The following is a 47,838-nucleotide window of genomic DNA, read 5'->3' on the forward strand; positions in this document are numbered from 1 at the left end:
ATGGTCGTTAATTTATGAAGCTCTGGCATACCATTGGCTTTTGGTCCTTGATAGCGAATGACGGCGATAAAATCTTTATCATACAACACTCCAGATTTAAAAGATTTTTGTAGTTCCTCTTGATCATTAAAAACAAAGACTGGTGCTTTAATCTGCCAATACTCTGGTTTAACAGAGGAAACTTTTATAATAGCTGTTCCCAAATCTCCCGATAAAACACGAAGACCACCGTCAGGCTGAAATGGCTTTCTCCACCCTGCTAACACCTTATGATCACCACTTTCCTTGAGAGCCGCTTCACGCACCACATGACCATCAGCAGAAAGCTTTGCTTCAATTGCATAAGCAGTGAGATCTTTACCAAAAACCGTAGAAACATCTTCATGTACTAAACCTGCCTCGATAAGCTCGCGAATAATAAATCCCATCCCCCCAGCAGCATAAAAATGATTGATATCCGCTAAACCATTAGGATAAATGCGCGCTAAAAGAGGCACAGCGGATGAAATTTCTGCAATATCATGCCATGTCAATTTAATACCGCAAACAGCAGCTATAGCAATCAAATGAATCGTATGATTGGTAGAACCTCCTGTTGCATTTAATCCTACAATGGCATTTACAAAAGAACGCTCATCAATGATCATACCAAGTGGCCTATAATGATCACCAAGATCTGTCATTTCAAGTACACGTTTCGTGGCTTCTTTTGTTAAAGCATCACGCAACGGTGTATTCGCATTAACAAAAGAAGCTCCCGGCATATGAAGCCCCATCATCTCCAGTATCACCTGATTAGAGTTAGCTGTTCCATAAAATGTACATGTTCCTGGTCCATGATAAGAACGTGCTTCTGATGCTAGAAGTGTTTGGCGATCTATTTTATTTTCCGCGTAAAGTTGACGTATCTTCGCTTTTTCATCATTACCTTGACCACTTGTCATAGGACCAGCTGGTATAAAAATTCCTGGTAAATGACCAAATGTTAGTGCACCAATCAATAAACCTGGTACAATTTTATCACACACCCCAAGATACAATGCTGCATCAAAGACATCGTGTGATAAGCTTATAGCTGTCGCCATTGCAATTACTTCACGCGAAAAAAGGGAAAGCTCCATCCCCGCATTTCCCTGCGTAACACCATCGCACATCGCGGGAACACCACCTGCAACCTGTGCAACACCACCAACCATACGGGCCGACTCTTTAATTAAGTGAGGAAATTTTTCAAAAGGTTGATGAGCTGAAAGTAAATCGTTATATGCCGTGATAATGCCAATATTCCCAACGATATTTCCCTTCAAACGCTCTTTATCTATTGCACCACAAGCAGCAAAACCATGAGCCTGATTGGCACATCCTAAAAAACTTCGTTTGGGGCGATGAACTTGTGCTTTCGTAATACGATCTAAGTAAATTTCTCGTGTTGATCGAGAACGTTCATAAATCCTTCGTGTAACTGTGGCAATTGTCTTGGAAAGTGCCATATTCCCCTCCCTCTTTCATTGTTGCTTCCCCTCATTCATTGAGAGAGATTACGTTTTTATTCACCTTGTCTCTCATATTCTAATTCACTTATTTCATTATCTGCAGGCGACCAATAAACCTGCACAAGATGAGGGGAATTACGCAAAACTGCCCGAATAGGCATTTCTATTTCAGATCCATCCTGACAAGCTTTTTCAAAACAATCGCGTTTCTGAAAACCTTCGATATGGAGAATAATACAACGAGACTGCATAATAACTGGCAAAGTTAGTGAGAGTCTTGGCTCAACAGCACTCTTAGCATGAAGGGGCAGAACAAGTGCTTGTGTTCGCAGATCAAGCGCTTGCTTTAAACGATCAGCATCAGGAAAAAAAGAAGCCGTATGTCCATCACCCCCCATTCCTAAAACAACAACATCAAAGGGTTTAGGCAAAGTATTAATACGACTCGCCGCTGAAAAAGCAGCAAGTTCAGCAGTAATCGCTTTATGATAAAGCCCTACAAAACGCGCTTTTTCGGCAAAATTTTGTAACAAATGACACCGTACCATATGCTCATTTGAACGTTCATCGTGTGTAGGAACGAAACGTTCATCGACCAAAGTGATAATGATATTTTGCCAATCAATATCCGCTTTTGACAAATAATGAAAAAACAATTCTGGTGTTTTACCACCAGACACCGCTAAAACTGCTCTCTTACGCTCAAGAACAGATACACTAAGTTCTGCGGCTACTCGATCTGCTAATGCCAAGGCTAAAGTCTGAGGGGTTTCAAAATCTAAACGGTCAATATTCATTCTATACATACTTATTGCTCTAAACTAAATTGTTCCATATACGCCCATCACGTTCCATGAGAATCGTTGAAGCAGATGGCCCCCACGAACCAGCGTTATAATTGTGAAAAGGCTGTTTTATTGCTTCCCATCCCTCAATGATTGGATCAATCCAACGCCAAGCAGCCTCAACTTCATCACGACGCATAAACAGCGTTTGATCTCCACGAATAACATCCATTAATAAACGTTCATAAGCATCAGGATTACGTTCAGAAAATGCGGAAGCAAAACTCATATCTAATGGAATGTGACGAAACCGCATACCGCCGTAACTTGGATCCTTAATCATCAACCATTGTTTCACACCCTCATCAGGTTGGAGACGAATCACAAGCCGATTAGAAAAAATTTCATCTAAATCCACATTAAAAATATTATGAGGAATAGGTTTAAAAACCACAACAATTTCAGACATTCGCGTGAACATGCGCTTACCTGTTCGTAAATAAAAAGGCGTATTAGCCCAACGCCAGTTATCAATCTTAACCTTAAGCGCTACAAATGTTTCACTCTTACTCACTCTTCCCAGATCATCGAAATAAGACTCTACAGATATACCATTTGATAGACCAGAAAGATACTGCCCACGTACAGTATGCTGTCCTACATTATGTACATCAAGCGGTGTTAAAGAATGTAAAATTTTAAGTTTTTCATCGCGCACAGCATTAGCACTGTTGGTAAATGGTATTTCCATCGCAACCAAACAAAGTAATTGCAGCATATGGTTTTGGACCATATCCCGTAGAGCACCAGTGCTTTCATAATATTCTGTACGCCCCTCTAACCCTAAAGATTCAGCAACGGTTATTTGAACATGATCAATATAGTTGGAGTTCCATAGCGGTTCATAAAGTGTATTAACAAACCGCAATGCCATTAAATTTTGAACAGTTTCCTTCCCAAGATAATGATCAATACGAAAGATCTGCTCTTCATTAAAGACGCTTGCAAATGCATCATTAAGTGAAACAGCTGTTTTTACATCGCAACCAATTGGTTTTTCAATGATAATCCGTGTTTGTGGTGTCACCAAATCATTTTTTCCCAACTTCATCGCAATATCAGCAAAAAGTGACGAACTAACAGCCAAATAAAAAGCTCGAATATTCGCTGAATCTCGTGACAGAAGGAGAGCTAAATCCTCCCACCCTCGATTTGAGGAAGCATCAACAGAAACATAGCTTAAACGTGCAAGAAAACGATTGAGTTCTGTTGAATTGAGATCTTTTGGATGGATATGTTTTTCTAAAGAAGTGCGGACAAAATTTTGATATTCTTCATGACTTAAGGGAGTGCGGGAAGCCCCAATAATACGTGTTGGCTCACTGAATTGACCAACACACTGACAATGATACAAAGCCGGCAAAAGCTTGCGCGACGCCAAATCACCATTGCCACCAAAAACAATACAATCAAAAGAAGAAACTGGAATAATTTTATGCACCATGAACTTGTTTATTTTTCTATTCGATTATGAAATCCCATATCACTTATAAAAGCTTCGCTCATTAAAGCAAACAGATACTAAAGAAGCCATTAATTTGCTTCATTTCAAGCAATGTTTCCATCAAAAACGATCCATTAAAGAAAACCAACGCATTGCTAAAAATATAAGCGGATAACGCAAAACTCTTCCCCCCAGAAAAGATGAAATCTTCAAGTCTTGGAAATAGGAAAAACGTTCATATTTTCCAGTCAACCATTCTGCGTATAATTTTCCTATGAAAGGAGCCAGCATAACGCCATGCCCTGAATAACCACCACAATAAGTCATCCTTGAGAAAAGTTGTCGAACATAGGGCATGCGCTCAACTGTAATGGCAACCGTTGCTCCCCAACAATGGCTTAAATTGATAGAGTGTAATTGAGGATAAACTTCAGCAATTTGCCGTTTTATACGTTCATCTAAATTTAAAGGATGTTTATTATCATAACTTTCTACGCCACCAAATAAGAGACGATTATCAACGCTTTTGCGAAAATAGCGAACCATAAAACGGGAATCATCAACCGATTCCCCGCCTGCGAGAATTGAACTGTGCTTTGGTAATGGGTCCGTTGCTCCAATATAAGAACGAATAGAAACAATATTTTTTTCAATAAAACGCTCCAGACCAAGTTTATACCCATTTGTTGCAAGTAACACATGCTCTGCTGTTACACTGCCTTTTTCTGTTATCACTTTCCAATGGGCTCCCGTGCGCCTTACGGTCGTTACTTGTGACTTCTCATAAAGCTTAGCACCAACATCTTTAGCTTTTTTTGCCAATCCAATAATCAATTTTAAGGGATTTATATGGCCGGTATCCGCATCATAAATACCACCACAATAAAAAGACGATCCAAGTCGCCTAGATGTTTCTGCCCTATCCATAAAAGTAAGCGCATGATAGCCATAACGCTGCATCACCTCAATATGCCGTTGATAAGAGAGAAGCTCACGCCTTTTATGTGTCACAGAAAGCTGTCCTCCTATCAAATCACACGAACAATTAGGCATCGCGCATAAAGATAAAATATCTCTTTTAGCTTCTTCTGCTAAATCAAACAGAGCCTTACTTCGCTCAAAACCATACTTTTTTTCTAATGTTTCTACCCATTGCCGTTGCCCTGTTCCCAGCTGTCCACCATTGCGCCCTGAAGCACCATCACCAAAACGTGATGCTTCAAATAAAACAACATCTACTCCAGCCTTGACTAAATGATAAGCAGCCGACAGACCCGTAAATCCGCCTCCAATAATGACCACATCACACTGTCTGTTTTCACAAAAAGAAGGATAAGAGGGACGTTCTTTTAAAGTATCTTCATACCAAGAAATTCCTGGAGAAATTGAATTATAATCAATCATCGTCATAAAATTTAAACATTCAGCAGAAGATATTCACGCTCCCACGGACTAATTACTTCCATGAAAGTTTCAAACTCTTGTCGTTTGATTGCAGCATAAGTACTGACAAACACATCCCCTAAAATAGCACGTATCGCTGTATCTTGTTCAAACAAATTGACTGCCTCAATGAGTCCACGCGGTAACTCAATATTATCAGCGTTTACATTATTTGTTGCTGGCTCATCCGGCTCAATTTTTTGTTGCAAACCAATAAGACCACACGCTAGAGAAGCTGCAAGGGCTAAATAGGGATTCGCATCTGATGAAGGAAGTCTATTCTCAACACGCCGCGCTTGAGGAGCAGAACGGGGAACTCGAAAAGCTGTAGTACGATTATCATATCCCCATCTCAAATTAACAGGAGCCGAATTATCAGGGACAAGACGTCGATAAGAATTCACATAAGGCGCAAGCATCACAAGTACCCCTGGCATATGTTTTTGCAATCCACCAATAAAATGGCGAAAACAGATACTTTCTTCACCATTTTCCTGTGTAAAAATATTCATACCGGTTTTCTTATCAACAACCGATTGGTGAATATGCATAGCAGAACCCGGCTGCCCTTGAATGGGTTTTGCCATAAAAGTTGCATACATATTATGTTTTAGTGCAGCTTCACGAATTGTTCGTTTAAACATAAAAACTTGATCCGCTAATTCAATAGGATCACCATGACGTAAATTGATTTCAAACTGACCTGCTCCTTCTTCATGAATGAGGGTATCAATTTCCAATCCTTGTGCCTCTGAAAAATGATAAATATCATCAATCAAATCATCAAATTCATTCACACCGGCAATGGAATACCCCTGTCCACCACCAATTGAACGCCCAGAACGACCAACCGGTGGAACTAACGGATAATCAGGATCGGGATTTTTTTGTACCAAATAAAACTCAATTTCTGGTGAAACAACAGGGCTTAAACCCATTTTTGTGTAAAAATGAACTACCGTTCGTAAAACATTGCGTGGTGTGTAATCCACAACCTGACCATTTTGATACACAAGATCACAAATCACCTGTGCTGTGGGAGCATCTTCCCATGGAACAATGCTTAACGTAGAAAGATCAGGCTCAAGGCGTAAATCACCATCTGCTTTAGGATATTCAAAACCATGACCATCTTCAGGATAATCCCCTGAAATTGTTGCCATAAAAACTGCTGAAGGCAATGCCAATGATGTTTCCGATGTAAATTTTTTAGAAAGCATCATCTTGCCCCGTGGTACCCCTGCTTGATCAGGCGTAATACATTCAATATCCTCTACCTTACGGAAAGCAAGCCATTGTGAAACTTGTTCCCAATTGCGCACACCACGTAAACTTTTGAGAAAACGAGAGACAGGTTTAAAATTTTTACTTTTCGTTTGTTTACCATTTTTTACAGCCATAACATACCAACTTTACAAACAATCAAGTTCTATTCTTATAGTATCAGCCCCTGCATAAACGACACGAAAAAAAATTATCAACTGATATTTTTGAAGAATACTATAAGATCTATCAAGGTAAAAGAACTTTACGCTCAACAAGCTATCCTATCACCATAGTGAAAAAGTTGATATTACACGCGATACATCGGTGCGAACCTTCTTCTTATATAAAACAGCGAGAAATACCATATTGTACGTAACCTAATTCCGATTCAAATAATCATATATAAGCAAACATTGGCGAGAATAATAAAGGTGAGATATTTAATTTCCTTTTGGTTGTAGTAATGCTTAATTAAAAGAAAAGAAACTTTTCTTTTAATATGAAGCAAGTTTTGTAACTCTATTGTTATCCACATAGAAGTAAACACCCTAGGATGGTGAGTAGCCTTTACAGCTAGTGCTTACAAACACTCACCCCGCCGTAATATGCGTAAATGTATTTTCAGGACAAGACATACGCTTAGCATTTCCGACATGAAACTTAACCATCCCCTGCATAATAGAGCTATCAACCTTGTTCTGAGCGGATACTTATAGACTCTGCACTTATATCAATTCCCACCGCTTGACATTGCACTTCGCACACAATATTTAGGGCTGAAAATACAGTAGAGCATACCAAATCCAATAGATAGGATTTTTTGCTAATTGCGCCATGCGGGATCCAACATTTGATAGTCTCCAGCCCACTAGGAGGTTTGTTATTTATATCTAAAAAGCCAAAAAATCAGGATATGAGAACACAATAATATCAATTTCCTTTGAACTAACGTCCTTCATCGTCGATCTTCCACCATCGTAAAATCTTTTTTGTATCAGTTGCTTTCATATACTTTGACTTATGATCTAGTGATACTGTGCATATTGAGTACACATCCCCAGAGCCCAGATTGTAATTAAGTTCGTACCATTCTGCTCTTTTATAGAGCTAATATTTGAAAATAAATAACCATAATCTTCAGATATAATACGCCTAGGTTCAATAATTACCGTAAGCTTATATAAATCACAACCCAATTGTGATAATGCCTCATAAATTTTACGAGGGTATTCGTCATTGACCGTCACAGCATCGCAAAACGCTGTGGAAATCGGATATCCCCCGCCTAGACTGATAAAACTTTTTTGATCCTTCAATGCGTAAATATCCTTTCCAGCCTTAGTTAAGGTGGATACTATTAACTCAGTCGAATTCAAATTAGAGCCCACATGCAAAGGCACCCTATTAAGCCTAGTCCTATTGGATTCTAGCAAAGATAATGCGGCACGTAACTCCGCCGCAGTCATACCAAAACGCGATCTATCCCCGTTTGCCAGTACATGGTACGATCTCAATGAGATTTTAGGTAATATGTCAAAATGGCGGGCAAGAGTGATGATGTCATGTAATTCGATAATATTATCACACTGGACATTTATATGTTTTCTAATAGATAATTCTATCTCTTCTCGAAGTTTTACAGGGATATTAAAAAATATATCTCTACCTTTAAAACCATCTTTTTGCGCTAATGATATTTCATAACCAGACGCAAATTCCAAGTCCCAGCAACATAACAATGATGCCCCGCACGTCCATTAAAATACCCTGCTTTTTCTCGCCCTAGGCATTCATAGCCCGACCACGTAAAACAGGATACCAATTACAATATCAGACCATAAGGCTGCAAGAGAAAGTTCTTTTATATTTTTATCTTTAGATTGCCTCTTAAACAAGCTAGCCTGTTCATATAGTAAGTTATATGTATAATACATATAACTTCTACAAAAGGAGGATTCATTATGTTCCGTGAAAATCTTTGGTAATACACTCGGGTGATTGGATCACCAGTCGCCCGTCAATAATATAGTGCAAGTTAAGAAATTGGGGGAGGTAAGCTATGCAACTCGTGGATCATCCTTTTGTGAAGTTCGATCAACTCAAGCCGATTTACGACTTCACATATCCGTTATTTCGCACTATTTTAAATGAATTTTACGATTACATAGACTTTAATAAACTAGCGCAAAGTAAGCAGATTCCACAAGCGCGTACCATTTCTCTTTATTTGCATATTCCCTTTTGCGAAACCATCTGTTCCTTCTGTCCCTTTCAGAAAGGGGCCTACAAGCACGTTAAGCAAATCGAATCTTATATGTCAGCGCTTACCACAGAGATCAGAACCAAAGGAAATTTCATTCGCTCGCTTAGAGGGCCCATCCGCAGCATCTATATAGGGGGCGGCACACCGTCGCTTTTGTCCGCAGATAATATCCGACACATCGGAAAAGTATTGCATGGCGAATTTGAGCTCTCTTCCTTAACCGAGTTTACACTGGAAAGCGAACCGAAGAGCGTCACACGTGATAAACTTTATGCTGCCCGTGAGATCGGCGTTAACCGGATCAGCTTCGGTATACAGAGTTTCATTGAGCGTTTCCGATCATTGTTTAACCTCACCTCAACACGTGAACAAATCAACAATACCGTGGCTTGGTCACAAGAGATCATTGGACATGTCGGTTTCGACCTACTATATGGCATGCACAGCCAGCAAGCCGAAAAACTATTATACGATTTGAAGCAAGCCAGCGAGATTCATCCTGAAACAATCAACCTCTATGCAATCAACAATCTGGCTATCACGTCGCAACTGCATAAGTCTTACGCACAAAAAGGGCTAAAGCCATCCAGCCTACAGCATCGACAGATGCTTCGCTTATTTAGCGACATCGTTATGCGCAGCTGCAGCTATGCGCCGTGTAATGGGCATTCCTATATCAAAATTGCCAATAACACTCCTCTAACGCTCGCTAAAACGAGTTCAGCTAATTATTTCCGCTATCACAAATATTTGCATGGTTATCATGACGATTATGTGGTTGGCTTCGGGGCGTCAGCACTGTCGGTTCTCGGCTCACTCGTCACACGAACCAATCCCTGTCGAAGCGGATACATTACCGACATACAACTTAAAGGCAAATCCAAAGTATACTACAATTGGGTATCAGCGGAGCAACAAGCCTCCAAGGCTTTGTGTATGCGGCTACCTTATAACGGTTATGCCAAAAAAGAAAGAATTGACTGGACCGCACTCCCCTCTTTCGTTTACAATAACCTACAACAGCTCATAGGTGCAGGTCTCATCGCAGAAAGTGATAACAATCTCCAGCTGACTCAGCGTGGTTGGCAATGGTATTCCAACCTTATGTATTTTCTTCTACCTCAGGCAGATGGGAATATCTTGGACGGCTATGTCTCAAACATGCTGAATACAACCGCCGTACTTGATGGACCTGCGGAAATCTGTGTGGCATCTTAAGGAGAAAAGAATGTTCACTCCTTTTGCCAATAAGAACATACGCTATTTTTGCCTAACCGTTAGTCTGCTCGCCTTACTCAGCGGTGCTTTGCGCACTGCCATCCCGCTATTAGCAAGACAATCTGGATATGGCGTAGTCGGAGTAAGTTGGGCGCAAGGTCTCTTCTCATTAGCGTGGCCAATTTTCGGAATCCTTGCAGGCACTTTACTTGATCTCTGCGACAAAATAAAACTTGCCACCTCGGCTCTCCTCATCTTCATGCTACTGCATATTGTACTGTTCGTACTGCTCATGATACAGATTGCTCCAGCCGAACAAATTTTCTTCTATGCAACCATTGCTGGATTCATCGTCGTTTCTGCCGAAGCTTATATAATGACGATTCCACCACTTATCATGGAGGGAGAGCGATTGATGACCTTCTACTCAATTGTCTTGTTTTTAGATTTCGGGGTCTCCTATTTTCTTGCCCCTGTCATAACAAGCAGCATTTTAGCGCATAGCACACTGCTATTTCTTGGCCTGTTAATCGTGCTTTTTATCACATTGATTTTTACCGCTCGCCATACTGTTCCGACATCGCCAACACCTGATAAAGAAAACATCACTTTTCGTTATATCATTGCCGGCTTTCGTTTTATTTTTTCAAATCGGCATCTTACCTCCCTTACATTACTCACATTCTTTCTATCGGTAGTATTTGGAGCATTCCTAACCTCGTTCATCTTCTTCGTTACCGACGGTCGGTATCTGGGCCTACATAGCAGCCAATATGGCGTGATGTTTGCAGCCTACGCGCTTGGTACAATGGCAGGTGCCCTATTTGCACCACATATACGCTATGCACCGGTGCGCCTAGCTGTTCTCACTGACGGTTTAGGGACGGTTATCTTGCTGCTGGTTCCAGCCTTTTCAAAAAGTGCTGTCGTCGTATGGGGCGTCACCTTTATCGCTGGCGTTGGAGCAAGCTTATGGTTTATTGGTGTTACCGCCTTCAGGCAGCGCCTCACACCAAAACAACTTCTCGGGCGAGCTAATTCTGCTTTTCGGGTGATCGGCTATGCTGGAATGCCGGTCGGAAGCTTTTTGGTCGGCGTCCTTGGTTCTTTTATATCATTGCAGTTTGCTGCCGCCTTTATCGCTGGACTACTATTGGTGGCTATCGCGATAACGCTTCCATTTCTTTGGCAGGCTGATCATATAGACACACCCAACCCTGCCACGAGGTAACAGCTGCCTTTTAAAAAAGACACGGTCAAAAAAGGCACACATACCCTATTACGCAATCGATTGACCTGTTCTTTGGACGAGGAAATTATAACCGTAATGGCTAATAGAGCCAGAGGCAATAATGGAAGCAGCTAAACAAGCGTTAAAGGCAAAATAGCCCCTTTTACGTTGCATTGGGCGATGATCTCAACGCCTATATGAAGGATGCAGAGAGCTTATAGCGTACGGAGCACAATTCTTAACTAAAAACTCCGCCCTAGCAATACCCACTTATACTCCAATTAATCTGTCACCCGCTGGACATCAAATGCCTCACCCCTTTACTGCTCCTCAAAATACATTTTGCTGCACTTACGCGCCGTATTCTTCCTTTGTAATTAAAAGAGCAGCCCTCCTTTCCTAATTTAAGATCTCTGTCTACAAAACGCAGCAACAGATGCGACCATATATGCAATCACGCCTTAGGACCTGCATAGTAGAAAGCTTAGTTCAAGAGATTCATAAAGCCTATATCCCAATAAATTTACCACCCAATTCACCTTTTAAAAGGGCGGCTTTATATAAACCGTTAGAGCAAGCTATGAAATCCTTAGGTGTATTAGAAATAATTGGCGGTTTTACCTCAGACCAATGTTGATTGACTTTTACTCGTGCATATACGCAAGCGGTGCTACTCTTTTCTCAGATAGAAAGGACATAATCGTTACCATCTGACCTATTATTGTTTGAAAATAAAGAAAAAGTATCAGTGTGACTGATGATATTGAAGAGCTATCTCATTATGTGGCTGTACTTAATTACGGCATTGGGAAGCTAGACACGCAATCACCCATTTCTGCGCGCCTTCTGCATGATATTCATAAGATTTTATTACGCGGTAAACGGGGTACGTCCAAAAGCCTTGGCGAATTTCGCAAAGCACAAAATTAGCTTGGCGGTACGCAACTAAAGACAGCGTCATTCGTGCCGCCCGCTCCTACCACAGCCCCCCACTTTCTCTACCACCATCCCCCGCTTAGAATCGCGCCAACTCATTACCAGAGCCTCGTCAAACACCACACCAGTCTCAAGGGCGATAAAATGCGCCTTGCCGCATTTAATCTTCAGCATTTCTTTAAGGCACAAATCAAACTCGCTATTCGTTCCTTTTGTTTCCAGTACAAAATAAAGCTTTTGCGCGCCTTCTCACTCTTAAACACCCCAAAATCCGGCGTGTAAGAGCCTATGAGCGTCATGATTTTAAAGCTCCTTGGCAATTAAAAAAATAATTTTACTTCGGAGGCATTATCATTAATTTTGCGCAAATTCTTTCTCAATTATAAACCACATGATCATATACACTCTTCTCACTCACCAGAGCTGTACGCTCTAAATTCGCCAAAAGTTAGCTACTTGCAAAACATTCTTGCACACTATAGTCTTGGCCAGCTAGTTTTAAATATTTAATACCAGCAATAGTAAAATTGACATACGCTTTATCGAGGATTTCCTCCGCGCACTCTAAAAAAGCTTGCGTTTTTTGCAAAATCTAATACGCGCCCACTATTTAGCAAAACATCAATATCACAAGCTTCTTGATATGCTCGTTCGCGATATTTCTGGCTAATAGCCGCACAATCATTTGGCGCATTCAAATCGGTAAGCATCTCTACTAAAAACGATGGACAGCTATTAATTTCGACTCAATCCATATAAGATGACCCACACACTATTTTTTCCTGTGTCTTTATGTAAGTCATAGGCAAGTTCCTATTTAACAGTATCTTCACTTTCAAACCTTCTCGTCTTTTATTAACTTTTTATCAGTATAAAGCCAGGCCAAATTAAGCGGGATAATTAAACATATACAAAGCAAGGTGAAACAAAAAGCTGCTTCTATACAAACATTGTTCGCCAACCAACCAATCAGCACAAGCGCTAAAATACCAAAAATACGTGCAAGAAAACTAACAATGGATAAAACCGTATTTGCATTCTTTTGTTGAATATGTTTAAAAAATTCTGCTTCAAACTGCGTTACGGGGACAGAAAAAAAACTGTGAAATACGGTGAATAAAATAATGGGGGCCCAACTGTTTGCAACGAGAAGCAGAGCAAGCATAACAACAGCACTCAGGACTAGTGAGTACAAAGTTATCGCCATAGGAGCGTATTTTTGCATAAGATATTTAATTACAAAGCGATTAAATAAGTATTTTACGAGAGTATAAGACACAAAGCACAGGCCAAGAATAAGAATTTTAGTCTTTCCTGTTGCATTGTCTAATACTCCTGTTTGTCCCAAAATAAAAGGTTGCCAAAAATGAAATATTGGCTGCAATGCGGCAACAATAAAACCACATATCAATATATAATATAACCCGATTTTTGAGGTAACTAAATAAGCAAAAGCTTCTGTTGCATGCAACAAAGAACCTGAGTCTATTGGCTGACTATCCGAAACGGATGCAATACCTATCCCCGTCACCCGACTAAACAAGAATACAAGTACGAGAAATCCGAAAGAACAAAAATAATATGCCGACTGATAATTATCCATACACAAAACAATAAGAACACCTAGCGCACCAGCAACCGTATTCATGAATGCCGTTAGTTCCCGCTTATAGGCGTTTACTTGGTGGTAGATCAAACTATCCTTGTAACCACCGCCGTCGATTAAGCCTTTAATCCATGTGCTATCAGCGCCAGAACATAAAGCAAAGCCTAAAGCATAAATAATTTCTGCCGGAATTAAGACAGAAAGATTAGGCGCGTAGATACATAAAAAGAAGAAGAGCGAAAAAAAGAAACATGATAAGATAACATTTTGTTTAACGCCGATTTTATCTCCTAAAATCCCACAAGGCACTTCAAAAATACAAATAGCTACGCTAAACACAATTTGCAATAAAGCTAACTGTGTTATGCTAACGCCCATAGACAAGAAAAAAAAAGCATGGAAGGAACCTGTAATCAGCCGAACCCCACTCATTGCCGCACAGCCATAGAGCAACTTTTTAACTTCATAATCTATCGTCATTAATATATCCAAAGGCTATAAAGCTGCCAGCTTTATATATTCTAAAACCTCAATTCAGAAGGGAGCTTCGAGCAGCCATTTTCTGCTCACTTGCTCGGGCTTTGAGCACAGTAACATCACCCCGCTTAATTTGATTTTTTCAGTTGTTTATACATATTTTTAGTTTTCATAACTTTACCTCCTATATTAGAAGTGTGGATTATAGCTACTTTGTAGCCACCTTTTGTCAATTTATTATCTTGATATAAAAAGTTTGGCTGTCCTCCCCGCGCTCACGTTAAGTATTTCATGCACCAATCATTCTGCAACAACCACCGCAGCACTTGGAAACTCATGCGCCGCTTCGGGCAAAGTACGCTTATATTCACGCCAATTTGTCACCGGCTGGTCGTTAAATGCAACGCTCGTTTGCAGTGCAGCAAAATGCGCTTTGCCGCATTTAATTTTCAGCATTTCTTTAAGGCGCAAATCAAACTCGCTGTTTGCCCCTTTTGTTTCCAGCACAAAGTAAAGCTTTTGTTCGCCATCCCGCTCTAAAAAGACCGCCCAATCAGGCGTATAAGAACCAATGGGAGTGGCTATTTTAAAACTTCTTGGCAGTTTAAAAAACAATCTGACTTCAGGATCATTTTCAAGACTTTGTGCAAACTCTTTCTCCACACTGCTTTCATAAACCACATGATCATACACACTCTTCTCACTCACAACAGCTGTACGCTCTAAATTTGCCACAAGTTCTTCACTGGTAAAAAGCTCTTGCACACTATATTCTTTCCCGACCAGCTTTAAATATTTAATGCCATCAATTGTAAGATTAACATGGGTTTTATTGAGTATTTCTTCTATGCGCTCTAAAAAAGCTTGTGGATTTTTCACAAACTCATGCTCACGACCACTCTTTGTAAAAATACCAATAATTGTCTTTGCGGTTAATTTCAACTTTAAGGTCAGATAATGTACAATGTTCGGCAGTGCACACAAACTATAATCAAGCGTACTCTGCTTTAATAACTGCTCTTCGTAGGTCACACCAGCACTATCCAGTTCTATCTCTGCTGTCTGATAAACCAAATGCGCGGGCGCAACTGGCGCCATTTTTTTCACTGCATCCACTGCTTTGGCAACAAACTCTGTACGATCAAGCTTTGCACGATAAGTGGTTTTTTTATTGATCTTCTCCCACAAGGACAAAAACTCGGGCGAAGCCACTGTTTGCTTTTTAAGCTTAACCCGCACCTCGCGCGCAGCATTACGAATAATCGGCATGGCTTGGCTCGCTTCTAGCGCCTGCAGCACAGCCTGCTTTTGCCCTTTACTAAAACGTTCACTTAAATCCAACGCCCCAGTCGCCCATTGCGCTTTTAATGTATCTGTGATTTTTCCTGCTGATGTAAGCAAGGCTTTTTCACGCAACTCAACCAATATATCAGCAGCCTCTTGCGAAGACAGAATTTTTGTTTCCGTCACAGCTGTCATATAAATCAGATCTTGCAGCGTCTCAACATTAATAAGTGCGCCTGAATCAATTTTTTTCATAATTTCTTGACGCAATTCGCGTGGCATTTCCTCCGCCCCTATAGCTTCAAATTCGCTCGCCACTAAATCCTGATCTACTTTAACGACACCCGCCTCGTCAATCAAATCTTTTGCAACAAGCGTTTTAATAATTTTTTGTGCTTGTGGCACTTCCACTTTAGCGGCTGCATATTTTACATCTTCATAAATACGGCCAACCAACTCCTCCATCTGCAATGTACCAAATTTATAACCAATATCCGCCTCTAATTCTTTTTGCAATGTACTCACAAACTCAGCAAAGCTTTCATTCACCATGACATGCAGCACATTTATATCTTTATCTTCCACCCGCTCACCTTGTTGGTTTACACACAAACGCAAACCGCGACCAATCTTTTGCCGCGCGGTAAAATTCGATTTTTGCTCAATCAACATACACACTTGAAACACATTCGGATTATCCCAGCCTTCTCTTAATGCCGAATGCGAAAAGATAAAACGCAAGGGGCATGCAAAAGATAATAACCACTCCTTATCGCGCATAATCGTGTTATAAGTGTCATCATCAGCTTGGCTGTCGCCCTTTGTATCCTTATACACGCCTTTCTTGTCTTGCGAGAAATAACCGCCGTGTACGTTTCGAACATTTTGCGCAAACTCAGTTCGCAAGGAGGTATATTTCTTTTTCGCCAACAGCTCTTCATAACATTCTTCAAACATACGCTCATAAAGTGCTGGCTCTTCATCATTGCTACGATATTTAGCCACCTCATCAATAAAAAAAAGTGATAAAACTTTAATCCCTAAAGGCGCAAGCCGCAATTCTTTATCTAAATGTGTTTCTATAGTGCGATAAATTTGCGCGCGTTTAAGCTCTACTATATTCACATCACCAAGCGCGTGGCCAAACTTGACAATTTCAGTATCAGAAAACTCAACGGCTTCATCCCCCGCCATGCAATTGATACCCGAAACAATATAACCCCTATAAAGCTCACGCCCGCCCGTAACGCGATACAGATCATCGCCTTGTCTCACTGTAACTGTTTTGCGGCTCACAGTGCCATTCTTTCCCGCAATATCCAACTCTAAGCGCGCCTTAAAGCCATGTTTGTGTGATACGGATTTCAAGGCAATATAGGGACGGTTAAAATCTTGCTCTATCTGATTAGAAGAAACACAAATTTGCTTTACCAGTCCTTTTTGATAAGCATCAACAGGTGTTAAACGATATAAAAGATTAATCTCATCTTTATGCGTGGCACTATAGCGGAAAACACAAAGCGGGTTAAGGCTCGCAATAGCCTCCTTCGCTTTTGCTGTATTATCCACCGATTGCGGTTCATCTATGATCACAATCGGATTTGTATCTTGGATATAACGCATAGCACTTTCGCCATTCAGTCTATCTTGCGGAAGGTTGATAATATTTTCTGCTTTTTTAAATGCATCAATATTGATAATCATAATTTCAATATTGGTAGAGCTTGCAAATTGGCGAATTTGCGAAAGATCTTTTGAATTATAAATAAAATAACGATAGGGCAGATTATCAAACTCTGCTTGAAAATGCTCCCTTGTTACCTGAAGTGATTTATATACCCCTTCGCGAATAGCAACACTTGGTACAACAATAATAAATTTGGTAAAGCCATAGCGTTGATTTAACTCAAAAATCGTCTTGCTATAAACATAAGTTTTGCCTGTTCCCGTTTCCATCTCAATAGAAAACTGCTTTTGCTCTAGCGTCTTACTCGCCAAGAGTTTATTGTTCTGTTGCACCTCTTGTAAATTTGCTAATATGCTTTCATCACTAATTAATAATTGATTACCACAACCAAATTCATTTAACGCTAATTGTCCTTGTTCTGAATGCAAGAAAATAGAAGAATTCCGTCGTGGTTGGCCTTTAAATAAATCAATAACGCTTTTAACCGCATCATTTTGAAATTCTTGTTGTTTAAATTTAAGTTTCATATCGCCGCCCCAATCGTCTCTCTATAGTTTAAATTTTATCAAAACTTACTTCATTGTCTTTAAAGATAAAGTCGCAATTAATAAGCGCCTCATCACTTTTAAAGGCCGCATCAAGCGCTACGATTTTTACGGGCAAATACTTTATCATCTCTTCCGCATCTTCGGGTTCAAAGGGCGTGTCTATGGCTATAATTACCAAGACATCGCCTTCGCTCTCGCCTATATAATAGAATTTTTTGCCATTGATTGGTAAAGGGTAAATTTTTAAATCCAGTGGCCAACCATATTTAAGTATGATTTCGAAGATAATATCTTGATGAGAGCGCTCGGGATTCACCCCCTGCAAAATATGATCCAAGCGCATTTGCAATTGTTCTTTAACATCAAGTGCATTCGGATCAATCGGGCTATCGTCCCATATGGAAAAGTTGGAACTATCGAGCTCTAGAACGCGAAATCCGGTGTCTAGAGGCTGCTCACTTGTGAGTTCTGCTTCATGCTTTTGCTTGATTTGTGCACCAGCGCGGCGAATACGTTCAATACCTATATCGCAGATAGTTTTATAACCAGCTTTATAGGCTTCGCTCTTTTCATCACATAATTCAGGCAATTGCACCATGATGAATTTGCGATTACCACCATCTTCGGCATTCAAAGCCATCACTGCATGCGCTGTTGTACTAGAGCCAGCGAAAAAGTCGAGAATGATATCGTCTTTGTTCGTGCCGATTTGCATAAGCAATTTTATGAGTTTGGTAGGTTTAATATATTCAAACAATCCTTGAACATGCATTAATTGATCAATTTCACGTTTGGAAAAAGCGGTATCACCTGAAAACTCTCGTTTAAAAATTCCTGCAAATTCTTCATCAAAATTGGTATCGATTTCCTTGCCGAAAAAAGTCGTAGGAACCAACCCATCTTGAGTCTCATTTAAAAATCTTTTAATCATAGGGTAGGATTCCCCTTCACCCCATATGATCTCATTATTAGCAATTTTCTCTTTCAAAACTTTTTCGCTAAAACGCCAATACCCGCCTTGGGGGCGTTTTAACATGATACCATTAGGCTTCGTAATTGTATAATCTGCCGCATAAGGCTTATGCGCAGTAATAGGGTCTGCTTTCCAAGGACCCTTGGGGTGATTATCTGGATTCTTATATGCAGAGCTATCCTGCCGTGGTAGTAAATTCCTCTTAAAATTTTCCTTATACTTTGCGTAGCATATAATATATTCATGGCTGACAGAAAAATATTTCGCTGAATTCTTGCGCGTGTGAACCTTCTCCCACACCAATTGAGCAACAAAATTCTCTTCGCCAAAAACCTCGTCGCACACTTTGCGCAAATTATGCACCTCGTGATCATCTATGGAGATAAATATCACCCCATCGTCACGCAATAAGGTCTGTGCCAAACGCAAGCGCGGATAAATCATATTGAGCCAAGCCGTGTGAAACCGCCCCATTGTCTCAGGGTTCGATTTTGTCGTTTGGCTCGTCACTTCCTTATATCGCGCCAATGGGTCTTTAAAATCATCACCATAGATAAAATCATTACCCGTATTATAGGGCGGGTCTATATAGATCATCTTCACTTGGCCAAAATAAGCCCGCTGGATAAGTTTTAACACTTCAAGATTATCGCCCTTAATATAAAGATTATGTGTATTATAAAAGTTTACGCTCTCCTCGCGCTTCGGGCGCAATGTCGCAAATGAAGGCTTTTGAGCAAGCTTTAAACTTGCTCCTTTGCCCTTCCATTCAAATTTGAACTTCTCAAAATCATTATCAATATATTCGCCGCATAGATTAAGAAGCTGATCTATATTGAGCTTTCCCTCAGCAAAACATTGCGGAAAGGCTGCTTTTAACTTTTCTATGTCTGGATTAACTGGACTTTGACTCATGCCCTCTATTTTATCTTCACCTGCTATTATACTCATCTTTGCGCTTCTCCGTTACGCTTAGTATAAAATATGTCTATGAATATTTCTTTTTACTTACGCAAGTCAGCTAGATCAATTCGCATTACCACATGCGGCGATTTTATATTTTTTCTTGTGTGCTATTATGGCACTTATAAACATTATCAGTAAGCTTATCAATTGTCACAAACACATCCAAAATATGTCTATATTTTAGCATTGTCATATTTCTGACAAATCGAAGAGCTGTATCGTCAATTTGACGACATGCCACCATGGGTAATTTAAAAATTGCGTCACATGTGGCTTGGTCAAGCACATACAAGTACTATCACTGTCAATTAAAACATAAATTTCTTCATCATTTATTTCGACGCAATAAAAACCAATTTCACAAGAGATTATATCGGCATCCACTTCTAGTTCTCCCTTGTCCGTGCAAGCAAGATTTGTTAAAATACCTTTTACGGAGAGTAAGAACACCCTCAAACGCCCGACAGCATGTTGAAAATCCTCCCCATGCCATAAAACGCTTTACCTTTATAGGTCTTATACTGTGCGCCAGATTCATAATAAAATATAGCTCTTATCATTTTGTCCCTGAATAATTTATGTTGCCTTATCAATCATATAATTAGGCTCATGTGCAAACCATGCTTTTATAATCTGCCATAGGAATGTATTAATCTCTTGCACTCGCTCCTTAAATATATTGCGGCATGATTTTTACATTATCAGCAACGTTGGTATTAATTGCCAACCTTCATGACAATAAGCTTTAACAAAGCTTTCGCCTGCTTCTTTTTGTCGTCCAGTGAGCTAAACTCTTGCTCTAAGCCTTCTTCGGTGAATTTACGTCTATATATAGCGCCGCGTATTGATTTTATCGCTTGTTTAAGCACTTTTCTTGTCCCCTGTCATCCTCTCATCCACGCCTTAAAAGGACAAAAAATAAATGGCCATTCCAATTGATGTCGGTAATATGCTTGGCAATAGCTTTCAAGCTTTTGTAAATCTTTCCCTCATATTGATAGCCTTTTGGCACCACAAGCACATGATGCGTTTAGCCTAAATAATCGTCACTGAAATAAGTGTGTCATAAGGCTTTGGACTCCTGCATTGACGTATACTTTACAGTGGCTATTTCTTGCTCTAATTGCTTACAACTCATTGTCTAATCCTCTCAACACATGAATGTTCTATTTCCTCGATTAGTCAGAAATAGTGTGTGTTCACAAAGTTAGACCAAAATGCAATTATGTCGAAAAATAACCAACGCTCAGCGCAAAAAAACAATTTATTCTTTTGCATTGGATAGCTCAACCCCCTCCACGCTTAGAACCAATAAACCTAAGCTTATTGATCACGTTTTTCTGTATACCTCAATCGATCAAACACAATTTAAATAAACTCCTCAATAATGACGGTATCTGCTAACTATACACCTAAGCTTGTTACTGCTATAAGTCTACCGCGCACCCAAAACGAGAAATTTATATCCTATTGAAAAAAATAATAAATTTAGAAGATCCCTTCTTAAACGAAGTCTCGACTAAATAAGATGGTTTGGGTATTTTTAGCAAAAAGAGAAAAAAATTCACTGTCTCAAGGAACTTGAGCTACGTTATCGATCATATGCAAAAAAGGCTGAGAAGTGCAGATTTCTTAAAGAAACAAAAGAAATGAGAATAGTTTTATAAAGGAAAACGGTACTGCACGCGATACATCGGTGCTAACGTTCTCTTTAAAAACACACAGATAATTACAACCAGCTTCAAAAAACAGCCTTACCAATGAAGTACTCGCTAGAGGGTTGCGTGCACAACACAATAATGACACACTGATTCCCGCAAGCGTGCTTCACATATTGTACACGTAGCCTGTACGGAGTCTGCCGCTCCTAAATACTCAGACGTAATGCTACTGGATCGTACAGTGACCGCAGTTGCACCCTTAAACACCGGTTCCTACCCATATCATAATGCTTGACAAAAGCATCATGCCATCATAGCAACCGCTTTGCGTAGGGGTTCCACAACATAGTTCTACAAATTGTTGACGCATTGCCAAGCTAACAGTTTTCTTGCCCACCTACGCCAATGAGACCATCACTATCCTCTTTTTGAATCGTAAAACAAAATGATTTCCCATGAGCGATAAACCATCTGCTCAAAGTTCAGCTAGCTCAAACTCATAGCATTCTAAACCTTTAGGCTCGCTCTTCCCCCAAGGGGGCATAGTCAGATATATCACTTCCCTCACCTATTCACGCGCTGGGATAAAAAAATCTGAAACTACGAGGCAACGCTGCATTTGTATGCAGCGTTGTTGTTAGGAATAAGCTTCTATTGAGATAGTTCTAATGGGAAGCACCCACAGCTAATGGTATAGGGATTAATTTGAATTCTTTCGAAATGCTATATATAAATTTAATGTGCTGCCCCAAAACACACCACCAGTGAACCCACTTAAAAGACCAAAAAGAAGGTTAAAATCAAATGCATATCTCAAATCATGTTCAATCTTGAGAAAAGCAATCAATGTGAATTTGATGACAAAAGCGATAAGAATAAATGTCAGCGTCAACCGCGTACCAGGCAGAATAATTAAATCCGTTCCCTCTTTGATTTTTAAACGCGGAGTGGCATGCCAGAGCAACCAGCCAACGCCAACGCCGATCATCAGCCCCGCCAACATTGAGATTGCTCCCCAGCGCGGGAACACCAGCTGGTTAATCACATCGCTTGCGCCCAAAAAAAGAAAGATTATCGGCAATAGAAAAAGGCGGTAAACCTTCATTTCCCTATCTTTCAATGCGATTATTCCCCTCGCGATGAGAAAAATAAGTAAAATCCAGGCCCATAAAGGGGTTCCAGTCAGAATGTTAAACAATGACATATTATGCTCCATGATGTTTGACGCGATAAAAATATTGTATGATGTTAGGAAGATATTTAGAAAAAAGAATACCAACACAAATTAAACTCATAGTGACCAACCAAATCTGGGGGGTCCATGCAAAAAAAGCCACTAGAAGACCATTGGCAAAAAAGATGATTACCCAAATCCATGTAATATATTTATTGATGAGATAAAAGAGGATATGTTTGCGTTTTTCTTCAGAAACACCAGCAGGAGCATAAAAAATGGTAAAGGGTTTATTTACCAGCAAGCTCATCAATGAAACCAGAGCAAGTGACAGATAGCAAAAAACTGTGGGGTATTTCAGTAAAAGTGTAGACCATCCAGCGAAATAATTAACAAACAGGACAATAAATGTCAGAATGTTCGTAATCATCACGGGTTCTCCCTGTCGGATAATTTTAATATTCAGAGCAATAATGAACAATAAAAGCACAGTCAAGATGAGAGAGCGTTCGACCAGAGTTAAAACGTTTCCATTGATAACCCAGGAGTAAATACTCCACGGAAGAAAAGAGATTATTATGTTAAACATGGCGCATCCTCCTTTTTATATTTGATAGAAAACTTACCGCAAGTGCTTCGTTTTTTAGTTTCCGTATGAATATAAAAAACGCCACCCAGTTCACACTTTGTATCCTGTTTAATGGTCAACTGATAGGTATCTCTCGGATAAACTGCTTCAATGAACTTTACTTTTTTCAGCGCAACAGATGCGATATTTTTCGCCCTACCCTGCGTGGACAAAGCCAGAACCATCTCAATCAATAGTGAACCAGGACATACGGCGCGGGAGGGGAAATGTTCCTCAAAAAGCGGGTGATGCGCATTAAAGGAAAAAGTACAAGAATCTCCGGTTACGGAGGAAATCTTACATAAATCGCCTAGTAATGGAAGAGCGGCTTTCTCAGAACACGAGCTAAGGAAGCAGACCTTACTGACCATGATGATTGCCTGCGCAATAACGGCCCTGCCATTGCCGTATGGGCTGACCTTACAGTGAATACGGTAGGCCTCATTAATGCGTTCAATATGTCCTTCAACGCGCAACCGATCGCTATCAAAATGGGCGGTAGAGAAAAACTGTTCAACCATAACAGGGAGATAGCGATAAGTAAGATCCGAGTTTTTAGCCACCACGGTGGCGAATCGAACTGAAAACTGATGCAAGGCTTCGAGTAACAAGCCCTGTTTCAAATAGTTATGGGCTAAATCCCAGTGAGAAATATCGATTTGCCCGCAAGCACGCATCGGTGCGGTTAAAGTGATACTCTGACATATACCCAAGAAATTTGGCTCGGTGCGATGCTTCATAGCCATGATTGGGGGACCTTTTTATATTTTTCTCTTAAATCCTTTGATGATAAACCGAAGGAATGGCACTAAACCGCGCTTGATAGTGCGCGAGAAATATCGGCATATGACAAACGAAAAAAGCCAACAATCCCAGCTCAGAAGCAGCCCCATGTTTGCTCATGATGCTTGCAATTAGAAAATCGACATTGGGTTGCAGTCCTGTATTGTCCAAAATAGATCGCGCAAGCGAACTGAAGGGGCGCATAGGCGCCTGAAAGCGTAAAAAAAAGAAATCAACCCGGACATCCCGTTGCATAATCGGATGACCAAACCCTAGCCAGGGTTTGTTTTTGCAATAATGCGTTACCACCGCCTCAAGATTCCCAGCTTCAATCTCATGGAGGACACTAGAAAGTCGCATGATAGCATATTTGCAAACTCCCATATGCGCGTGGCCAGTGGCACACCCTCCCCCCAATTAGTGCAGAAATGACGTCGCTCTTGGTACTGGACGCGTTACGTCGGTGCTAACCTTCTCTATTTTTTTGCAGAACAGAAAGCGCGTATCAGGCTCTCTAGCCATACTTAGAGTACGCAAAGTTATTCATCACTCTACAACACTTTAAGCGCGCAATTTTATGTTTTGTATTAAAGGATTTTTGCTTTCAAAATATACGAACAACATCACACAAAGTAGAATAAACAAGCTGCCCCCAACATTAAACCAAACCTTCTCTGTAACCAGCACTGTTGCACCGAAACAGTTAACAATAGCGTGGACAAAAAAAGGCGCACACGCATAAAATTTAGAGCGCGTAACAACACCACGATACGCCAAGCATGTATTGAAAATATGCATGAGTATGACGCTTATCAAAGCACACAAAAAAATACTCGCTTGCGTCCAGGAATAAAAAATTACATACTCATTGGCTAATAAGCTAGATCGAATAGGCCAACCATTATAAACAAGGAAAGGCCCTAGCGCCTTATGAACTAATTCGCATAAACCCCAGCCTATGCCAATATTCAGCGGCAAACGCCACAACAAACTAGGCGAGCACCGATAAAACTTAGTAACTAACCAACGACGCATAGCTTCTTCTGCTACAACAAAAAAAACCGAAAATGTTAAAAATAAAAAAACAAGCGCCAGCCCCTGCTCTGCACGACTCTTGGTTTCAACAATACTCATCATATAAAGCGTTTTTATTACAGATTGCTCCCAAAAAGCAATAAACCCGCCAGCAATGCAGCTAGCAACAAACCATCCCACAGCACCAGCGACAACCAATTTGAACTTCAGAAAATGATGAAACACACATAGAAGAAAAACAACGCCAAGCACTTGCAGTAAACGTAAGGCATCAAGTTTATGTTCTGTTTCCGAGTAACGCCATACTAACAGAACAATCACCCCAAAAACTATGCCGCTCAACAGCACATTTATCCAACTAAATGTAGAGCGAAAAAAATTATAAATGACAGCGCCATAAATAAGGCCTGCGAGAAGCGAAGTAATAAATAAAACCAACATTATTATGCCCCCTCATTTACTAAAGCGTAACTGCTATTTTTCTTCATGGATAATCTGTCTTGCACAAAATCATAAATTTGCCGCATAAGAGCAAACATAAGAATAGTAGCGATTGTATAATGCCCAATTGCAAGAAGTTCTGGCTCAGCGGCCCGCCATGAAAAGCGCGCCCAAGCCGCCAAGCATTGTAAAAGCAGGATAAGAACAAAAAAACGCCATTTCTTGTCAAGGCAAACCACAAGCATTAAAAAAGTTGATAAAAGATTCAGACCTATAATAAACGTATAATATATTACCGTCTCAAGTAAAAAAAGTAAGGCGTCCCTATCAAGACTAAAAGCCCCTTTTAGGATTTTCACAGTTTCTGGTAGAGATGTAAGCAGTGCAAGCCCTATAGCAGCCCCCCAAATCCCCATTCCCACGCCCAGTGCTGCCTCTACACCATTGCCATTATCTTCTGCCACCCAATGAGAGAGCAAAAAAAACTGCATAATCGCCATGCCTATAGGGAATAGACCAACAGCAAAAACAATATTAGGCGTACTATAAGCAGAAAAATCAAAAATCAAACTGCCTATCATACGCATAAAGCCGTATAGAAAAAAAATCAAAAGCACATAACAACCAGCGCTTGCCCCAATAATCGCCTTCGTGCCTTTAAACGTTTTAACCAAAGAGAGTAACCAGCGGTACCCCAATATAAGCGAAAGCGCCAAAACATAATAAGGAAAATAACTCGTAGCGCCATAAACATAAAGAAAAACAAGACACAAAACAACGAGCAAGAAAACCAAATGTTCAACCAATGTTTTTTTCTTCATCAAAGGGAAAATAATCAGCACCAGACAAAAAACGGCGCCGATAACAGATAATGTCAATTTGTCAAGCATTATTGCAAGCCTCAAAAATAGAATTTATTAATATTGCATAGCCTGAAGAAATGTCAAACATAAACAAAAGACCAACCGCAAAATGAATTACAAAAGGCAGATAGGAATAGACCTTGCGCTTATCTTGGAAACCAAGATACATAAAACGCGTATTTATAACATGCATCAATACAATCATGCCCGCGGCAATAAGATAGCTGATCGCTTGTGGACAAGATTCAAATGCGACATAGCCCACCATTTGTGGCGCCCTATCAACACGGTAATTCAAGTAAAGAAAAAGAGCTGGGAGGGTCTTATAGCATAAGTCTAGAACACCCCAGCCCAGCCCAAAATAAAGGACCTCACGCGCAGCTAATTCTGACTTATATACGCGAAGCAACCACAAACGCAAAAGCTCCGCAGTTAAAACTGATATCAAAAGGATAAAAAAGGGATAGTTTGCAGCAACCAAACTCATGTAATGCACCACCTGCTGCTGGCTATTATTAGCAGCAGACAAAGCAGGCAATGGCAACAAAGAGCTCAAATATACAAAACCTGCCCCAATACACAAGGCAGCAACTGCACCACAGAATCCAAGAACTAAATATTTATATAAGTAGTGCTCGTACAGAATTAAAAGCATGCCAAGATAACATACCAAAAGCAAAGATAAGTCTGTAAGCCCACTTTCACTATGTGGATAAGCGAAGATGATAGCGCAGGAAAGGCCAGCTAGCCCCCCCAAAATGACGCGCTCGCCCAACAAGCCATTGTTTTTAAGGAGACGAGGGCTGGAACTTATCCCAAAACTAAGCAGCATTCCAAAAATTAAGTCAGACATATAATTTCCTTAAAGCGCCTTGCCCTCCCAAGCATACCAAGATATTATTGCGGGAGAAAAACTCCCTGCTAAGAGGCTGATAGTGTACCCCTTAGCAAGGCCTTTACCTTGTTAAAAAAGCCAGGTTAAACAACAATTTCACCACTTAGAGCGAGCACAATCCCAACCAGCTTTAGCAATACCCGCGGCTGCGCCACGGGACCCCGCCTACTATTGCTCCAGAAACTGCCCCTCCTGGGTTGGCTGCTCTAGGCTTTAGGATAACCCAAAGAACTATAGCCTCCTGTCTTCTCACTCAGTTTTCTTTTTAAACGGGTTAATCACGCTAAGCTTCACATTCTTTGATTTAATGTAACGCGCGTACACATAAACAACAAACATCAAACAAATCCAATTTCTAACCATTCTATAGTCATCATCTGTATGAACAAACGCTACATAATAAGAAACAAAGAGGCTAAAAAACAGCTCTGCAAGAACATCAAGGACCAACCAATAATATTTCTTTGTAGTAACAAAGAGAACCATCAAAAATGTCAAAAAAACTTGGCCCGTTAGAATAGCAAAACCAAACACCGCATAATCAAACATTTTTTTCACTGCCTCCCTGTTTGCAAAACCTATCTGTTGATAGATTTCTCGAAGGTCTGATAAAAGCAGTGATGACACAAAAAAGATGCCTATGGCAAACCCACAGCCAATACAAATGCTTAAATCTAGCACTGACATAGATTTTTCCTTCAAAGCTTTAGCAATTAGGACATAGCGAGCCCCCCCTATCATCAACGGAATAATGAAAAGCAGATAAATATAGCTCGAAAGCTGCAGATCAAAAAAATCTAACAGAACGTCATCACTCATAACAATAAAACCAGCTGCGATGAAAAAAATGGGGCAACTTGCGATAATGGCCAAACTAAAGCATTTTATATTGTTTACTATATTGGGTATAAATTCAATGCAAAAAGAAAGAAAGAACATAATTATAGCAACATGAGAAGATGTTATCGGCACACTGACTATATACTCAAAATACTCAAAGGCATAAATGAGAGGAGGAATAACCAATGCCGCCACTATGAATGCAACTATGTTCTCCCTGCCTAACATGCTTTTTCCATTAATAGCAATAGTTTTGAGGAATAGATACAACATGCCAAACCACAGACAAAAATAAACGAGCACTATACTAAACTCGCCCATAGCTCCTCCTGTGTAATATTCTAAACATAAAGGTGGCACCTTTTACAGTACCACCATTCTAGGCTTTAGGATAACCCAAAGAACTACATCAAAAGTGCATCAACATCCCACCACCTGAATTAGCAAAAGATTGACCCAACAACTGTGTGCCACACTGGGCAGCAGCCACACCATAACCAGCATAACCGCCTATGGTGTCTCCGAATTCATTGCCTACAGCTTGCCCAAAGCTTGCTACGGCCATGCCAGTCATAGGATTACGCCCCGCTGCCCATCCTAGGAAAAAACCACTCGCAAGGCCAACCTTACCACCATGCTTGCTACCAAACGCACTACCAGAGTTATATTTGCTACTAAAATTATCGGCACTGCAATAATCGTGCGAACGACTTGAACTTCCCATTTATTTTCTCCAATTTAGTGTATAAATAAATCCCCCAAGGTTACTTATGTCCCCGCGCCAAAATGGCTTACCCATAATTAACCACCGAAACACCCCTGGAGATATGAATGCATTTTCATGCAAGTTCGCATTTATAATATATAGTTGACAAAATCAAGGGTATTGTGTCAAAAATATGTCATATTTTAGTAAATTTATGCTTACTTACTTATTTTATGTGTTTAAACTTAATGGTTTATATTATGAGCAATAATAATGAAAGTCGAATAAGATTCTCTTAGTTTACAAAATATACTAAAAGTATATAAATATACTGATAGAGATATTTATTGTTGCAATTGCAATCAGAATTATAGATTTAGTTAACCCGTTTATATTTCAAGCGATTATTGATCGTATCATTCCGTTTTGGGCAAAATTTGAGGAAAATCATCCGCGCAAGGTCTCTGCTCCGTGACGGCTCACACGCAAAAAAGCCCGCCAAGCACGGCTTTTAACCGCCTCACAAAACGCCAAAAATAAGAATTAGAAAAGTTGTAACAAGATAAATGGTACGGTTGGTGGGATTTGAACCTACGACCTCTGGTGCCACAAACCAGCGCTCTAACCAACTGAGCTACAACCGCGTAAAAAGAAAATGTATCATAACTGTTCACGATTTCGTAAACATTTATTCTTATGCTTATGTGACATAAGGAAAATCAACAAAGTTTGCAAGCCCCTTTAAAAAAATCTCGCAATTTTTTGTGAAGAAAAAAGCGTTTTTACAAAGGAAATTTTGCCCAACGCTCAAGACTGTGATCACGATAGCCTTTTATGTTATCAACACCGTCTTGTTGCATCATCTGCAAAATCTCTTGCAGAATAGTTATAGCAAGATTTGGACCTTCATAAACCATCCCACTATATAATTGAATTAAATCTGCACCAGCTTTTACTTTTTCCAAAGCGGTTTGTGCGTCCTTTACACCGCCAACACCAATAATTGCAATCTCCTTCCCTAATTTTTGACGCATTTTTGCAAGCACAATAGTAGAACGCTCAAAAAGTGGACGTCCAGAAAGCCCCCCCTCTTCATTACTGAGGTGACTATTGCTAAGACCTTGGCGTGAAAGAGTTGTATTGGAAACAATCAGTCCATCAAAATCAGAAAGTTTTATTTCTTCTGCAATATCATCCAATTCTTTCTCTGATAAATCTGGAGCAATTTTTAAAAAAATGGGAATGGAAAATCCATGCTTTTTCTCTTGCTCCTTTCGCGCTTGCGAAACTGCACTCAACAAAAGATGCAAACTGTCACGGGACTGTAAATCACGTAAACCTGGTGTATTAGGAGAAGAAATATTAACCGTAAAATAATCAGCAACATCATAAAAATGAGCAATACCAACAGTATAATCATCAATCTTATCGACCGTATCCTTATTAGCTCCAATGTTAACTCCTACAACACCAGTTTTTTTACACGCGCGCAATCTGTTGTAAACAACTTGATGTCCGTCATTATTAAAGCCCATTCTATTAATAATCGCTTCATCTTCTTTTAAACGAAAAAGCCGTGGTTTAGGATTTCCAATCTGAGGCTTTGGTGTCACTGTCCCAATTTCAGTAAAACCAAATCCTAAACGAAAAATACCATCCACAACCTCTGCATTTTTATCAAACCCCGCTGCGAGACCAATAAAATTTTCAAACTCAAGCCCAGCAACAGTTACACACAAACGTTTATCGATAACCTTTTGACAGCCATTTAATCCACTTTTCAGCCCGAGAATCGCTAAACAGTGTGCTTGCTCTGGATCCAACATAAATAAGGCAGAACGGCCAATACAACGAAACAAACTCATCAATCCTTCTCCACAACATAAAAATAATCCATCGCACCTCACCTATATCTTTTAACACAAAAGATCACCAATCAAAGAGAGCATATTATCCAAATAATATTCCCCTTCTAGAAGAAAATTCATCACATAATAGCCATACATGTTTATATTAATGTATACTGTGTAAAAAACTTTTTATTCTCAAAAAACGTTTCTCTTTTTCGGCATTTTTCAAAGATTAAAACGTGAATCCTAATCTTATAAAATGCAGCATGAATTGAAACATCAATGGCTCTTCACTATAGCCATGGTTTTGTGACATCTCATGCAGACAAGCTCATAATTCTCTTAAAAATGCACGCAAATTATCCCTATTCCCAAAGTTCCTTTGTGTAATATTGTTTCCAATAGAAACAGAGCTTGCTCTATAAAGCTATTTTTTCCTAGCATTTATAGAATACATGGTTCATAAAATTATCTAAATTCATACTATTGTTGCGCTATTTATTAGCAACAGGATATTCAATCATTTGTACTCTATTGATAAATTTTTGAAGAAACTGCATTGTTTGCTTTGCCATTTCTGATGCGCTAAATACAATTTTGCATCTATAAGTGCTCTGTCTAAAATATAGTTTAAGTAATGACAGTTGATCATTGAACTCCCACCTATCATACCAACGATTTCCAAACCAAAATGATCTTGCAAACCCTAGAGCTCTGCTATTTATAAACTAATACAATCTTCCAGTAGATGAAATGTGTTTCTTCCATCAGAATTATCGCCATTTTAGCTCGTGCACCCCAGTAAAAATAGCTTTTAGATAAGCCATAATGCCCTCCTCCTAATTGCTATTATCGCTTACTGAATTAAGAGGAATTAAATTATAAGTTTTCTCCTGCCTCATCTATCTATTTCTTCCATCAGTGCTGAAATATATTTTTTATTTCCAAATTCTCTTTTTATAACAATACGTTATACCAATATATGCACTTCATCTGAGAAGCGTCCTGATAGCTCAACTTTCAACGCTGCTCATTTTGTGGTATTCTGTAAAAATCTTTCTTTTTAATATTATCATAAAAATCTTGAGGCAATTATATAAATTAAGCTACGGTTTTCTACTTTCTGTTGAAAAAAGCAGATATAGTTTTTATCAAAAAAGCTTTTCTCTCAGAAATGTTCTATGTACATTCAAATAGAGCCCTAATGCTCTTTATTAAGCCTTATAAAGTTCTTTGAAAATAATATTAATATTGTAATATAATCCTAAAAATAAAATCTGCCCTTTCCTTTTTCATCAAAAGCGGTAAGTAAATTACCGTATATCGCTTACATAAAGGGGAAAACGCAATGCTGAAAGAATTCAAAGAATTTGCCCTAAAAGGTAATATGATTGATCTTGCTATCGGTGTGATTATAGGGGGCGCTTTTGGTAGCTTGGTCAACTCAATTGTCAATGATATTTTTATGCCAATCATTGGACTGATTACAGGTGGAATTGATTTTTCTAATATGTTTATTCAACTTGCTGGCGAAAAACAAGCAACATTGAGTGCCGCCAAAGCAGCTGGAGCAACCATTAGCTATGGACACTTTATTACTTTACTTATCAATTTTCTCATTATTGCTTGGGTTCTTTTTTTATTCGTTAAAGCTATGAATAAAATCCGTAGAAAAGAAGAAGAAAGCCCCAAAAAAACGTCTTCAGAAGAACAACTTTTAACAGAAATTAGAGATCTTTTGGCTAAGAAAAAATAATTTTATGAAAGATTTACATCATGGAACACGAGGAAAAAACATTTCCACAGTTGTTCCATGATTGGGTTTTGAGAACAATAAAAATTGTCCTCCTCTTTCTTCCACCATTGCTTTACACATTGGGAGGCCTAAGCCTGTTCCTATAAAAGCGCTATCACCAGATCGGCCATCTTTGCGCTCTACTTGACCATAAGGTTTCAGTGCCTGTACAATCTCTTCTTCGTTCATCCCTATACCATTATCACTCACTGAAATTTTTACACGTTCTTTTCTATAAGAAACGTGAACAATGATCTGTCCACCCAAAGGTGTAAAACGAATAGCATTGGAAAGAAGATTCCATATAATCTGGCGAAACACTTGTTGTGATACAGGAATAAATGGAACGTGAGGTGGAGCAACAATGCGCATGATAATGCCGTTCTGATTGGCTTGAGTTTCAAGAAAAGCTATCGTCGCACGTAAACAAGATATCACATCAAATGTTTCAGAAATAATGGAAGAATCAATCTGGTTATTGGAACCAGAATAATTTATCTTCGAGCACTCTAGTAATTGATTAATCAGCAATAATATATGTTTTCCAGAGGAAATAATATCGCGTAAATATCCACGATAGCGCTCATTTTCTATCGAACCAAAACGGCCTTCTCTCATAATTTCTGCAAAACCAATAAGAGCATTCAAAGGTGTTCGTATTTCATGAACAACCCCAACAATTTTATCCTCTTCTGCTTTTTTTCCTCCTGATGGAACTGTTTGTGTCCTATCACGCAACATAATAGCATAATTGCCTTGCTGTGCCAAAAATACAATCGTTATCAAAACGGTTATATTTTTATGATTTTTCGTCATTAAATCAGCTGTTTCTCTGCGATTTAAAACCTGATTTTTCCCCTCCACACGGATTGATTTAAAATATTTTTCAACGAAAAATCGGCTTTGCAAAGTAAATAATGAAGAGAGTGGCTGTCCTCGTAGTTCATTTATTTCATAACCCATCAATGCTAAGGCTGCCCTACTTGCTGATTGAATAAAGCCCTCTTCATCCAACCATAAAACACCATCTGTTGCTGTATCCAACAATGATAAAACTGCTGCGGGCTCTTTTACGAGAGCTTGTTCTATAGCATTTACCGGCAATGTTTGTGTATATGGTAACTGAATAGCTGTTTCTTCAACTAATTTTTTTTCTTTTACCGATGAATTCAATTCATCACGTAATTTCTCTGCAATTTCATGAAAAGCTGAACGTTCTATCTCCGTAAGACATGGCATTTCTGTTTCCAGCTTTTCATCTCTTTTTTCTTGGACTTTTTTTCGTATTTTTAAAATACCAAAGCCACGAAACCCCTTAAGCTGCTTTTTAACATCAAAAATTGGCAAAGCCGACAACTCAACATCAAGCCATTGTAAGCAACCATCAACAGGCCATTGAACAATCTCTTTACTCCAAGGCATAGCAGCTTCAATAAAATGACTGAGAACCAGATATCGATCATCATTAAATTGATGAGCAAGCTCACGAAAGCTACATCCTAAAATAGAGGAAGAGAGAGGACCAACAACTTCAGCTAGCTCTTTTGAGACTTCACAAAATAAACCATTATGATCGATTTCCCACGTAAAAGGCCGAGGCAAAAGCTCTGGTGTAAAACGAAAAGCTTCTTGCTGACATTTTAATTCATTTGTATTTAACTTCAATTCATCTGCTTTTAATGGCATAACTAAAACTAAAAAGTGTTGGATTTACTCTCAAATGAATAATGCTAATTTGTTTACAATTACCTGTTCTGGTTAAAATAACTTGATATCTCATATCAATTGTCTGTAGCAAAATTTTGACTGTTTCATCAACAAAACAAGAATAAAAAGAATCCTCCAACTCCTGTTGCTTATTCACCCATTATTGTAACAAATCTTGTTACAATAATGGTAACATCTCCCTCGCATAAATAGTACTCAAAAAGAATACACTTATTTTACGCATTCATGTGCCTGTTTTAAAAAGATATCTCCCAAGCTCCCCAAGCTTATTTTACGACGGCATCCGTAAATGGTATAATGTAAAGTCCCCCATAACAGATAGCAAGGCATTGTACATTACATTTTTATGCTTATAAAATAGCTGGTTAAAACCATCATTATACTAATTTTAACCCCTAATGTTGTTACCAATAGTTCTTGGCATTTGAAGGCGTTCATAAGCAGCATTTTTATTTCTTTTTTTTTACTTTTTTACCCCTACATTATTATGATACGCAAGAAAATCGTTTTATTTGTTTCAACAGAAACAGATTTGAAATGAAAAAAAATTACGATATTTGAAATTTTTATTCAATATTTACAATGATAAATTATCATTATAAATCAATAAATCGCATTATAAAAATAGAAATAAAAATTTCTTTTTCACATAAAGTTTCTCGTAAGAACACCTTTCTTGTGCCAATAATATCAAATGATGACAAATTTAGTATAGTGCTTTAAAGCACCCAATGCAATAAAACTTGCATATTGGATACTCTTCTTATGATGCTCTCCATAATTCCCAAAAGACCTTTCTTTCATCAGAACCGCTATAGAAGAGAAAACAAAAATTATCTGTTCTCATATAAAGATTTGTTTAATTTCTTTACATTCCAGATCATCTAGAAATGTTAAAAATATCTCCCCTTTTGGTATCAGCAGTCAAAAGATCGCTTTTGCTTTATTACTCTCCACTCAATTTTTTAATATTATTATAAAAATAAATACATGGTCACATCTGCTTTGAAAAAATAAAACAAGCATTCGCTATTTAAATAATAACTGTCAAACATTTTAAAAATCGCATATTTTAAATCGCACATTTTAATGTGCTTTTTTATTTCCCTGCATTGAGTAAAATTTCACGTTTTCCCACATGATTAGCGGCTCCAACAATGCCTTTTTCTTCCATCCGCTCAACAAGAGAAGCTGCTTTATTATAGCCGATTGAAAGTCGGCGCTGAATATAAGATGTTGAACATTTTTTATCACGCATAACAATCTTTACAGCTTGATTATAAAGCTCCTCTCCCTCTTCATCAAAATTTTCTTCCTCAGAAACTTCAACCGTTGAATCGGCAGAAGCATCCTCTTTGTTATCGTCTTCGTTATCTGTGACGGTTGCTAAATAATCAGGTTTTCCTTGCAGTTTAAGATGTGCAACAATAGATTCAACTTCTTCATCAGAGACAAAAGGTCCATGAACGCGTACAATACGCCCCCCACCTGCCATATGAAGCATATCTCCTTGACCTAAAAGCGTTTCAGCACCTTGTTCACCTAGGATCGTACGACTGTCAATTTTTGATGTCACTTGAAAAGAAATGCGGGTAGGAAAGTTCGCTTTAATTGTCCCTGTGATAACATCAACAGAAGGGCGCTGCGTTGCCATAATAAGATGAATACCAGCCGCACGCGCCATTTGTGCTAAGCGCTGAATGGCATTCTCTATTTCTTTCCCTGCCACCATCATGAGATCAGCCATCTCATCAACAATCACAACAATATAAGGAAGCTGCGTAAGATCCATGGCTTCTTCATGATAAAGCATTTCCCCTGTTTCCTTATCAAAACCCGACTGTACAGTACACATGATCGTTTCACCTTTTTGAGCCGCAAGTGCAACGCGTGCATTAAAACCATCGATATTACGTACACCTAACTTAGCCATTTTGCGATAACGCTCTTCCATTTCACGAACCGCCCATTTTAAAGCTGTTACCGCTTTTTTAGGATCTGTTACAACAGGTGTTAAAAGATGTGGAATGCCATCATAAACAGAGAGCTCTAGCATTTTAGGATCAACCATGATCAAACGACACTGTTTTGGTGTCATACGATAAAGAATCGACAAAATCATTGTATTAATTGCTACAGACTTGCCTGATCCTGTTGTTCCTGCAACCAATAAATGAGGCATTTTTGCTAATTCTACAATGACCGGCTCACCACTAATCCCTTTCCCCAAAGCAAGAGCAAGTTTAAATTCACTTTCACGAAAAGAACGTGTTTGAATTAATTCCCGTAGATAAACGGTTTCACGAACCGCATTGGGTAACTCAATCCCTATAACATTCCGTCCAGGAATAACAGCAACGCGTGTAGAAATAGCAGACATAGAACGCGCAATATCATCAGAAAGATTAATAACGCGCGATGACTTTACACCCGCAGCAGGCTCAAATTCATACATTGTAACCACTGGCCCTGGATGTACATGGATAACTTCACCCTTAATGCCAAAATCTTCCAAAACACTTTCCAAAAACCCAGCACCGCGTTCCAATGTTTCCTGAGGAATCATCGTACCTTCATGAAAAACAGGTTCCTGTAATAAATTGATCGGAGGAAACTCATAAGCATCACTGTAAATAGATTGAATATTTTGCATAAAAGCAGAATCATAATTGCTTAATGGCACGCGGGCAGATTGCAATATTTTCGTTTTACCGTTTGCTTGCATCACAGACAAATCTTTTAAATTTGGTGTGACATTCTTTGTTATGCAATCGACAATATTATTGGTTTTTTTCGTCTCTATACTAGATTCAGCGTCGCTTAGTGCCTCAATATCGTTTAACGCCCTTGCATTACTTAACGTATGAGCGGAATCTTCAACAGAAAGCTTAGAATGACATTCTTTAGTAATATCATTATTTGTATGCATTAAATCAGAAATTTGCTCAACGCCTCGCATCCTTTCCGCTGGAGATTCCGATGTAATGGAATCATAGAGTTGCGGAAAGCGGTATTCGAGAACACGGTAAAGAGCAGTTATTGACTCATCAAAGACAGAAGGAATATCGGATGTAATTTTATTTGTCGTGTCAATCGATGTTTGATCCTCTTTTGAAGTTTGAGTATCCATATGTTCAAATATCAAAGATACGCATTCAAAAAATGCATCATCGGAAAGATGCCAAGCAGGATTCATTTTTTGTAGCACATTTTCTACTTGTAATTTATGCTCTTGTTTACCCTCCTCAAGAGGGATATTTTCTGATGCTATACGAGTAACTTGTCGTGACAACTGCTTCAAAACTGTTGAATGACAAACCGACGTTTTATTTTCTATTGATTGAGGATTAATGACTTTTTTTGTCGATGAAACGCTTGTTGTTTTCTTGTTACAACGTACAATATCTGTATCTGTATCTGTAATTTTTTTTTGATCTTGCTTCGTAAAAATTTTAAACTGCTTTGCAAAAACTGGATCTGTTTCTATACGACGACGCAAAATCTCAACTTCTGGGGTTCGCGTGAAACGGACATTTTTTCCGAGGGTAAATGCCTTTTTCCATACTTCCGGATAAGGAAATATCTCAGTAATCTTAACAGATAAATCTTCTCTTGATGCACCTTTCGTACCATCATCAGAAAAAGAAGACGTAGAAATAGATTTTGTTTTCGAATTATGCATGGCACCCAACAAATTTATAGCAATGAGAAAAATAACCTTTTCAAAAAGAATTCGTAGAAACTATCATACGAAGGTTAATAACCTTTTGCTGATGGTTACTTTTTAATGAAAAAAATAATGCCATAATGCATATTCATAATCTCCCTTCTGCGTATTTACGATATAAATTGCCTAGTTTATGGTGTCATAGAGCTCGTATTTCATTTGTTTTAAAGAAAACTTCATGATAAAAAAGCTTCAAGAAAATTGTCTATAGCTCTCTTTCTCTCCCATTTCATAAAAGCAATTAGTCCCAATAATACAAATGGGTATATAAGCATTGCTCTGTTGAATTCTCCATGCTCAATTATCATGATACAATCTAATTTCTCGCGTTTTTATAAGATTACCCTTGTTATCCTCGTTTAAAACGGCTTAGACTAAGATAATCATAATTAAATAAACACAAATAAAAAAAAGGGAGTGAATTATGTCTAATAAACGGAAATTTTATATCAATGGTCTATGGGATGACCCAAGCACTCCTCACGATTTTGACGTCATTAATCCATCAACAGAAGAGGCTTGTGCTGTCATTAGCCTTGGAAGTACAGAAGATGCCGATAAAGCAATTAACGCGGCTAAAGAAGCGTTTCAAAAATGGAAAACAACGTCACCAAGTGAGCGTCTTGGGTTCGTTGAAAAAATTCTAAATATCTATGAAAAACGTTCTAAAGACATGGCAAAAACCATTTCAATGGAAATGGGAGCACCGATTGATATGGCACTTAATGCGCAAACCGCAACTGGCAGTTCCCACATTCGCAATTTTATCGAAGCTTATAAAGAGTTCTCGTTCCAAGAAACTTTAATAAAGGGAAATGAGCAAGCAATTCTTCACTACGACCCTATCGGCGTCGTAGGATTAATTACGCCATGGAATTGGCCCATGAATCAAGTAACTCTTAAAGTTATCCCTGCTCTCTTGGCTGGCTGTACCATGGTATTAAAGCCCTCTGAAATTGCGCCTCTTTCTGCTATGCTTTTTGCTGAATTTTTAGATGAAGCCGCGCTCCCTGCCGGTGTTTTTAATTTAATCAATGGTGATGGTGAAACTGTCGGCTCTTACCTCTCAGCACATCCAGATCTAGAAATGATTAGCTTTACTGGTTCAACTAGAGCAGGAAAAGATATTTCTAAAAATGCTAGCGCTACTTTAAAAAGAGTCTGTCTAGAACTTGGGGGAAAAGGAGCGAATATTATCTTTTCTGATGCCGACTCAGATGCTATTCAACGTGGTGTGCGACATTGCTTTTATAATAGTGGACAAAGCTGTAATGCACCGACTCGTATGCTTGTGGAACAAAGCATCTATGACAAAGCCATAAAAATAGCTAAAGATATTGCAGAAACAACAAAAGTAGGACCAAATTGCCAAGAAGGAAATCATATTGGTCCCGTCGTTTCAAAAAAACAATATGATAAAATTCAAGATCTTATCCAATCGGGAATTGATGATGGTGCAACTCTTGTTGCAGGCGGAACTGGTTTACCAAGAGGAATTGAACGCGGTTATTATGTCCGTCCAACAGTCTTTGCTGATGTAAAACCTCATATGCGTATTTTCAAAGAAGAAATCTTTGGTCCAGTTCTCTCGATTCTTGCTTTTAATACAGAAGAAGAAGCTGTCGCTTTAACGAATGACACTGAGTATGGTCTTACAAACTATATTCAATCACAAGATCGCAACAAATGTCGTCGTATTGCGGCACAAGTACGCTCTGGTATGGTAGAAGTTAACGGACATGGATTACCCAGTGGAAGCTATTTTGGAGGTGTAAAATTTTCTGGACGCGCCCGTGAAGGGGGACATTGGGGAATTAAAGAATTCCTCGATAGTAAAGCAATTTCGTACTGGTAAAATCTTATTAAAAACTTAATAGGAATCGTATGGTAATACAAAAAATAACGGATGAAGGTGCTCTTGGGCAACGTCTTGATCAGTGGCTAGCAAAACAATATCATAATGTGTTCTCACGTTCACGTTTGCAAACCCTCATCCGTGAAGGCTATCTTAAAATTGATGGTCAATTCATAAAAGAACCAAAAACAAAATTAAGACCTAAGCAAATAATTGAATTGGCAATGCCTGACCTTCGTGATGCAGAACCTAGTGCTGAAGCTATTGCATTGGACATCCTTTTTGAAGATGATCATATCATTGTTATTAACAAACCAGCAGGTCTTGTTGTTCATCCTGGCAATGGAAATTGGACCGGTACGTTGGTTAATGCCCTTATCTATCACTGCGGTAATAGTTTATCTGGTATAGGTGGTGTTAAACGCCCCGGCATTGTCCATCGTCTCGATAAAAATACAAGTGGTGTTATGGTTGTTGCAAAAAATGATCTGGCTCATAAAAGTCTCAGTGCTCAATTTTCTGATCATGGACGTACCTGTGCATTAGACCGACGCTATCATGCCTTGATTTGGGGGACACCTCACCGCAATGTTTGGACAATTGATGCATCACTTGGCCGTTCGCCCCACAACCGAACAAAGCAAGCTGTTATCCATAAGCAAAACCCTTATGCTCGTCATGCTGTTACACATTTTTCTTTGCTAGAAAAATATGGCTCTCATGCAAACTCAACATCTTTTGCTAGCCTTCTGGAATGTCGCTTGGAAACTGGACGCACCCATCAAATCCGTGTTCATATGGCTCATATTGGGCATCCACTCATAGGCGATACAGTTTATGGAAACGCTTTTAAAACAAAATCAAACGCATTCAACCCCACTATTAGAAATGCAATCGATCAATTCAACAGACAGGCACTTCATGCCGCAAGTCTCACTTTTGAACACCCTTCTACCGGTAAAGTTATGTCGTTTTCCGCACCACTACCTCAAGATATGGCTAAACTTATTAAGCATTTTAAAAAAATGAATTGAAACTTTTCTCCTTCTCAAGATTTCACAATAAAATATCTTTTTTTGAACAAAATTGAAAAATATGCTAAAGTGAATGTGCACAGGTATTACTATCTGAAACATAGAATTTGCCTTATCAGGGAATTCAGACAAAAGGAGGGTGCTATTATGGCCCATATGAATTTGTTATCAGTAACCACAAGCGATGGCGGATTAAACCGTTATTTGGAAGAAGTACGTCGTTTTCCAATGCTTGATCCAAAAGAAGAATATATGTTAGCTCAACGTTACCGTGAGCATAATGATTTAAAAGCAGCGCATAGGCTAGTAACCAGTCATTTGCGTCTTGTAGCTAAAATCGCGATGGGATATCGCGGCTATGGACTCCCCATTGGGGAAGTCATTTCAGAAGGCAATGTTGGACTCATGCAAGCTGTTAAGCGTTTTGAGCCAGAACGTGGTTTTCGTCTTGCAACCTATGCAATATGGTGGATTAAAGCATCAATCCAAGAATATGTATTGCGGTCTTGGAGTTTGGTGAAGATGGGGACAACAGCTAATCAAAAGCGCTTGTTTTTTAACCTTCGTAAATTAAAAAGTAAACTTCAAGCACTTGATAACGGTGATCTCAATGCAGAACAAGTAAAAGAAATTGCAACTCAGTTGAATGTCTCAGAAGATGAAGTTATATCAATGAACCGCCGACTTGGTGGTGACACTTCACTCAACGCACCCCTTCGTACAAAAGAAGGGGAAAACAGCGAGTTGCAAGATTGGTTGGTGGATGAATCTAACGATCAAGAACAAGTTTTAATTGAAAAAAGTGAATTGGAGAATCGTCGTTCCATGCTTATAAATGCCATGGACAATCTCAATGAACGTGAAAAACGTATATTCAAAGCACGTCGTTTAAACGATATACCATTAACTCTAGAAGAACTCTCTGGTGAATTTAACATTAGTCGAGAACGAGTAAGGCAAATTGAAATGCGTGCATTTGAAAAAGTGCAAAATTCTATCAGAGATTCCGCTTTATCTCAAAGTCAAATATAAGACTCTAGAATTAGGTATGAAGCCAATTGTTTGCGCATTTTTAAAGTAGAAATGAGAAAAGCGTATGTTGGCTTTGTACTTGTAAATTAGTCTGTAGAATCCTTTGAGTTATAGTATACAATTTTATTGAGCGTGTTTGATATAACTAATAAAAATCAATATCGAGAAATAACCTTTTATTTTATTTGCATCTATGTTTTATTTTTCTGATCAAGAACTGTTAACTTATCTTGTTGTGCAAGCCATTGTCCAATAACTTTATTGAAAATAGACTCACCTGTTGGCCCTTTTGCAAAAGTTAATTCATTTATACGTCCGTTTTTATCCGTTAACACTAAACGCACCCAATCTAATTCTCGCATCAATTGCAAATTTCGATCAAGAAATGGATGATTACCACTCAATGCAACAAGAAAAAAATCATCGTTAATTTTTGTAGAAATAGTTCTTACTAAAGGCTGCCCAATAGATTGTTCACTTGCTTTAAAGGTTAATGCTTGAACACTGCTTATAGCTTTACCTGAGAATTTATCAGAAAGAATAAAAATAAGATCCATAATATATGCAGCAGGAAATGACCGATCGGTATTGCGACGTAAAATTAACCGTAATGATAGCCCTTCATCAGGAATTGTTATATCACCTTGTATGGCTGTTTCTTCTGGAGCCCCCTTCACATAAGACTCCTTTATAAGCGTCCAGCGAACACTTCCGGTTGCTATCTTTTCTGCATCATAATTTGTACGTGCTTGATAAAAAACAGCTTCACCTAATTTATCAAGCGATTGCAAATTGCTGGAAACAACGGTTGAGATTCCTTCTTCATCCGAAGAATCTGTCGCTTGTTTTAAACCGACATCAATTTCACTCCCATCCTCTAATAAACGTTGTGTTAACTTTCTCTTAACCGAAAGTGCCTTTGGTACTTCGTGAGAAACTTGAAGATTTTCTCCTAACACTTGATGATCATTTGATACAAATACACGCCCACCAATAAAAAAAATACCAATAGTAAAAACAGCAAAACTAACAATAGAAACAGCACTTATCACAATACGCCTTTGCACCAATGATTTATTAGCACGACGTAAAGCCTGAGAAAAAATATGCGAAACAATATGAGGATTATCTTCTTGCGACGAAGAAATCTTTAACTCACAGCTATTAACATGCTGAGAAGGTACATCAGCCTCCATATTAACAGGCTCTGCATCTGGTATATCTGATACCCAAGGCTCATCAAATAACTTGCTATCCTTTGGATGTGTAACAAAATCCTGCTTTCTTTTTATGTCTACCACTGAAAATTCATTATTCTTTTGTAATATAGTTTTTTTTGTATATTTCTTATCTTCATTTACATTTGTGGAATCCCACCCAATAACTGAAGAAAGCAACTTCTTTTCAACTGCTAAATATTCTTCTTCAACAGTTGCAATAGCACTCTGAAGAATCTTTCTTTGTTCATCTGCTATTGCTTGTGGTATTTTTGCTGTTACAAATTGATATTCTAGTGTTTCGATAGCCCGTTTATAAATCCGCTTACGCACTTGTGGTGTAACATTATTTTGTGCATTAATTGCCTTTTTTAAGATTCCAACGAAATCTACCATTTCCTCTATAATCTCTCTTAAACTAAGCAAAGAAACCCTAGCACTCAGGCTAAAACAGCTTTATTTTAGGCTCATAAGTTTATTGTCATTTATATTGGTACAACTATTGTCATAGTGTAAAATGAATATGAAAAATAAACAATGTCATTTTACACCTTTCTTTCACGCACTCTTAAAAACTCTTTTTGTTAAAAGATATAGAAGTGAACAAAAGATCTATATGGAAGCCTAAAAATAATAATCAATTTGCAAAAGGATCTGTAATAAGAATAGTATCTTCACGTTCTGGACTCGTAGATAATAAAGCCACTTTTGTGTTAATCAGTTCTTCAATATAGCGTATATATTTAACAGCCTGCATTGGTAAATCTTCCCACCTCAATGCATGGGCTGTTTTTTCCTTCCAACCTTCTAATGTTTCATAAATAGGCTTCACACGGGCTTGGGCTCCCATGGAAGAAGGTAAATAATCAATCCTTCTACCATCAAGCTCGTAACCAATACAAACTTTTATTTCATCCAAACCATCCAAAACATCAAGTTTTGTCAATGCTATACCTTGAACACCGCAAACTACTACCATCTGACGGACTAAGACAGCATCAAACCAACCACATCGACGCTTTCGACCCGTTACAACACCAAATTCATGCCCACGCACTCCCAGAAATTCACCAATATCATTTATCTGCTCTGTAGGAAAAGGTCCTTCTCCAACACGTGTGGTATACGCTTTTGTAATACCCAAAACATAATGAATTGCACTAGGTCCCATCCCTGAACCTGTACATGCCTGCCCAGCAACCGTATTCGATGATGTTACGTACGGATAAGTCCCAAAATCATTATCGAGTAAAGCACCTTGCGCACCTTCAAAAAGAATGTGTTTCCCTCCTCGATAACCTTCATCTAAAAGACGCCACGTACAATCCATAAAGGGCAAAACTTTATCCGCAACTTGCATCAATTCATCATAAAGCGCTTGAGAATCAATCTCTACAACACCCATCCCACGACGCAAAGCATTATGATGCCTCAAAAGCCGCTCAATCTTAGCCATAAGTGTATCTTTTTCTGCTAAATCCATCACTCGGATAGCACGACGTCCCACCTTATCTTCATAAGCCGGTCCAATACCACGCTTTGTTGTACCAATCTTTAAACCAGATAAACCGCTTTCTCGAATTGCATCAAGATCACGATGCAAAGAAAGAATCAAAGGAGCATTTTCAGCAATACGTAAAATTTCCGGTGTGATTTTCACGCCCTGATCACGTAGCTTTTTTAACTCTGCTACAAAATGATGGGGATCAACTACAACACCATTCCCAATAATTGATAACTTCCCACGAACTAGACCCGATGGTAAAAGTGATAATTTATAACTAACTCCATCAATAACCAATGTGTGGCCAGCATTATGCCCCCCCTGATATCTCACCACGATATCTGCTCGCTCAGACAACCAATCTACAATTTTACCTTTGCCTTCATCACCCCATTGTGTACCGACAACAACTACATTGGCCATAACTTTCTCCGTCGTGTTTAGTCAAAAAAACCAGCATTCAAAAACAAACACTTCTTTATAACGAAACCTTAGAGCAAGTGCGACTCCTCATTTCAGATTTTTCTCAATCTTCAAGTTATTAAATTTTCAAATTTTAACGATAAGCAAATATCAAAATATTTTAAATCTGTCATTTTTGCTACAAAAAGTAAAAAAATAGAGATTTTAATTTGTGCGTATCCAACACCTGACAGAGCATTTATTCCTCCTCTTAATCTTTTACAATTCATGTAATATTTAGAGGCTGTTTGTCTGATACAAGAATACGAAAGATCATCATAATCTCTCGTATCCTTTTTCTGTTTAAAAACACCCTGTGAAAATCACCAGTAATTATTTAAAGCTGTGCTTTTTCAAATTGGAACGCCCACTCAAGCCATTGTGTTAAAATTTCAAGATCGGAAGCCTCAATTGTTATACCCGCCCAAATTCGAAGCCCCGGAGGAGCATCGCGATACGAACCAATATCATAAGCAACTCCTTCCTCATCAAGACGTTTCACAACCGCTTTTATGAAAGATACTCGCTTTTCCGTATCCAAAGCAGTAATCACTGGATCCACAATATCTAAACAAATAGCGGTGTTAGAACGCACTTCAGGATCTTTTGCCAAATATTCTAGCCATGGTGTTTTGCGAACAAAAGCATCAAGTACAGAAAAGTTTTTCTCCACCCGTGCTCTTAATGCCGCTGCACCTCCTAGAGATTTTGCCCACTTCAACCCATCAAGAAAATCCTCAACACAAAGCATAGAAGGTGTATTGATTATCTTTCCTTTAAAAATATCTTCGTTCAATTTTCCATTCTTTGTCATATAGAAAAGTTGAGGCATAGGCCAAGCTGGAACATAATTCTCAAGCCTCTCAACAGCACGAGGACTTAAAATCACCATACCATGCGCAGCCTCACCTCCCAAAACTTTCTGCCATGAAAAAGTAACAACATCTAATTTTGAAAAATCAAGATATTGCGCAAAAGCTGCAGATGTTGCATCACAAATGGTCAATCCAGCCCGCTTATGGGGAATGAAATCTGCATTAGGAATACGCACACCAGAAGTGGTCCCATTCCATGTAAAAACAACATCACGATCAAAGTCAAGTTGTGTTAAATCTGGTATTTCACCATAAGGAGCTTCAAAACGACGCACATCAGAAAGCTTTAATTGCTCGACAACATCTTTATTCCACCCAAATCCAAAACTTTCCCACGCCGCCATATCAATGCCACGCTCACCTAATAGAGACCATAGAGCAGCCTCAACAGCACCGGTATCTGAACCTGGCATAATTCCTATACGATGATCAGAAGGAACCTCAAGAATCTCACGGGTTAAATTAATAACTTCAGCAAGTTTTAATTCTGCTTCTCTAGATCTATGTGAACGCCCAACTAATGCATTTTTAAGAACATCAAGAGTCCAACCAGGCCGTTTGCTACAAGGACCTGAAGAAAAATTAGTATTATTGGGACGACTGCTTGGTTTTTGTAACATTATCATTATTTCTCCCCTTTTAGATGTTTTTTTCTTTATAAAGAAAAACAAATTATTATAAAGACTAATCAATAATCTTTTTAGAAAAAAGTCAAAAATATTTTCTATTATTTCGTATGCTTAAAATTCACTGAAACTTTATTAAAAAAACTTTCTTAATCATGCTTCTCGATTGATTCTTTTAATTTTTTGTATCATCACCACGATAAGACATTATTCTACTAACAATACACTAACACGTCCAATATGCCTATCAAATTTATTTTATGATAAAGATTCATTGATAAGTCTCTAGAATAGGGAGATAAACTTATTAAAAAATCAATTATTTTTCTTTTGATGACTGGACAGAGAAAATTTTAATGTTATAACCGCAAGCGCTTTATATTTTTTATGAAGCATGCCCAGATAGCTCAGTTGGTAGAGCAGCGGACTGAAAATCCGCGTGTCCGTGGTTCGAATCCGCGTCTGGGCACCACTTTTTATTTTTCCTTATTTAGTATCTTGTTTTATTATATTTTTAAAACATGATGGATTCGTAAATAAAGGTTAGGGAATAGGATTTTGTGACATGCTTCTCAATTATTGCGAATCAGTTTTTTTAAAGGGCATAATCAACTTCTTAATTAAATAAATCTGAATGCGTACCTGTCCTATCAAAATGGATACGCTTTTCATCAACTATATAAATTAATAACCAATCGGGTTCTATATGAAGATCTCGACGAGGCTTCTAGTTTCCTTGTAATGTATGATCATTTAAAATAGATAGCAATTGCTTCTTATGAATTAGAAGTTGCATCACTCCTGTGAACTTTCGCATATCTTTTCCACGCTTTTTTGCTCATTTTACATCCTTTTTAAACTTTCCTGAATAACTCACTGAACGCATAATCAGATATCCAGTTGCTTAATCAAATCAGCAATATTTTCAGCATAAAAAAACATCTTCATTGCTATCGCTTTTATGAAAAATTTCAAGCGTTTCTTTATTGAGTATCTTATTATTTTCAACGTACACACAAATAAGATCACGTAAAATTTGAGATGCTGGACGGTGTTTTATTTCAGCTATAGCCATAAATGCGCTTTTTAGATTCATATCTACTTTAGCTGCTATAAGTCACTTTTTTCACTCATAATATTTCCTCTTTAAGAATTTTAATGATTAACATTATTTAGCTTAGTTAAAACATTTAACTTAGTTAAACATAGTGTTACTTATCATTAATATTAATTTCTTTTCTTAAAGAAAAAGTTTTTCAACTTTTTGTTAGCCACTTTTTGAGGTGTGAGAAGATACTTTCTAGAGTATCCATAAAGCGGGCAAAATCGATAATAAACACAAAGACAATGAAGGCAATCAATTTCATGATGCGTGACATCATCTTTAAGCCTTGATAGGTCTCTATCATCTCATGAAGGAGCTGTTG

The 47,838-nt window shown here is 38.6% G+C and carries 36 protein-coding genes, 2 tRNA genes and 2 pseudogenes (1 of these 40 running past the window's edge); 8 read left to right on the forward strand and 32 right to left on the reverse strand.

Annotated elements, in window-relative coordinates:
* The 6 genes from edd to ACFIJ9_RS03490 all read right to left on the reverse strand — a co-directional run.
* Window positions 1-1,490: the 5' portion of a phosphogluconate dehydratase gene (edd, locus tag ACFIJ9_RS03465; protein WP_375635800.1), read on the reverse strand. Its footprint begins 334 nt before the window's first position; only the first 1,490 of its 1,824 coding nucleotides appear in the window; its start codon is at window positions 1,488-1,490; its stop codon lies off the left edge, out of view.
* A 56-nt stretch (window positions 1,491-1,546) separates the two neighbouring features.
* Window positions 1,547-2,299: a 6-phosphogluconolactonase gene (gene pgl, locus ACFIJ9_RS03470; protein WP_012754781.1), complete on the reverse strand. Its 753-nt coding sequence runs from the start codon at window positions 2,297-2,299 to the stop codon at window positions 1,547-1,549.
* A gap of 10 nt (window positions 2,300-2,309) precedes the next feature.
* Entirely contained in the window at window positions 2,310-3,782 is a 1,473-nt protein-coding gene (gene zwf / locus ACFIJ9_RS03475; RefSeq protein WP_375635801.1) for a glucose-6-phosphate dehydrogenase, read from the reverse strand.
* Between the two features lie 120 nt (window positions 3,783-3,902).
* Window positions 3,903-5,186, reverse strand: a complete 1,284-nt coding sequence (locus ACFIJ9_RS03480) for an NAD(P)/FAD-dependent oxidoreductase (protein ID WP_375635840.1) — start codon at window positions 5,184-5,186, stop codon at window positions 3,903-3,905.
* Window positions 5,187-5,197: 11 nt separating this feature from the next.
* On the reverse strand, window positions 5,198-6,625 hold the full coding sequence (locus ACFIJ9_RS03485) for a glutamine synthetase family protein (RefSeq protein WP_375635802.1): 1,428 nt from the start codon (window positions 6,623-6,625) through the stop codon (window positions 5,198-5,200).
* A gap of 891 nt (window positions 6,626-7,516) precedes the next feature.
* Window positions 7,517-8,212, reverse strand: coding sequence for a hypothetical protein (locus ACFIJ9_RS03490; protein ID WP_375635803.1), 696 nt, complete (start codon window positions 8,210-8,212; stop codon window positions 7,517-7,519).
* A 338-nt stretch (window positions 8,213-8,550) separates the two neighbouring features.
* On the opposite strand from ACFIJ9_RS03490, the gene ACFIJ9_RS03495 reads away from it, so the two are divergent.
* Window positions 8,551-9,972: a coproporphyrinogen-III oxidase family protein gene (locus tag ACFIJ9_RS03495; protein ID WP_375635804.1), complete on the forward strand. Its 1,422-nt coding sequence runs from the start codon at window positions 8,551-8,553 to the stop codon at window positions 9,970-9,972.
* Between the two features lie 10 nt (window positions 9,973-9,982).
* Entirely contained in the window at window positions 9,983-11,203 is a 1,221-nt protein-coding gene (locus ACFIJ9_RS03500; protein ID WP_375635805.1) for an MFS transporter, read from the forward strand.
* A 48-nt stretch (window positions 11,204-11,251) separates the two neighbouring features.
* Here the strand turns inward: ACFIJ9_RS03500 and ACFIJ9_RS03505 are convergent, their stop codons facing one another.
* Entirely contained in the window at window positions 11,252-11,377 is a 126-nt protein-coding gene (locus ACFIJ9_RS03505; protein ID WP_274532013.1) for a hypothetical protein, read from the reverse strand.
* A gap of 576 nt (window positions 11,378-11,953) precedes the next feature.
* On the opposite strand from ACFIJ9_RS03505, the gene ACFIJ9_RS03510 reads away from it, so the two are divergent.
* Window positions 11,954-12,133: a hypothetical protein gene (locus ACFIJ9_RS03510; RefSeq protein WP_375628256.1), complete on the forward strand. Its 180-nt coding sequence runs from the start codon at window positions 11,954-11,956 to the stop codon at window positions 12,131-12,133.
* Between the two features lie 27 nt (window positions 12,134-12,160).
* Here ACFIJ9_RS03510 and ACFIJ9_RS03515 read toward each other — a convergent pair.
* The 18 genes and pseudogenes from ACFIJ9_RS03515 to ACFIJ9_RS03600 all read right to left on the reverse strand — a co-directional run bounded on the left by ACFIJ9_RS03515 (window position 12,161) and on the right by ACFIJ9_RS03600 (window position 30,571).
* Window positions 12,161-12,459 (reverse strand): annotated as a pseudogene (locus ACFIJ9_RS03515) (hypothetical protein).
* 219 nt (window positions 12,460-12,678) lie between these two features.
* Window positions 12,679-12,849, reverse strand: a complete 171-nt coding sequence (locus ACFIJ9_RS03520) for a hypothetical protein (RefSeq protein WP_273787868.1) — start codon at window positions 12,847-12,849, stop codon at window positions 12,679-12,681.
* 125 nt (window positions 12,850-12,974) lie between these two features.
* Window positions 12,975-14,225: an MFS transporter gene (locus ACFIJ9_RS03525; RefSeq protein ID WP_375635806.1), complete on the reverse strand. Its 1,251-nt coding sequence runs from the start codon at window positions 14,223-14,225 to the stop codon at window positions 12,975-12,977.
* Between the two features lie 297 nt (window positions 14,226-14,522).
* The gene (locus ACFIJ9_RS03530) at window positions 14,523-17,720 is read right to left on the reverse strand and encodes a DEAD/DEAH box helicase family protein (protein ID WP_375635807.1); all 3,198 of its coding nucleotides are present in this window, start codon (window positions 17,718-17,720) and stop codon (window positions 14,523-14,525) included.
* Between the two features lie 28 nt (window positions 17,721-17,748).
* The gene (locus tag ACFIJ9_RS03535; RefSeq protein WP_375635808.1) at window positions 17,749-19,665 is read right to left on the reverse strand and encodes a site-specific DNA-methyltransferase; all 1,917 of its coding nucleotides are present in this window, start codon (window positions 19,663-19,665) and stop codon (window positions 17,749-17,751) included.
* A gap of 907 nt (window positions 19,666-20,572) precedes the next feature.
* A complete protein-coding gene (locus ACFIJ9_RS03540; protein WP_375635809.1) occupies window positions 20,573-20,701 on the reverse strand; it encodes a DUF2924 domain-containing protein in 129 nt (42 codons plus the stop codon).
* 899 nt (window positions 20,702-21,600) lie between these two features.
* Complete coding sequence (locus tag ACFIJ9_RS03545) at window positions 21,601-21,738, reverse strand: hypothetical protein (protein ID WP_375635810.1); 138 nt, start codon at window positions 21,736-21,738, stop codon at window positions 21,601-21,603.
* 303 nt (window positions 21,739-22,041) lie between these two features.
* The gene (locus ACFIJ9_RS03550; protein ID WP_375635811.1) at window positions 22,042-22,545 is read right to left on the reverse strand and encodes a hypothetical protein; all 504 of its coding nucleotides are present in this window, start codon (window positions 22,543-22,545) and stop codon (window positions 22,042-22,044) included.
* Window position 22,546: 1 nt separating this feature from the next.
* Window positions 22,547-23,104, reverse strand: coding sequence for a hypothetical protein (locus ACFIJ9_RS03555; RefSeq protein ID WP_375635812.1), 558 nt, complete (start codon window positions 23,102-23,104; stop codon window positions 22,547-22,549).
* The gene (locus ACFIJ9_RS03560) at window positions 23,092-23,889 is read right to left on the reverse strand and encodes a beta-hydroxyacyl-ACP dehydratase (protein ID WP_375635813.1); all 798 of its coding nucleotides are present in this window, start codon (window positions 23,887-23,889) and stop codon (window positions 23,092-23,094) included. Before ACFIJ9_RS03560 ends, ACFIJ9_RS03555 begins: the two co-directional genes overlap by 13 nt.
* Before the next feature lie 28 nt (window positions 23,890-23,917).
* On the reverse strand, window positions 23,918-24,181 hold the full coding sequence (locus tag ACFIJ9_RS03565; RefSeq protein WP_375635814.1) for a hypothetical protein: 264 nt from the start codon (window positions 24,179-24,181) through the stop codon (window positions 23,918-23,920).
* A gap of 306 nt (window positions 24,182-24,487) precedes the next feature.
* Window positions 24,488-25,402, reverse strand: a complete 915-nt coding sequence (locus tag ACFIJ9_RS03570) for a hypothetical protein (protein ID WP_375635815.1) — start codon at window positions 25,400-25,402, stop codon at window positions 24,488-24,490.
* 2 nt (window positions 25,403-25,404) lie between these two features.
* Complete coding sequence (locus tag ACFIJ9_RS03575; protein WP_375635816.1) at window positions 25,405-26,292, reverse strand: hypothetical protein; 888 nt, start codon at window positions 26,290-26,292, stop codon at window positions 25,405-25,407.
* On the reverse strand, window positions 26,285-27,118 hold the full coding sequence (locus ACFIJ9_RS03580) for a hypothetical protein (RefSeq protein ID WP_375635817.1): 834 nt from the start codon (window positions 27,116-27,118) through the stop codon (window positions 26,285-26,287). The genes ACFIJ9_RS03575 and ACFIJ9_RS03580 overlap by 8 nt, the downstream gene beginning before the upstream one ends.
* Before the next feature lie 291 nt (window positions 27,119-27,409).
* Window positions 27,410-28,228 (reverse strand): hypothetical protein, encoded by an 819-nt coding sequence (locus ACFIJ9_RS03585; RefSeq protein WP_375635818.1) that lies wholly within the window; start codon window positions 28,226-28,228, stop codon window positions 27,410-27,412.
* A gap of 181 nt (window positions 28,229-28,409) precedes the next feature.
* Window positions 28,410-28,724 (reverse strand): hypothetical protein, encoded by a 315-nt coding sequence (locus ACFIJ9_RS03590; RefSeq protein ID WP_375635819.1) that lies wholly within the window; start codon window positions 28,722-28,724, stop codon window positions 28,410-28,412.
* A 549-nt stretch (window positions 28,725-29,273) separates the two neighbouring features.
* Window positions 29,274-29,350: transfer RNA gene (locus ACFIJ9_RS03595), tRNA-His, on the reverse strand.
* A 138-nt stretch (window positions 29,351-29,488) separates the two neighbouring features.
* Window positions 29,489-30,571 (reverse strand): quinone-dependent dihydroorotate dehydrogenase, encoded by a 1,083-nt coding sequence (locus tag ACFIJ9_RS03600; protein ID WP_375635820.1) that lies wholly within the window; start codon window positions 30,569-30,571, stop codon window positions 29,489-29,491.
* Window positions 30,572-31,904: 1,333 nt separating this feature from the next.
* Between ACFIJ9_RS03600 and mscL the strand changes: the two genes are divergently transcribed.
* Complete coding sequence (gene mscL / locus ACFIJ9_RS03605; RefSeq protein WP_026500234.1) at window positions 31,905-32,312, forward strand: large conductance mechanosensitive channel protein MscL; 408 nt, start codon at window positions 31,905-31,907, stop codon at window positions 32,310-32,312.
* An 18-nt stretch (window positions 32,313-32,330) separates the two neighbouring features.
* Here the strand turns inward: mscL and ACFIJ9_RS03610 are convergent, their stop codons facing one another.
* Both ACFIJ9_RS03610 and ACFIJ9_RS03615 read right to left on the reverse strand, forming a co-directional pair.
* Entirely contained in the window at window positions 32,331-34,037 is a 1,707-nt protein-coding gene (locus ACFIJ9_RS03610; RefSeq protein ID WP_375635821.1) for an ATP-binding protein, read from the reverse strand.
* Between the two features lie 1,141 nt (window positions 34,038-35,178).
* A complete protein-coding gene (locus ACFIJ9_RS03615) occupies window positions 35,179-37,761 on the reverse strand; it encodes a DNA translocase FtsK (protein ID WP_375635822.1) in 2,583 nt (860 codons plus the stop codon).
* Between the two features lie 469 nt (window positions 37,762-38,230).
* Between ACFIJ9_RS03615 and ACFIJ9_RS03620 the strand changes: the two genes are divergently transcribed.
* The 3 genes from ACFIJ9_RS03620 (at window position 38,231) to rpoH (ending at window position 41,727) form a co-directional block, all read left to right on the forward strand.
* Window positions 38,231-39,661: an aldehyde dehydrogenase family protein gene (locus tag ACFIJ9_RS03620; RefSeq protein ID WP_375635823.1), complete on the forward strand. Its 1,431-nt coding sequence runs from the start codon at window positions 38,231-38,233 to the stop codon at window positions 39,659-39,661.
* 29 nt (window positions 39,662-39,690) lie between these two features.
* The gene (locus ACFIJ9_RS03625; protein ID WP_375635824.1) at window positions 39,691-40,695 is read left to right on the forward strand and encodes an RluA family pseudouridine synthase; all 1,005 of its coding nucleotides are present in this window, start codon (window positions 39,691-39,693) and stop codon (window positions 40,693-40,695) included.
* 147 nt (window positions 40,696-40,842) lie between these two features.
* Window positions 40,843-41,727, forward strand: a complete 885-nt coding sequence (gene rpoH, locus ACFIJ9_RS03630) for an RNA polymerase sigma factor RpoH (protein ID WP_375635825.1) — start codon at window positions 40,843-40,845, stop codon at window positions 41,725-41,727.
* A 191-nt stretch (window positions 41,728-41,918) separates the two neighbouring features.
* Here rpoH and ACFIJ9_RS03635 read toward each other — a convergent pair whose 3' ends face one another.
* From ACFIJ9_RS03635 to ACFIJ9_RS03645, 3 genes are all read right to left on the reverse strand, one after another.
* Entirely contained in the window at window positions 41,919-43,340 is a 1,422-nt protein-coding gene (locus ACFIJ9_RS03635) for a hypothetical protein (RefSeq protein WP_375635826.1), read from the reverse strand.
* 241 nt (window positions 43,341-43,581) lie between these two features.
* Window positions 43,582-44,871: an adenylosuccinate synthase gene (locus tag ACFIJ9_RS03640; protein ID WP_375635827.1), complete on the reverse strand. Its 1,290-nt coding sequence runs from the start codon at window positions 44,869-44,871 to the stop codon at window positions 43,582-43,584.
* 376 nt (window positions 44,872-45,247) lie between these two features.
* Window positions 45,248-46,411 (reverse strand): phosphoserine transaminase, encoded by a 1,164-nt coding sequence (locus tag ACFIJ9_RS03645; protein WP_375635828.1) that lies wholly within the window; start codon window positions 46,409-46,411, stop codon window positions 45,248-45,250.
* Between the two features lie 396 nt (window positions 46,412-46,807).
* Between ACFIJ9_RS03645 and ACFIJ9_RS03650 the strand changes: the two genes are divergently transcribed.
* Window positions 46,808-46,883 (forward strand) — tRNA-Phe (locus tag ACFIJ9_RS03650).
* Window positions 46,884-47,027: 144 nt separating this feature from the next.
* On the opposite strand, the pseudogene ACFIJ9_RS03655 reads toward ACFIJ9_RS03650, so the two are convergent.
* Window positions 47,028-47,120 (reverse strand): annotated as a pseudogene (locus ACFIJ9_RS03655) (type II toxin-antitoxin system mRNA interferase toxin, RelE/StbE family); the annotation flags it as partial.
* Window positions 47,121-47,336: 216 nt separating this feature from the next.
* Window positions 47,337-47,486: a hypothetical protein gene (locus ACFIJ9_RS03660; protein WP_375635829.1), complete on the reverse strand. Its 150-nt coding sequence runs from the start codon at window positions 47,484-47,486 to the stop codon at window positions 47,337-47,339.
* Between the last annotated feature and the right edge of the window lie 352 nt (window positions 47,487-47,838).

This window comes from Bartonella sp. MR90HLJMH (assembly GCF_042194115.1).
Classification (GTDB): Bacteria; Pseudomonadota; Alphaproteobacteria; order Rhizobiales; family Rhizobiaceae; genus Bartonella; species Bartonella grahamii.

Coding starts and splice junctions, on each gene's coding strand:
- ACFIJ9_RS03535 (WP_375635808.1), bottom strand. CDS start 19,665: ATGAGTATAATAGCAGGTGAAGATAAAATAGAGGGCATGAGTCAAAGT.
- ACFIJ9_RS03615 (WP_375635822.1), bottom strand. CDS start 37,761: ATGCATAATTCGAAAACAAAATCTATTTCTACGTCTTCTTTTTCTGAT.
- ACFIJ9_RS03500 (WP_375635805.1), top strand. CDS start 9,983: ATGTTCACTCCTTTTGCCAATAAGAACATACGCTATTTTTGCCTAACC.
- ACFIJ9_RS03520 (WP_273787868.1), bottom strand. CDS start 12,849: ATGCTTACCGATTTGAATGCGCCAAATGATTGTGCGGCTATTAGCCAG.
- ACFIJ9_RS03585 (WP_375635818.1), bottom strand. CDS start 28,228: ATGTTAGGCAGGGAGAACATAGTTGCATTCATAGTGGCGGCATTGGTT.
- ACFIJ9_RS03560 (WP_375635813.1), bottom strand. CDS start 23,889: ATGGCTATGAAGCATCGCACCGAGCCAAATTTCTTGGGTATATGTCAG.
- ACFIJ9_RS03640 (WP_375635827.1), bottom strand. CDS start 44,871: ATGGCCAATGTAGTTGTTGTCGGTACACAATGGGGTGATGAAGGCAAA.
- ACFIJ9_RS03620 (WP_375635823.1), top strand. CDS start 38,231: ATGTCTAATAAACGGAAATTTTATATCAATGGTCTATGGGATGACCCA.
- ACFIJ9_RS03570 (WP_375635815.1), bottom strand. CDS start 25,402: ATGTTGGTTTTATTTATTACTTCGCTTCTCGCAGGCCTTATTTATGGC.
- ACFIJ9_RS03505 (WP_274532013.1), bottom strand. CDS start 11,377: ATGCAACGTAAAAGGGGCTATTTTGCCTTTAACGCTTGTTTAGCTGCT.
- ACFIJ9_RS03495 (WP_375635804.1), top strand. CDS start 8,551: ATGCAACTCGTGGATCATCCTTTTGTGAAGTTCGATCAACTCAAGCCG.
- ACFIJ9_RS03525 (WP_375635806.1), bottom strand. CDS start 14,225: ATGACGATAGATTATGAAGTTAAAAAGTTGCTCTATGGCTGTGCGGCA.
- ACFIJ9_RS03625 (WP_375635824.1), top strand. CDS start 39,691: ATGGTAATACAAAAAATAACGGATGAAGGTGCTCTTGGGCAACGTCTT.
- pgl (WP_012754781.1), bottom strand. CDS start 2,299: ATGTATAGAATGAATATTGACCGTTTAGATTTTGAAACCCCTCAGACT.
- ACFIJ9_RS03635 (WP_375635826.1), bottom strand. CDS start 43,340: ATGGTAGATTTCGTTGGAATCTTAAAAAAGGCAATTAATGCACAAAAT.
- ACFIJ9_RS03610 (WP_375635821.1), bottom strand. CDS start 34,037: ATGCCATTAAAAGCAGATGAATTGAAGTTAAATACAAATGAATTAAAA.
- ACFIJ9_RS03555 (WP_375635812.1), bottom strand. CDS start 23,104: ATGTTTAACATAATAATCTCTTTTCTTCCGTGGAGTATTTACTCCTGG.
- ACFIJ9_RS03530 (WP_375635807.1), bottom strand. CDS start 17,720: ATGAAACTTAAATTTAAACAACAAGAATTTCAAAATGATGCGGTTAAA.
- rpoH (WP_375635825.1), top strand. CDS start 40,843: ATGGCCCATATGAATTTGTTATCAGTAACCACAAGCGATGGCGGATTA.
- ACFIJ9_RS03485 (WP_375635802.1), bottom strand. CDS start 6,625: ATGGCTGTAAAAAATGGTAAACAAACGAAAAGTAAAAATTTTAAACCT.
- ACFIJ9_RS03600 (WP_375635820.1), bottom strand. CDS start 30,571: ATGAGTTTGTTTCGTTGTATTGGCCGTTCTGCCTTATTTATGTTGGAT.
- mscL (WP_026500234.1), top strand. CDS start 31,905: ATGCTGAAAGAATTCAAAGAATTTGCCCTAAAAGGTAATATGATTGAT.
- ACFIJ9_RS03550 (WP_375635811.1), bottom strand. CDS start 22,545: ATGTCATTGTTTAACATTCTGACTGGAACCCCTTTATGGGCCTGGATT.
- ACFIJ9_RS03580 (WP_375635817.1), bottom strand. CDS start 27,118: ATGTCTGACTTAATTTTTGGAATGCTGCTTAGTTTTGGGATAAGTTCC.
- ACFIJ9_RS03575 (WP_375635816.1), bottom strand. CDS start 26,292: ATGCTTGACAAATTGACATTATCTGTTATCGGCGCCGTTTTTTGTCTG.
- zwf (WP_375635801.1), bottom strand. CDS start 3,782: ATGGTGCATAAAATTATTCCAGTTTCTTCTTTTGATTGTATTGTTTTT.
- ACFIJ9_RS03565 (WP_375635814.1), bottom strand. CDS start 24,181: ATGCAACGGGATGTCCGGGTTGATTTCTTTTTTTTACGCTTTCAGGCG.
- ACFIJ9_RS03480 (WP_375635840.1), bottom strand. CDS start 5,186: ATGATTGATTATAATTCAATTTCTCCAGGAATTTCTTGGTATGAAGAT.
- ACFIJ9_RS03660 (WP_375635829.1), bottom strand. CDS start 47,486: ATGGCTATAGCTGAAATAAAACACCGTCCAGCATCTCAAATTTTACGT.
- ACFIJ9_RS03590 (WP_375635819.1), bottom strand. CDS start 28,724: ATGGGAAGTTCAAGTCGTTCGCACGATTATTGCAGTGCCGATAATTTT.
- ACFIJ9_RS03645 (WP_375635828.1), bottom strand. CDS start 46,411: ATGATAATGTTACAAAAACCAAGCAGTCGTCCCAATAATACTAATTTT.